General features: G+C 69.8%; 35 protein-coding genes and 5 pseudogenes. 17 read left to right on the top strand and 23 right to left on the bottom strand.

The window, feature by feature from the left end; all coding sequences use genetic code 11:
• The first annotated feature begins 591 nt into the window (after positions 1 to 591).
• From KUM39_RS23850 to KUM39_RS23820, 6 genes are all read left to right on the top strand, one after another.
• Positions 592 to 1,233 (top strand): PadR family transcriptional regulator, encoded by a 642-nt coding sequence (locus tag KUM39_RS23850; protein WP_217787810.1) that lies wholly within the window; start codon positions 592 to 594, stop codon positions 1,231 to 1,233.
• Between the two features lie 133 nt (positions 1,234 to 1,366).
• Complete coding sequence (locus KUM39_RS23845) at positions 1,367 to 2,344, top strand: ATP-binding cassette domain-containing protein (protein WP_217787809.1); 978 nt, start codon at positions 1,367 to 1,369, stop codon at positions 2,342 to 2,344.
• Positions 2,341 to 3,147, top strand: a complete 807-nt coding sequence (locus KUM39_RS23840; protein WP_217787808.1) for an ABC transporter permease — start codon at positions 2,341 to 2,343, stop codon at positions 3,145 to 3,147. The genes KUM39_RS23845 and KUM39_RS23840 overlap by 4 nt, the downstream gene beginning before the upstream one ends.
• Before the next feature lie 85 nt (positions 3,148 to 3,232).
• On the top strand, positions 3,233 to 5,230 hold the full coding sequence (locus tag KUM39_RS23830) for an FAD-binding protein (RefSeq protein ID WP_308288219.1): 1,998 nt from the start codon (positions 3,233 to 3,235) through the stop codon (positions 5,228 to 5,230).
• 452 nt (positions 5,231 to 5,682) lie between these two features.
• Entirely contained in the window at positions 5,683 to 8,514 is a 2,832-nt protein-coding gene (locus KUM39_RS23825; RefSeq protein WP_217787812.1) for an SCO1167/SCO6262 family helicase, read from the top strand.
• Entirely contained in the window at positions 8,511 to 9,854 is a 1,344-nt protein-coding gene (locus tag KUM39_RS23820) for an SWIM zinc finger family protein (protein ID WP_217787807.1), read from the top strand. Before KUM39_RS23825 ends, KUM39_RS23820 begins: the two co-directional genes overlap by 4 nt.
• Positions 9,855 to 11,648: 1,794 nt before the next feature.
• Here the strand turns inward: KUM39_RS23820 and KUM39_RS23815 are convergent.
• Positions 11,649 to 12,176: a GNAT family N-acetyltransferase gene (locus KUM39_RS23815; protein WP_217787806.1), complete on the bottom strand. Its 528-nt coding sequence runs from the start codon at positions 12,174 to 12,176 to the stop codon at positions 11,649 to 11,651.
• A gap of 178 nt (positions 12,177 to 12,354) precedes the next feature.
• Here KUM39_RS23815 and KUM39_RS28365 point away from each other — a divergent pair, with 178 nt between their 5' ends.
• Complete coding sequence (locus tag KUM39_RS28365; protein ID WP_246620638.1) at positions 12,355 to 12,882, top strand: hypothetical protein; 528 nt, start codon at positions 12,355 to 12,357, stop codon at positions 12,880 to 12,882.
• Between the two features lie 49 nt (positions 12,883 to 12,931).
• On the opposite strand, the pseudogene KUM39_RS28845 reads toward KUM39_RS28365, so the two are convergent.
• Positions 12,932 to 13,645, bottom strand: a pseudogene (locus tag KUM39_RS28845) (aminoglycoside phosphotransferase family protein).
• A gap of 1,038 nt (positions 13,646 to 14,683) precedes the next feature.
• On the opposite strand from KUM39_RS28845, the gene KUM39_RS23795 reads away from it, so the two are divergent.
• The 4 genes and pseudogenes from KUM39_RS23795 to KUM39_RS23780 all read left to right on the top strand — a co-directional run bounded on the left by KUM39_RS23795 (position 14,684) and on the right by KUM39_RS23780 (position 17,185).
• The gene (locus KUM39_RS23795) at positions 14,684 to 15,925 is read left to right on the top strand and encodes an IS110 family RNA-guided transposase (protein ID WP_217787804.1); all 1,242 of its coding nucleotides are present in this window, start codon (positions 14,684 to 14,686) and stop codon (positions 15,923 to 15,925) included.
• Positions 15,926 to 15,977: 52 nt separating this feature from the next.
• On the top strand, positions 15,978 to 16,298 hold the full coding sequence (locus KUM39_RS23790) for a hypothetical protein (RefSeq protein ID WP_217787803.1): 321 nt from the start codon (positions 15,978 to 15,980) through the stop codon (positions 16,296 to 16,298).
• 17 nt (positions 16,299 to 16,315) lie between these two features.
• A pseudogene (locus KUM39_RS23785) lies at positions 16,316 to 16,651 on the top strand (helix-turn-helix domain-containing protein); the annotation flags it as partial.
• A gap of 141 nt (positions 16,652 to 16,792) precedes the next feature.
• Complete coding sequence (locus KUM39_RS23780; protein WP_217787802.1) at positions 16,793 to 17,185, top strand: hypothetical protein; 393 nt, start codon at positions 16,793 to 16,795, stop codon at positions 17,183 to 17,185.
• Here KUM39_RS23780 and KUM39_RS23775 read toward each other — a convergent pair.
• Positions 17,182 to 18,416: pseudogene (locus tag KUM39_RS23775) on the bottom strand (IS110 family RNA-guided transposase). The gene KUM39_RS23780 and the pseudogene KUM39_RS23775 overlap by 4 nt on opposite strands.
• 125 nt (positions 18,417 to 18,541) lie before the next feature.
• Here KUM39_RS23775 and KUM39_RS23770 point away from each other — a divergent pair.
• Together KUM39_RS23770 and KUM39_RS23765 are read left to right on the top strand one after the other, a co-directional pair.
• Positions 18,542 to 19,356 (top strand): IS5 family transposase gene (locus KUM39_RS23770; protein WP_372455805.1). Its coding sequence is split into 2 segments (ribosomal slippage): positions 18,542 to 18,883 and positions 18,886 to 19,356, totalling 813 coding nucleotides; the frame shifts between segments, so codons are not numbered across the junction.
• Between the two features lie 349 nt (positions 19,357 to 19,705).
• Positions 19,706 to 20,101: pseudogene (locus KUM39_RS23765) on the top strand (transposase); the annotation flags it as partial.
• Positions 20,102 to 20,282: 181 nt separating this feature from the next.
• On the opposite strand, the gene KUM39_RS23760 reads toward KUM39_RS23765, so the two are convergent.
• A complete protein-coding gene (locus KUM39_RS23760) occupies positions 20,283 to 20,600 on the bottom strand; it encodes a hypothetical protein (RefSeq protein ID WP_443732242.1) in 318 nt (105 codons plus the stop codon).
• A 273-nt stretch (positions 20,601 to 20,873) separates the two neighbouring features.
• On the opposite strand from KUM39_RS23760, the gene KUM39_RS23755 reads away from it, so the two are divergent.
• The 3 genes from KUM39_RS23755 (at position 20,874) to KUM39_RS23745 (ending at position 22,722) form a co-directional block, all read left to right on the top strand.
• Positions 20,874 to 21,041: a hypothetical protein gene (locus tag KUM39_RS23755; RefSeq protein WP_217787801.1), complete on the top strand. Its 168-nt coding sequence runs from the start codon at positions 20,874 to 20,876 to the stop codon at positions 21,039 to 21,041.
• A gap of 71 nt (positions 21,042 to 21,112) precedes the next feature.
• Complete coding sequence (locus KUM39_RS23750) at positions 21,113 to 21,895, top strand: hypothetical protein (RefSeq protein WP_217787800.1); 783 nt, start codon at positions 21,113 to 21,115, stop codon at positions 21,893 to 21,895.
• Between the two features lie 59 nt (positions 21,896 to 21,954).
• The gene (locus KUM39_RS23745) at positions 21,955 to 22,722 is read left to right on the top strand and encodes a hypothetical protein (RefSeq protein WP_217787799.1); all 768 of its coding nucleotides are present in this window, start codon (positions 21,955 to 21,957) and stop codon (positions 22,720 to 22,722) included.
• An 81-nt stretch (positions 22,723 to 22,803) separates the two neighbouring features.
• Here the strand turns inward: KUM39_RS23745 and KUM39_RS23740 are convergent, their stop codons facing one another.
• From KUM39_RS23740 to upp, 14 genes and pseudogenes are all read right to left on the bottom strand, one after another.
• Positions 22,804 to 23,160, bottom strand: coding sequence for a DoxX family protein (locus KUM39_RS23740; RefSeq protein ID WP_217787798.1), 357 nt, complete (start codon positions 23,158 to 23,160; stop codon positions 22,804 to 22,806).
• A gap of 69 nt (positions 23,161 to 23,229) precedes the next feature.
• Complete coding sequence (locus KUM39_RS23735; protein ID WP_217787797.1) at positions 23,230 to 23,556, bottom strand: MFS transporter; 327 nt, start codon at positions 23,554 to 23,556, stop codon at positions 23,230 to 23,232.
• Positions 23,557 to 23,558: 2 nt separating this feature from the next.
• The gene (locus KUM39_RS23730; protein ID WP_217787796.1) at positions 23,559 to 24,413 is read right to left on the bottom strand and encodes an MFS transporter; all 855 of its coding nucleotides are present in this window, start codon (positions 24,411 to 24,413) and stop codon (positions 23,559 to 23,561) included.
• 344 nt (positions 24,414 to 24,757) lie between these two features.
• Positions 24,758 to 24,928 carry a hypothetical protein gene (locus tag KUM39_RS23725; RefSeq protein WP_217787795.1) on the bottom strand — a complete coding sequence of 57 codons (171 nt, stop codon included), beginning with the start codon at positions 24,926 to 24,928 and terminating at the stop codon, positions 24,758 to 24,760.
• 370 nt (positions 24,929 to 25,298) lie between these two features.
• The gene (locus tag KUM39_RS23720) at positions 25,299 to 25,796 is read right to left on the bottom strand and encodes a hypothetical protein (RefSeq protein ID WP_217787794.1); all 498 of its coding nucleotides are present in this window, start codon (positions 25,794 to 25,796) and stop codon (positions 25,299 to 25,301) included.
• 75 nt (positions 25,797 to 25,871) lie between these two features.
• Positions 25,872 to 26,579 (bottom strand): hypothetical protein, encoded by a 708-nt coding sequence (locus KUM39_RS23715; protein WP_217787793.1) that lies wholly within the window; start codon positions 26,577 to 26,579, stop codon positions 25,872 to 25,874.
• Positions 26,579 to 27,100 carry a site-specific integrase gene (locus KUM39_RS23710; RefSeq protein ID WP_217787792.1) on the bottom strand — a complete coding sequence of 174 codons (522 nt, stop codon included), beginning with the start codon at positions 27,098 to 27,100 and terminating at the stop codon, positions 26,579 to 26,581. Before KUM39_RS23710 ends, KUM39_RS23715 begins: the two co-directional genes overlap by 1 nt.
• 251 nt (positions 27,101 to 27,351) lie before the next feature.
• Entirely contained in the window at positions 27,352 to 28,380 is a 1,029-nt protein-coding gene (locus KUM39_RS23705) for a ribose-phosphate diphosphokinase (RefSeq protein ID WP_217787791.1), read from the bottom strand.
• Between the two features lie 8 nt (positions 28,381 to 28,388).
• Positions 28,389 to 29,339, bottom strand: coding sequence for a pseudouridine-5'-phosphate glycosidase (locus KUM39_RS23700; RefSeq protein WP_217787790.1), 951 nt, complete (start codon positions 29,337 to 29,339; stop codon positions 28,389 to 28,391).
• Positions 29,336 to 29,590, bottom strand: a complete 255-nt coding sequence (locus tag KUM39_RS23695) for a tautomerase family protein (protein ID WP_217787789.1) — start codon at positions 29,588 to 29,590, stop codon at positions 29,336 to 29,338. The genes KUM39_RS23700 and KUM39_RS23695 overlap by 4 nt, the downstream gene beginning before the upstream one ends.
• Positions 29,591 to 29,676: 86 nt before the next feature.
• Positions 29,677 to 33,506 (bottom strand): annotated as a pseudogene (locus tag KUM39_RS23690) (non-ribosomal peptide synthetase family protein).
• A 245-nt stretch (positions 33,507 to 33,751) separates the two neighbouring features.
• Positions 33,752 to 34,480, bottom strand: coding sequence for an HAD family hydrolase (locus KUM39_RS23685; protein ID WP_217787788.1), 729 nt, complete (start codon positions 34,478 to 34,480; stop codon positions 33,752 to 33,754).
• Positions 34,464 to 35,387 (bottom strand): EamA family transporter, encoded by a 924-nt coding sequence (locus tag KUM39_RS23680; RefSeq protein WP_217787787.1) that lies wholly within the window; start codon positions 35,385 to 35,387, stop codon positions 34,464 to 34,466. Before KUM39_RS23680 ends, KUM39_RS23685 begins: the two co-directional genes overlap by 17 nt.
• Complete coding sequence (gene upp, locus KUM39_RS23675) at positions 35,384 to 36,049, bottom strand: uracil phosphoribosyltransferase (RefSeq protein ID WP_217787786.1); 666 nt, start codon at positions 36,047 to 36,049, stop codon at positions 35,384 to 35,386. The genes KUM39_RS23680 and upp overlap by 4 nt, the downstream gene beginning before the upstream one ends.
• A gap of 151 nt (positions 36,050 to 36,200) precedes the next feature.
• On the opposite strand from upp, the gene KUM39_RS23670 reads away from it, so the two are divergent.
• Entirely contained in the window at positions 36,201 to 36,716 is a 516-nt protein-coding gene (locus KUM39_RS23670) for a MarR family winged helix-turn-helix transcriptional regulator (RefSeq protein ID WP_217787785.1), read from the top strand.
• A 359-nt stretch (positions 36,717 to 37,075) separates the two neighbouring features.
• On the opposite strand, the gene KUM39_RS23665 is transcribed toward KUM39_RS23670, so the two are convergent.
• The 5 genes from KUM39_RS23665 to KUM39_RS23645 all read right to left on the bottom strand — a co-directional run bounded on the left by KUM39_RS23665 (position 37,076) and on the right by KUM39_RS23645 (position 45,007).
• Entirely contained in the window at positions 37,076 to 37,837 is a 762-nt protein-coding gene (locus KUM39_RS23665; RefSeq protein WP_217787784.1) for a hypothetical protein, read from the bottom strand.
• Between the two features lie 13 nt (positions 37,838 to 37,850).
• Entirely contained in the window at positions 37,851 to 42,623 is a 4,773-nt protein-coding gene (locus KUM39_RS23660) for a putative T7SS-secreted protein (RefSeq protein WP_217787783.1), read from the bottom strand.
• Positions 42,624 to 42,864: 241 nt separating this feature from the next.
• Positions 42,865 to 43,509: a hypothetical protein gene (locus tag KUM39_RS23655; RefSeq protein ID WP_217787782.1), complete on the bottom strand. Its 645-nt coding sequence runs from the start codon at positions 43,507 to 43,509 to the stop codon at positions 42,865 to 42,867.
• The gene (locus KUM39_RS23650) at positions 43,506 to 43,967 is read right to left on the bottom strand and encodes a hypothetical protein (RefSeq protein ID WP_308288217.1); all 462 of its coding nucleotides are present in this window, start codon (positions 43,965 to 43,967) and stop codon (positions 43,506 to 43,508) included. Before KUM39_RS23650 ends, KUM39_RS23655 begins: the two co-directional genes overlap by 4 nt.
• 149 nt (positions 43,968 to 44,116) lie before the next feature.
• A complete protein-coding gene (locus KUM39_RS23645; protein ID WP_246620634.1) occupies positions 44,117 to 45,007 on the bottom strand; it encodes a TetR/AcrR family transcriptional regulator in 891 nt (296 codons plus the stop codon).
• Positions 45,008 to 45,218 lie beyond the last annotated feature (211 nt).

Genomic DNA, 45,218 nt, shown 5'->3' with positions numbered 1-45,218 from the left:
TAGCGGACAGGGAGGGATGCGGCGGCATTTGTGGGACGTCTCTGGGACTTCCGGCCCCACCACTCACCGCCCGCCTTCCTGACCCCGTCGGACTTCCCCTGCCAGCCGCACGCAGCGTTGAGTGCCGCGTCGGGATCGCCGTCGCCGGCACCTGTGCGCGGACTCGGGGCGCGGCGAAGAAGCCGCTCATGCCGCCGACATCCGAGAGGTGGCTGTCGATCGCGGCAACACGGCCGTGGCGGACGGTCAGCACCGTCACCAGGTGTTCGCCGAGTTCGCGCCCGTCGGGTGCGGTCGCGGTGCTGCGGAGGGACAGGGCCGGATGTTGCCGACTCCCCATCGACCCCGGGTCGTTCGCCGCAGCCGTGCGTGCCCTCGGTCTGGCGTTCCGGCCACCCCGTCATCGCGCCGCAAGGACGTCCGTCATCGCGCCGCAAGGACGTCCGTCAGCGGCCGGAGGCCTCCGGGACGTCTGAGGGCCGGCGGAAAAGGTGCTGCCACCTCCGCACCGTCCCAACCCGCCCCCGCACCGTTCCGGCCCCCGGCACTCCCCCCGCCCCCTCCTCCACACGGCGCCGTAACCTGGAGCGCATGTCAGCCATCCGTCTTCTCGTGCTGGGTGCCGTGCGCCGGCATGGACGGGCCCACGGCTACCAGGTGCGCAACGACCTGGAGTACTGGGGTGCCCACGAGTGGTCCAACGCCAAGCCAGGGTCGATCTACCACGCCCTGAAGCAGATGGAGAAGCAGGGACTGCTGCACGCGCACGAGATCGCCCCGTCAACAGCCGGCGGGCCGCCCCGGACCGAGTACGAGTTGACGGCGAAGGGGACCGAGGAGTTCTTCCGGCTGCTGCGCGGATCGTTGACCGCCTACGACCAGAAGCCGGACGTGCTCGCCGCTGCGCTCGGCTTCATCGTAGACCTGGAGCGTGCGGAGGCACTGACGCTGCTGCGCGAACGGGTGCGGGTCATCCAGGACTGGCGCAAGGCCGTCACCGAGTACTACACGCCGGCGGAGGGCCCGGGGCTGCTCGGACACATCGGCGAGATCATGAACCTGTGGATCCACTCCGCGGACGCGGGCGCCGAGTGGACGGACGGGCTGATCCGGCGCCTGGAGGACGGGGCGTACAGCTTCGCGGGCGAGGGCGAGCCGTTCTCGGGAGTGCTCGCGGAGGGCGAGCGGAACCCGTACGCGACCGGAGAGCGACATCCGGGGGACGAGCGCTGAGAGACCCCGCCCGGTGACCGGGCAGGCCGTGGCCGGACGCCCCTCGTAGTCAAGTTTGACTAATTGACGGAGCGGGCATTACGTTGTTCCCGCGAACAGTAGTCAAGCTTGACTACATGAGCGGAGGGGACACATGGCCGACGCGATCCACGTCGAAGGCGTACGGAAGCGATACCGGGACAAGGCCGCTCTGGACGGGCTGGACCTGCGGGTGGAACACGGCACCGTGCACGCCCTCCTCGGGCCGAACGGCGCGGGCAAGACCACGATGGTCCGCGTACTGACCACGCTGCTGCGGCCGGACTCGGGCCGCGCGGCGGTCGCCGGGTACGACGTGGTGACGCGGGCCGACCGGGTGCGGGCCCGGATCGGACTGCTCGGTCAGCACGCGGCACTCGACGAGGAACTCGGCGGCCGTCAGAACCTGGAGATGTTCGGCCGCCTCTACCACCTCGGCGCCCGGCGGGCCCGCGCCCGCGCCGACGAGCTGCTGGCGCGCTTCGGCCTCACCGACAACGGCGACAAGCAGGTCAAGCGGTACAGCGGCGGCATGCGGCGAAGGCTGGACCTCGCCGCCTCACTGATCACCGAGCCGGAGGTGCTCTTCCTCGACGAGCCGACCACCGGGCTGGACCCGCGCAGTCGGGCCGAGGTCTGGGCCTCGGTGCGCTCGCTGGTCGGCGGCGGCACCACGGTGTTGCTGACCACCCAGTACCTGGAGGAGGCCGACCAGCTCGCCGACCAGATCTCGGTGGTGGACCGGGGGCGGGTCATCGCCGACGGCACCGCCGACGAGCTGAAGGCCCGCACCGGCGGCGACCGCATCGACGTCGTCCTGCGCGACGCGGACCGGCTGGCCGCCGCCGTGGCCCTGATGCCGTTCGCCGCTGACGACGTCACGGTGGACGCCGACCGCCGAAGCTTCAGCGCGCCCGTGACCGACCGGATGAGCGCACTCACGCAGGTGGTACGGGCCCTGGAGTCGGCGGACATCGAAGCGGAGGACATCGCCGTGCGCAGGCCCACCCTGGACGAGGTGTTCCTGCGTCTGACGGGACGTTCCGAAGAGGTCCGGGCACAGGACGGGTCCCTGGCGAAGGAGGCGGTATGAGCGCGGTGAGCACGACGCACACGGTGCGCGAGCGCGACGGTGGACCGGCCTTCGCGCTGAGCGACTCCTGGACCATGACCCGGCGGGAACTCGCCCACTGGGGCCGGCAACCGGTGCAGGTGGCCGTCGGCGTGGTCTTCCCCGTGATGATCCTGCTGATGTTCGGCTATCTGATCGGCGGCGGCCGGAACGTCGGCGGCGACTACATCGACTATCTGGTGCCCGGCATCCTGGCGTTGACCATGACCTTCGGCCTGGAGAGCACGGTGATCGCGGTCACCCAGGATCTCAACAAGGGCGTGATCGACCGTTTCCGGTCCATGCCGATGGCCAACGGCGCGGTGCTGGTGGGCCGTTCGGCGGCGGACATGCTGCAGTCCGCGGTGAGCCTCGCCGTGATGATCGGCGTCGGGTACGCGATCGGCTGGCGGGCGCACACCACGGCGGGCGGGTTCCTCGCCGCCGTGGGCCTCCTGCTGCTGTTCCGGTTCGCGATGCTGTGGATCGGCATCTACCTCGCCCTGGTGGCCGGGAAACCGGAGCTGGTGCAGGCCGTGCAGATCCTGGTCTGGCCGGTGGGTTTCCTGTCCAACGCCATCGCGACCCCCGCGTCGATGCCGGCCTGGCTGGGCACGGTGGTGCAGTGGAACCCCATGTCCCAGACCGCGACGGCGGTACGGGACCTGTTCGGCAGCGTGGGCGGCGCGTCCGGGCACGTCCTGTCGGCCGTGCTCTGGCCGGTGGCACTGTTCGCCGTCTTCTTCCCGCTGGCCCTGCGCCGGTTCGCCCGCCTCAGCCACTGAACCCTCCTTCGGCCCTCGCCGGCCGACACCCCCTCCCCCCTGGATCCCGCTCGGCCACTCGCTGGGCGCGATCGGCTCACTGGAGGTGGCCGCCAGTGCCCTGGCCATCGTTCACAACACGGTGCCGCCGACGGCCAATCCGCACGACCCCGACCCGGAGTGCGACCTGGACTACACCCCGAACACCGCCCGCGAGCGACGCACCGACACCGTGCTCAGCGTCGGCAGCGGTTTCGGCGGCTTCCAGAGCGCCATCGTCCTCACCCGCCCGGCTCGCGGAGGCAGCGTGACGACGGCCTCGCCGGTGTCCGCGCCGCCCCGGCCGGCCGCCACCCGCACACGAACCGGCGTCGTGACCGGGATCGGCGTCGCCGCGCCCAACGGCCTGGGCGCGGCCGCCTGGTGGGCGGCCGTGCTCCGCGGGGAGAGCGGCATCGGCCCCCTCACCCTGTTCGACGCGTCGGGGTATCCGGTGCGGCTGGCCGGTGAGGTGCCCGGGTTCGTCGCCGACCACGTGTCCAGCCGGCTACTGCCCCAGACCGACCGGGTGACCCGGCTGTCCCTGGCCGTCGCCCGGGAGGCCCTGCTCCGCCGACATCACTCCGGGAGGGACCCCCGTTACGAGGAACTCGCCACCCGCGGCCACAACAAGCGGTTCACCGCACGCTCGGCGGCGTTCCGCGTGGCCACAACCACCGAAGAGGTGGTCCGTGCCGTCGGCGAGGCCGCCCGTCGCGGCCGGCGGGTCGCGGTGCGTAGCAGCGGCCACTGCTACGAGAACTTCGTGGGCGACCCAGCCGTACGGCTGGTGATCGACCTCGGGGAGATGAACGCCGTCGCGTACGACCCGCGGATGCGCGCCGTCATGATCGAGTCCGGTGCGCGGCTGATGGACGTGTACCGCAGGCTCCACGACACCTGGGGCGTCACCCTGCCCTGCGGGGCCAGCGCCACCGTCGCCATCGGCGGGCACGTGGCGGGTGGCGGGTACGGGGCGCTGTCCCGGCGCTTCGGTGTCGCCGCCGACCACGTGTACGCCGTCGAGGTCGTCGTCGCCGACGCGACGGGCCGGGCCCGTGCCGTGGTCGCCACCCGCGAGCCCGGGGACCCGCACCGCGAACTGTGGTGGGCCCATACGGGCGGTGGCGGCGGCAACTTCGGCGTGGTCACCCGCTACTGGTTCCGCTCCCCCGGTGCCATCGGCGACAACCCCGCCCGGCTGCTCCCGCGACCGCCCGCCGAGACCCTGTCCAGCGCGCTCGTCTTCCCGCGCGAGGGCATGGACCGGGCGGCCATGCGGCGGCTGGTCGGCAACTTCGGCCGCTGGCACGAGCGCAACAGCGGCGCCGGGTCACCGTACGCCGACCTGTACGGCGGACTGGTGCTGTTCGGCCGGCTGCGGGAGAACGACCCCGGCCAGAGCGCGATCAGCTTCACCCATCTCGACGCCGGGGTGCCCGACGCCGATCGGCTGCTGGAGCGGTACACGGAGGGCGTCGCCGTCACCCCGTACGTGCCCGGGACCACCCGGGTCCCCTGGTTCACCGCCACCACCGAACTCGCCCGTTCCCAGGACGCCGAGCACGGCCGGCAGAAGATCAAGTCCGCCTATCTGCGCCACTCCCTGACGGACCGGCAGATCGACGCGCTGTTCACCCACCTCGACAGCGCCGACCACAGCAGCGAGGCGGCCAGTGTGTCGCTGCAGTCCTACGGCGGCCGGATCAACACCGTGCCGTCGTCGGCCACGGCCACCGCGCACCGGAACGCGGTGGTGAACGTCATCTTCATGAACACCTGGCAGGACCCCGAGGCCGACGCCGAGAACATCGGCTGGCTGCGGCGCATTTACCGGGACGCGTTCGCCACGACGGGCGGCGTACCGGTGCCCGGACGGGGCGGCGCCGACGGCTGCTACATCAACTACCCGGACCTCGACATGGCGGACCCCGAGTGGAACACCTCGGGTGTGCCCTGGCACCGCCTGTACTACAAGGACAACTACACGCGGCTCCGGCGGATCAAGGCCGAGTGGGACCCGGGGCACGTGTTCGGTCACGACCTGGGCGTACGGCCCGGGTGACGGGGTCTACGGATCGACGGGGAGGGGCGGCGCAGCGTGCGCCGCCCCTCCCCGACCTGTCCGGACGGTCAGGACGGCGCGCGTTCCAGAAGCAGGGTGTACAGCTCCGGGTCGCTGCCGCTCAGGGCGTGAAGCGCGACGCGGTGCGCGGCGAACTCCGGCCGACGCAACGCCTGGCGGAAGGACGCCTCGTCCTCCCAGTCGAGACACCGGGAAGCACCGTCACCGTCACAGACGGAACTAGAACGGCCGTGGAACGCGGCTGGGCCGCCCGGCCGGGAACGGAAGGCTGAAAGAAGGCGGCGACACGGAAAGACGGACGGGAGGACCGGGAAACGGAATGACCGGAAGAGGGAGAAACCGGAGGAGGGAGAGACCGGAAGACCGGAACAACTGAACGACGACCGAATGACCGAACGACCGGAACATGAAAGCGGGAAGCGGGACCCATGATGTGGATTGGGCGTGAGCAGGCTGGACGGCTGGCATGGTACGCGGTCGCCTTCGAGCCGGGTGACCCGGCCCGTACGGGGCGGATGGCCTTCTGGGATCCCGAGGACGGCAAGCCGCCCGCACTGCCCGGCGCCGTCACGGCGGAGGCCGGGCTCGTCACGGCGCAGGGACCGCGCCCGGTCCCCGTCGTGTGGCTGTCCGTCGCCGACGCGCTGCCGGTCCTGGCCCTGGCCCGGCGCGATCACGGCGGCGAAGCGGTCCACCCCGCGGCGGCCTTCTGGGGCGCCGCCACCGCGCTGGCCCTCCACCTGGCCGCCCGGGAACGGCTCCTGCCCGGCGTGTCCGCCGGCGGTTACGACGCCTGGCGGGTCGGCCCGCTCGACCCCGTGGACGTGCTGCGGCTGCGGGAGCTGGCGGCGGCCGCCCCGCCGGAGGCACTCGCCGTGCCCGTGAGCGGGACCGCGCTGCTCCCGCCCGCCGACGGGACGCTGCGCGCCTTCCTGGACGCCGTCGCCGACACGCTGCCGCGTACCGCGGCCGCCGAGACGGCCACCGGCCGGGCCGCGTTCGCCGCCACCGCACCCCAGCACGTACCGCAACTGCGCTCCTGGGCGGAGGAGATCGCGGTCGGTGTGGACTCGGGTGTGCGCGTCTCGCTCTCCGTACGGCTGAACCACGGCGCGGACAGCGCACACGGCACGGACGGCGTGCCGGTCGGCCAGGTCGTGCCACTGGTGTGCGATCTCGCCGACCCGACCGTGGAACTGACTGCCTCGGACCTCTTCGACGGCGCCCCGCACGCCCTGGGCCCGGTCGCCCAGGCAGACACCGTCCGCGCGGTGCGCCGGGCGGCCACCGTGTGGGAACCGCTCGCCCGGCTGCTGCCGGTGCCCCGCCTGCTGGACCTCGCCGACGAGGAGTTGGCCCAGTTGCTGGGCGGCGCGGCGGCCCGGCTGCGGGCGCACGGCATCGACGTGCGCTGGCCGGACGAGGAGCGGCGACGGCTGACCGCGCGGGCCGTGGTGGGCGCGGACCGCACCCCGCCGACCGACCTGCGCTCCTTCCTCGGCGGGGACGGCACCGTCGAGCTGCGCTGGCAGCTCTGCCTCGACGGGGATCCGCTGAGCGAGCGCGAGACCGCGGCCGTCGCCGACGCGGGGCGGCCGGTGGTGCGGGTGCGCGGCGGCTGGGCGTTGGCCGGCCCGGAACTCACGCGCAGGGCCCGGAACCGCGTACTGCCGCCGCTCACCGCCGTGGAGACGCTCGCGGTCGCCCTCACCGGGTACACGGAGATCGGTGGCGACCGGGTGGCCGTCGCCGACGGCCCCTGGCTGCGCGCCCTGCGAGTGCTGCTGACCGATCCGGCCGGTGACACGCCCGCCGCGCAGCCGGCCGCGCTCGCCGCGACCCTGCGCGACTACCAGTTGCGCGGGCTGGCCTGGCTGGCGCGGATGACCTCGCTCGGCCTCGGCGGCTGCCTCGCCGACGACATGGGTCTCGGCAAGACGGTCCAGCTCATCGCACTGCACCTGTTCCGTCAGGAGAACGAGGGCAGCCGCGGCCCCACCCTCGTGGTGTGCCCGGCGTCGCTGCTCGGCAACTGGGAGCGGGAGATCCGCAGGTTCGCCCCGGGCACCGAGGTGCGTCGCTTCCACGGCGCGGGCCGCAGCGTCGAGGGCGCGGACGGCGGCTTCGTGCTGACCACGTACGGCACGATGCGACTTGACACCGGGGAGCTCGCCGAGCACCGCTGGGGGATGGTCGTCGCCGACGAGGCCCAGCATGTCAAGAACGCGTCGTCGGCCACGGCGAGGGCCCTGCGGCTGATCCCGGCCGACGCGCGGGTCGCGCTGACCGGCACCCCCGTGGAGAACAGCCTGTCCGAGCTGTGGGCCCTGCTCGACTGGACCACACCGGGTCTGCTCGGCACCCACGGCCACTTCCGGCGCCGCTGGATCGCCCCGATCGAGGCCGAGCGGTCCGTCGTGGGCGCCGGGGAGGGCTCCGGCGTCACCGCCGGACGGCTCGCCGGTCTCGTCCGGCCGTTCCTGCTCCGCCGCCGCAAGTCCGACCCGGGGGTGGCGCCCGAACTGCCGCCCAAGACCGAGACGGACCATCCGGTGCCGCTGACCGCCGAGCAGACCGCCCTCTACGAGCAGCAGGTGCGGGCCGCGATGGCCGAGATCCGGTCCACCGAGGGAATCGCCCGCAGCGGCCTGGTCCTCAAGCTGCTCACGGGTCTGAAGCAGATCTGCAACCATCCCGGCCAGTTCCTCAAGGAGGAGGAGCCCAAGCTGGCGGGCCGCTCGGGGAAACTGGCCCTGCTGGACGAACTGCTGGACACCATCCTGGCGGAGGACGGCGCGGTGCTGGTCTTCACCCAGTACGTCGCGATGGCACGGCTGCTGGAACGGCACCTGGCGGACCGGGGCATCACAGCCCAGCTGCTGCACGGCGGGACGCCGGTGGCCCGGCGGGAGGAGATGGTCCGCCGGTTCCAGGACGGCGAGGTGCCGGTGTTCCTGCTGTCGCTGAAGGCGGCCGGCACGGGCCTCAACCTGACGCGGGCCGACCATGTCGTGCACTACGACCGCTGGTGGAACCCGGCCGTCGAGGCCCAGGCGACCGACCGGGCCCATCGCATCGGACAGACCCGGCCGGTGCAGGTGCACCGGCTGATCGCGGAGGGCACGGTCGAGGACCGTATCGCGGCGCTGATGGCGGCCAAGGGAGAGCTGGCCGACGCGGTCGTCGGCAGCGGCGAGCGTGCGGTGAGCCGTCTCGCGAACGACGAGTTGGCGAACCTGGTGGAACTGAGGAGCGCGGGATGAGTGACGGACACGACGACCGGGCGCGGGGTTTCGCCGCCTTCCCGGCCCGCAAGGGCGGCCGGGTCCGCGGCCGGTCCTGGTGGAGCCGGGCCTGGGCGGAGTCGATGGAGGACGGCTGGCCCGAGGAGGAGCCGCTGAAGAAGGGACGGACCGTCGCCCGCTCCGGGCGCCTCGGCCCCCTCACGGTCGGTCCGGGGCGGGTCGCCGCCCAGGTCCACGACGGCGCGGACGAGCCGTACACGGTCGTGCTCGGACTTCCGGAACTGGCAGAGGAGCAGTGGGACGCGCTCTGGGAACGGACCGCGGACCGGCCGACGGAGACGGAGGCGCTGCTCGCCGGGGAGTTGCCACCGGATCTCCTGGAGGCGGCGGAGGACGCCCGGGTGGGGCTGCTGCCGGGCTACGGCGAGCTGGAACCGGACTGCGGATGCGGCGAGCCGGACCATCCGTGTGCCCACGCGGTCGCGCTCGGCTACCAGTTCTCCTGGCTGCTCGACGAGGAGCCGCAGCTCCTGTTGCTGGTCCGCGGCCGGGACTGGCCGACAGCGCTGGAGGAGTTGAAGTCCGCCCTCCTCCTGCGCGCCATGTCCCAAGGGGCCGAGGACGACGACCCGGTCACCGGGGACGCGGAGGACGTCGGGGTCGCCGGGGACGCGGAGGACGTCGGCGCGGGCACGGACCCCGCCGGCCGTCCGGGGGCCGCGCCGACAGCCGGGCCGGTCTCTGCAGGGACCCCCGCCGACGAGGCGTACGCCCGCCCCGCCGTCCCTCTCCCCGCGCTCCCCCCGCTGCCCGCACCGCCGGAGGACGGCACCGTGCCGGTCACCGGCATCGAGGCGGACCCGCTGAAGCGGCTGGTCGCCGACGCCGCCGTGCGCGCCCGGGATCTCCTCGCGTACATCCTGGGGGCGGCCGGCGAGCCGCTCCGGCCGCTCGGCCGGTGGCAAGACACCGTGCGGATCGCCGCCACCCACCCCGACCCCCGGGTGCCCGCGCGGCTGCGGGACTCCTGCGACCGGCCGCAGGAGCTGGACCGGGCGGTCGAGGCCTGGCGGTGGGGCGGAGCCGCCGGACTGACGGTGCTGGAAGAGGCGTGGCAGCCCGGCGGGCCCGACGTCACCCGGGCGCGCGCGGCGCTCTCGACGGGCTGGGAGGACGAGGAGCTGCCAGAGATCGCCGTGTGCGACAACCGTTGGACCCTGTCCAGCCGGGGCCTGCAACTGCGGTACGGGCGCGACGGCCGCTGGTATCCGTACCGGGAGCGGTCCGGCACCTGGTGGCCCGCCGGCCCGCCCGCACACGACCCCGTCCTCGCGCTCACCGACCTGCTCGGAGGCTGAGCCCCCGTTATGCAGACCTGCCGCCCGCGAGCTGTCCGGCATTTGCACCGGACCGGGCGGTGGCCGGACCTCTCATCAGCGTCTCCGACGGCACCTCCCGGGCCCGGTGACACCATCCCCCCAGGTCATCCGTTCGACAGGGGGACACAGCCATGCCGGGCCCGGAGGCCAGCGGCCCCGTTGCGGGACCTCGGAAAACATAACGGGGTGGCCGCGATACCGCCGCGCAGCTCGATCGCCGGCTGGTAGTGGTTGTCCACGTCCGCGGCAGCGCGACGACGGCTCGCGCGGGGTCGGTGCTCCACAGCCCGGGGTCGTACTCGACCGCGTCGTACCCGGCGGTGATCGTCACTTCCTCTTCGGTGGCCTCAACGAGCGCTTCCCCGCCGCCCCGGCTGCGGGATGCTTCTCACCGGCCGCGAGCCACTCAGTAGTGCACGTTGCCGTTCATTCGGGTCAGCCCGTCGCTCCACGATCACCAGCCCGTAGCGCACCCGTATGCCCTGAGCCAAAGAGTGGCTCCTACACCTGGGATTTCTCCGGGACTTTCCTGGGAATTCCGGCCGCATCAGCCAACACGAGCGTGAAACAACCAAAAGGAAATTCATGCAGGTCAACGACGTACGATAGCCAGACCCCGCAGGTCACGGAATTGGCTGGTCCCTTCCGGGACATCTGAGGGGTGGGGTGGGGTGTCGTGTCTCTTGGCGGCAAGGTACACGACACCCCTAAACGCCTGACGACCTGCGGTTATACCCTTTCTCGACCTTCCGTTGAGCATTGCTGTCTTTCCTCACCTTGTGCAAGGCCTCCCGGGTCTTGGCCGACCGAGACATCATCACCAAGCCGCTGACCAGCAATCACCACAACACCGGTCCGCGGGCTGTCACCCTGGCTGACATCCCACCTGACTGAAGTGGGCCAAAAAGTGGCGCAAGTGCGCGCTCCAGGAGCCGCCACCCTCCGCACGATGGTCTTCACCATCCTCATCGCCGGCCTGCTAGGTCGGTGAGCGGCACCCGGACGCTGTCGCGCCCGACCAGTGGACCCGGGACATGGCCGCCGACGACTACGTCATCCCCGGGCTCTGCGAGAAGGCCGGCATCCCGGAGACCGACTCCCTCGGCGCTGACCAGCCACCGCGCCCGCGCCACTATCGCCACGCAACTGCTCAACGTCGCCAGTCACTTACTCTGGCTGACCTCGGCAATGGCTCGGGCACAAGCGTGCGGCCAGCACCCGCCACTACGCCAAGATCCTCCAGCGCACGCTCAGCGCCACCTACAAGAAGGCCGACTACTTCGCCCGCGACGTCCGCACCATCCAGGTGCTCGTCAACCGCGACAGCACACTGACCGGCGCCGCCGACGGACAGCCATGCAAGTACCGACCTCGGCGACGGCTACTGCACCTACGACTTCTTCGCCAAGTGCCCGCACCGGCTCTCCTGCGCTGCTGCCCGTCTACAAGCCCAAGGACAGCAGCGCCGGTTAGATCCTCGCCGTCAAGGACGGCATCGCCAGGATGCTCGAAACCGTCGGCTTCACCGACGACGAGCGCGAAGCGCTCCAAGGCGACCGCGACGCCATCACCGCCCTGGCGAAGGGCCTGGCAAAGACCCCGCCCCCTGCCGGGCCAACCCCCGCTGAGCTCGGTACGACGGACACCATCCCGCTGACGAACCTGATCGGCACTCTCGCTCCTGCCCGGCCTGCCCAACCGGAGGCGCCTCTTGGCATCCGTCCCACACGTCCAGGAAGCTGCCGACGTAGAGCTGCCTCCCGGTGAACTCCCTTACGCGGAGGCGGCGTCGGCGGCCCAGACCTCTCTCGGCAAGATCATCTGCATCGCCGACCAGGATCTGCCCGCAAACTCGGCTACGTCCCGCAGCACACGATCGCACACGAAGCCCAGCCCTTCATACAGGCGGATCGCGTTCGAGTTGTCGTCCCAGACTCCCAGCTCGATCTGCTCCAAGCCGAGCTCACCGAACCCGGCGTCCAGGGCCTTCATCAACATCGCGGCGCCGTACCCCTTGCCCCGGGCCTCCGGCGCCACCAGGACGCGCCCCAGCCGACCGCTGGCGTTCGCAGCGTCGATCCGCAGCGAGAGGTGGCCGATGACTCGGTCTTTGGCCGGGTCTACGGCCATCCAACTCTGGCGCACTGGTGTCGCGGACTCAGCCACGTACTCGGCAAGCTGCCCTTCATCGAACGGCCAACTGAAGTTGTGGCTGGACCATGTCCACAGCTCGACGGGTCCATCGATCCACGCGACAAGCAGGCGGCCGTCAGAGGGGGTGAAGTCCCGCAGCTCAACCACGGGCAACCCCTCGGTGCAGAAGCATTGTCATGGTCCAGACCCTACCGAGCCGCCGAGGCTACGCCCGAGCAGGGGAACGCGGAACCGACACGATGTCGGATTCCAAATAACTTGCCCGTTCCACGGCAACGCGCGGTGGCGCCGCATCCGCGACACCTCGCCCGAGGAGTGGGCGTACATGGTGGCCTTCGACGCCGCCATCAGCCAGGGCGACGTCACAGCCGCCGAGTCGGCTGCCCCGCAGCAGGAAACTGGGCGGCGGCGAAGACCCGGCTGCGCTGGACGAAGGCGTCGCCGACGGATGCTCGCCGTGCTTCGTCGAGCCAGCCGTCTGCGCGGGCTGTCACGAAGAACCACGCATCACCAGCCGGGACCGGGACGGCGAGCCGCGCTGCGCGAACTGCCCGGACACCGACGGCGATCCGCTGCGGGAACTCATCGAGCGGAACGCAACAAGGACCAGGTGCTGGCCCAGTACCGCCGCTACCAGCAAGGCGAAATGCGGACAGGTCCCGGCGTCCGCGACCTGATCAGCTTCTTCGCAAGCATCGGCGGGAAGGTGGCCCGCGCCGCCGCAGAGGACCCCATTGTCGTCGGCAGCGACCAAAAGGTCCGAGCCCTTCTCGCCGAGACCGCCGACACCCTGCACCTGGGGGTGACGAACTACTGCTGGTTCATCGGCCCCTCCGAGGCGTTAGCCCGTTGACATGGCCTGGCCTGCTCCCTCGCCGGGCCAAATTTATAGTCGTGTGGGATCAGCGAGACAGGGCGAGTAGTTCGTCGATCACGGGCTCTGGGCCGTCATAGGTGAGTTGTGCGATGGCTGCCATTGGTGCGCCCACTCGGCTCCAGGCATACAGCCGGTTCCCGTCGAGCTCGCACGCGGTCGCCACCCGCTGGCAACGGGCCTCGACGCCCTCCTGCCCGGCGCCGGCCACCACGTAGTCGAGAGCGTCGAAGCACGGGTAACCGATGCATGCCTTGGGGTCGATGGCGACCGGACCGCGCGACGGGCCGCCGTCCAGGACATTGCCGAGGTGCAGATCGCCGTGCAACAACACGAGCCTGGCCTGGCTGTCCAGCAACGTCTCACAGCGCCGCATCGCCCGCTGCCATGCGGCCTGGTCGATCCGTGCGCCGATGGCCGGCTCGGACAGCCGCCGACCGATCCGGGCGAAGGAACCACTGCTCTGGCAAAGACGTCTGCGGCATGTCCTCGGCCACGGTGCCGGGCAGGACCTCCTCCAACACCATCGCCCCGGCCTCCACGTCGGCAGACAGCACTGCCGGCACCCGACTCGACGGCACGAACACGCGCAGCATCTCCACCTGCTTGGTCAACAGTGTCCGGTCGGGCTGAGTTTGAGAACCGCCGGCCTCCCGTCAGACCATTGACAGCGCAAAACGACGGAGGAGGCTCCACTCTCGAACAGCTCACCTACGAGCTGTCCCGTTACTCCTGGCCGCAGCGCCCTGCTTCGGCCAGCTTGACGGCTGCTGGCAGAATGCTGCTCATGACTGCATGCCGAAAGGCCTATGCCGCGTAGACGGCCAGGTGCGCTGCGCACCGGACACCTTGGGCGGCCGCGTAGGTGGGACAAGCCGCCGCTGGAACGGATCCACGGGCTCTCTGCGGGCACCAGCATCGCAATCCACCGCGTCGAAGAGCTCGGCTCCAGCTTCCTCTACCCGGGTGCCATCGACCAGGCACTGCGACGGTATGAAGCTTTCCTGGGGGCTCCAGGACGTCGACCCCTCTACCCGCAAGACGAAGAGTGTGGCTGCCGGGGCCACGCCCTCGATGATGTCAGGCATGCCCGCGATCTCCTCGAAGCGGTCCTTGAGCACCTGCCACCTCGGGCTCGTGCTGAGCTAAGACGCCGAATGATGGCCCTGGACCGGGTGTTCCTCAAGCGCACTCTGCCTGATCCCTTTGCCGATCGACGGCCCTGGAACGGTGATGTGTGGTGGTATCAGCGCCTGCACAAACCCCGTGAGGGGTAGCGCCACCTCAGCGGGCGGTTGAGACCTTCACTCAGTGCAATGATCACGTTGTGGCTGGGGTTGATCACGGCGTCGGAGCCGTCCTAATCCGGGGGTAAGGACAGCCCTGAGAGACGTACGCCGGGCTGTTTCTGCAGCAGATGTTGGTCGCGATGGCGGTCACGTGAGTGTCGGGCTGACGCCTTGAGTCGTCCGGGGACCTGATCCCTATATCCAGAGCGGTGATGCCCGGCGCTCTCGTGACCGTCACCATCGTCAACACTGCCTGCGTGCTCACTCGTTGGTGTCTGTGGTGCGAGCCTGCTGCATGGTGCCCGCCCCCTCGTGATGCCCGAGCCGCTTCAGCTCCAAAGCAGACCGGGGCCCATGCAGTGAGCTGGTGCCACGAACAGTTGCTGAGGTGGCGGACCGGCCTCGAGTCGAGTCCTTGGATTAGGTCGCTGCGTGGTTCCGCATGAGCTCGTGACCAGTACGAACACCCGAGCACGGGGAGGGGAAAGGTCTTGATCTACTGCGGCATCGACTGGGCGGAGAAGACACACGACGTCGCCTTGGTCGACGACAGTGGCCAGTTGGTGGCCAAGCGGCATATCACCGATGACGTCGCTGGCTACAAGATCCCTTTGGATCTGCTCGCTGAGTACGGCGACACGGAGGAGTTCCCGATCCCGGTCGCGGTCGAGACATCCCGGGGCCTGCTGGTCGCGGTGCTGCGGACCGGCAAACGACAGGTGTTTGCGATCAACCCGATGGCCGCGGCCCGCTACCAAGACAGGCACTCCGTCTCGCGCAAGAAGTCCGACCCGGGCGACGCCCTGGTCCTGGCCAACGTGCTGCGGACAGACATGCACGCTCACCGGCCGCTTCCCCAGGACAGTGACCTGGCCCGCGCTGTCGCCGTCCTCGCCCGCGCCCAGCAGGACGCCACCTGGAACCGGCAGCGGATCGCCAATCAGCTCCGCTCCCTGCTACGCGAGTACTACCCGGCCGCCCTCGTGGCCGTCGAATCCTGGAAGAACGGCCTCTGCCGACCCGAAGCTCACCAGCTCCTCAAGCTGGCCCCGACGCCAGCCAAGGCCGCCCGCGTCACACGCACACAGTTACAGGCCGCGCTCAAGCGGGCTGGCCGTCAACGGGGCATCGCAGCTGACGCCGAGCGGCTCCGCGAGGTTCTCCGGGCCGACTGGGCTCACCAGCCACAGCTGGTCGAGGACGCACTCGGAAAGCAGATGCTTGCTCTCCTGATGCAGTTGGAGGCTGCCTGCACCTCGGCCGACAACCTCGCCGAGGCGGTGGAGGAGGCATTCCCTCAGCACCCAGACGCTGAGATCATCCTCAGCTTCCCCGGCCTCGGCACCCAGCTCGGGGCCCGGGTGCTTGCCGAGATCGGGGACGACCGACAGCGGTTCGCCGACGCCCGCGGCCTGAAGGCATACGCCGGCGCCTCGCCCATCACCCGGGCCTCCGGCAAGAAGTCGGCTATCACCCGACGCTGGGTGAAGAACGACCGCCTCAACCACGCCGGATACCTCTGGGCCTTCTCCGCGATCACCGCTTCACCCGGCGCCAAAGCCCATTACCGGCGCCGCCGCGACAGCCATGCAGACTGGGACGCTGCCGCCGAGCGCAACCTTTTCAACCGCATGATCGGCCAGCTCTACCACTGCCTCCAGCACGGCGAACGGTTCGACGAACTGGCCGCCTTCCCCTCACCGCCCTCGGCGACCGAGACGGCTGCCGCTTGACCTGCGGCATCGCGCCTTGCTCAGGTCACCCACAGCAGTCGATCATTCGCGGATGAGACCTGAAGTTCGGACGTTCCTCGCCGACGGCCCGCTCCCCGACTGGGACGCCGACGAGGAGGAGATTGACCGGCGAGTCAAACAACTCGAAGCCATACCCACACCCGTCACACGGAACGAGGCGCAGGCCCTGGCTGCCTGCTTCGGCCCCGACGACTGCTACGGCGTCGCCTGGTCGCTGCTGCACCTGATCGAGACCAGCCCAGGCCCGGTACCGGCGGTCGCACCACCCGGGCCCGATGCCGATGACTGGCACCACACGCTCTGGAACCGCTGGGGAAACCACGAGCTCACCGACGAGGACTTGACTCGTTAGAGCCCTGAGGTGTCTGGATAGCCCCGTTCACCGGCCTGAGCCCGCGGCAGCTCGCCAAGCTGGTGACTGTGCTGCGACGTGAGGGTGCGGACGCGGTCCAAAGGGGGCGGCCGTGGAGCCTACCACTGGAGGACCGAGCACTGCTCGTCGCGGCCTACTGGCGCACGAACCTGACAATGCGACAGCTCGTTCCGCTCTTCGGGGTGTCGAAGTCGGCTGCGGACCGGGTCATCGACCACATCGGCCCCATGCTCGCGCTCCAGCCCCGCAAGCGGTTCGCCAAGAGCACCGTACTCATCGTGGACGGCACCCTCGTGCCCACCCACGACCACACCATCGCAGCGCAGTCGAAGACATCTCATGTCGCTGGAGGTCAACTCAGTGGGTGCTGGCGTGACGTCTGGCCCCGGTGGTCGGAGACAGTTGGCTGACATGTCGTAGCCGCCCGATACCATCGCCGCGCGTCATAAGGGGGACACCGGAGAGAACCGAACATGCAGGTCGCTGGCGTTGAGTTTCGGGTGAATCACCCGGTTCTGGCATTGGGGTCGACCGACTGGCTGCCGGCGTTGGAGCTGGGAAGCGAGGCCGCTGTCGGATGCGACACCCATGTGGTGGTTCGGGTTCAGGCTCAGGTGCAACTCATCAAGGTCCGGCTCTTCACCGAGCCCGTCGACGAGGGGCTAGGGCCTGATCCCTCCTTCACGACTGTCTTCGAGAGGCCGATGTCCTTGGCTGACGGACGGCTGGTCATCGGTGATGTCATGGGTGTGACGCGATTCGTGAGCCTCATCGGTGAGGCCGGTAGGCGGCAAGTCCGTGTCGCAGTGAACGAGCCCGGCTGGACCGCGGTCGCAGTCGACGTCTTCGTGGGCCCGAAGCTCTAGGCAGCGAGCCCGACGGGGCCAGCGAAGGCCCGTTCAGGGTCGTAGGCCATGCGGTTCTGCAAGCAGTGGTAGAGGCAGCCGAGTAGCTTGTTGAACAGGTTCCGGAGAGCTGCGGTATGGCGTTCTCCACCAGCACGCCGTCGGTCATAGTGGGCGCGTGGAGCCTGCGTACGCAGGGCTGCGAAGGCCCACATGTGTCCGGCAGAGACCAGTCTCTGGTTCTTGACGGTCCGGGCCACAACCACGTTGCTGCGGCCGGAGGCTCGTGTGACGGGACCGCGCCGGCGTGTGCCTTCATGGCTCTGGCGTTCGTGAAGCGTTCGCGGTCGTCTCCGATCTCGGCGAGGACGCGTGCTCCAGAAAGCACTGAGAGTCCCGGGAAACTGGTGATGACCTCGGCATCCCGGTGCACGAGGACTGTCTCTTCCGTCGCCACTGCCAACTGGGCCACGCTGACGCAAGCGGCGTCGACCTGTCGGACGAGTGCCACTGCTTGCTGTCCCATAGCACGCTCGACCTGCGGCAGCTGCTGGAGAGATTCCGCGCGGAAGATCGTCCGAAGTCGCTCGACCTCGGCTTCGATCCCACAACGTGGACGTTCACCGCGCTTGAGCAACGCGCGCAGCTGACTGCGGGTGAGCCTGGCGGTGTCGGCCGGTGTGGGTGCGGCAGTCAAGATCATGCGAGCGCGCGGAGAGTCGAGTCCGGGTTTGCCAGCACCGTGGAAGGCAGTGAGGGCGGCTGGACAGTACTCGCGTAGGTGTGACCGGAGCCGGTTGATCATCTGTTGCCGGTCCCAGATGGCGTCCTGGTGAGCGCGGGCCAGGACGGCGACGGCCTGTACGGTCTCGCTGTCGTCGGGCAGGGGCCGGTGGGCGTGCCGATCGGTCCGCAGGATGTTGGCCAGGACTCGGGCGTCTGCCGCGTCGGACTTGGCTCGGGACACGCTGGCACGGTCGCGATATCTTGCAGCGGCCAATGGATTGATTGCGTAGATCTGGCGGCCGGTGGCCCGCAAGGCGGCGACGAGAAGCCCACGAGGCGTTTCGATGGCGACTGGGACCGGATCTGCTGCGCTGTCACCATGCTGGGTCAGAAGTTCCATCAGCGCGTGAAAGCTGGCGCTGTCGTCGCTGATCCTTAGCTTGGCAACCTGGGTTCCGTCCTGGCCGACCAAGGCTATGTCGTGGTGCCCCTCCGCCCAGTCGATGCCGCAAAAGATCTTGTTCAATCCTGTGCCTCTGTATGAATCTGCAGGTCGGACCCGTGCGGAGCACGCGGCGCTCTAAGAACTCCTAACGAAATGATCTTCGTCGTGGTTGGATCGCTCTGAGTCTGGCGATCTGGGGGTGTGGGGTGGGGCGACCGAAGCCGTGGGAGGTCGACGACGAGCTGTGGGCGGTGGTCGAGCCGCTGTTGCCGAAGGTGGAGCGTCGGGTGCGGTATCCGGGACGTGAGCGGCATCCGGACCGGCTGGTGTTCCAGGGCATCCTGTTCGTGCTGCATACCGGGATCGCCTGGGAACACCTTCCGCAGGAACTTGGCTTCGGCTCGGGCATGACCTGCTGGCGCCGCCTGGCCGAGTGGACCGAGGCCGGAGTCTGGCCCCGGCTGCACGAGGTGCTCCTGGCCAAACTTCGCGGCGCGAACGTCCTGGACTTCTCCCGTGCGGCGGTCGACGGCTCGCACATCCGCGCGTTAAAGGGGGACCCAAGACGGGACGAAGCCCTGTCGACCGGGGCAGGACGGGCAGCAAGCACCACCTGATCACCGACGCGACCGGTATTCCGCTGGCCGCCACCTTGACCGGCGGCAACCGCAACGACGTCACCCAGCTGATCCCGCTCCTTCAGGCCGTGCCGCCGGTACGGGGCAAGCGCGGCCGGCCCCGGCGCCGCCCCGACGTGGTGCTCGGCGACCGCGGCTACGACCACGACAAGTACCGCCGCCTGGTATGGGATCTCGGCGTGAAGCCGCTGATCGCCCGCCGCGGCACCGAACACGGCTCCGGGCTCGGCACCCAACGGTGGTTCGTGGAACGCGCGTTCGCTCATCTCCACTGGTTCCGCCGCCTGCGGATCCGCTGGGAGATCCGCGACGACATCCACGAGGCCTTCCTCACCCTCGGATGCGCACTCATCTGCTGGCGACGCCTGAAGTCATTGCGATAGGAGTTCTAATAGAAGTGCTCAAGGCACGCCATCTCATGAGCCGTTCGTGTCTCCAGCGACCGACAGGGACCTCGATCTGCTGGAGAGCTCATGGCTCGCGAACTGCTGAGAGGTGGCCCCTGTCGGCGAGCTGAAGACATGAAACCTGCATCCGTGCCCCTGCCGGGCGGGACCGGTCTTTGACAGGAGATCAAGGTCCCGGAACTACCGAAGGTCTCCGCTCGGCAGGGCGTGGGTGAGGCAGAGCCGGTCTGAACACAGGGATCAAAAGCCCCAGAACGGCGGCAGGCTTCCATCTCGCATCGGGGCCCTTGCACTGCCGTGCTCGGGCTCACCGACGACCTATTAGAACTACCGGTACTCCACCAACCACCAGGTCGTCATCAATGTCGACACCCGCCTGGTCGTCGTGGTCGACCGGCCGCTCGCCGGGAACCGCAACGACTGCAAGGCCTGGGAGGAGCTCGGCGCCAAAGCCGCCGTCGGCAAGGCCATGACCATCGCCGACGGCGGCTATCCCGGCACGGAACTCGTCATGCCCCACCGTCGACGCAAGAGTGAAGACCTGCCTGATTGGAAGGAGGCGCACAACAAGTCCCACAAGCAGGTCCGGGCATGCTTCGAGCGCGTGTTCGCCCGGATGAAGACGTGGAAGGTCCTCCGCGACTGCCGCCTCAAAGGCGACGGCGTCCACCACACCATGCTCGGCGTCGCCCGCATGCACAACCTTGCCCTCGCCGGATAGGCGGACGGGCCGCACAGCGAACAGCCACGTCCAAGCCGACCCAAAGATCATTTACGGGAAAGCCCTTAGCACGAACCCCCACCGCGCAGCCAACCGTGCAGCGAGGTCGGAACCTCGGCGAGCCAACCCTCTGCTTCAGGGCCGAATCGACCCACCAACGCCGCGCCGGCCTCTTCCAGATTCATCCCGGTAGCTTGCACCCCGAGCTGCCGCCACGCACACGCATATCGACGCCGCTCTGCAGGATGGCGCCGGTTGAACGATCGCCAGTCGCCCGGGAGATGGCCTTGACCATCCGCCGAAGCTCACCGCGCAGCGCCTCAGGGTTGCCGCCCGTGCCGTCGTCGGGCTGGTCGAGCAGAACGTTCGCGTGCCGGTCCACGACCCGCAGCGCCTGCCGCCCCTCCAGGATCAGGGCGCGGAACCGGTCCGTGACGAGCGTGAGTCCGCCGAGTACGGCGCCGATGACGGTGACGTGCGGGGCGATGTTCGTGGTCATGAGGGGTCCTTGTCCGTACGGGCGCCCGGCGGGGTCTCCGCACAACGTCGCGGGCCGCGCCGACAGGTCACCGGCAAGTCGCCGCCGTGGGCCCGACAGTCCGCCGACAGCGTGCGGGGCGACGCCGGGCCGCCCGGTGGTCCCCGGCGCGGCGGGTTGTGGCGTGCTGTAACGACCGTGACACAGCACCCCATACGTTCCATGTTTCCCAAGTGATCAGCACCGGTCCTGTGCCACGATCAACCTCCATTTTGAGCAAGGGGGGTTGCGTTTATGGCCGGTTGGACCAAGGAACACAAGGTGGCGATCCTCGTCGCGGTCATCGGGGTCGTGGGCGTGATCGCCGCCGCGCTGATCACCAGCCTGTCGGCGTCGGACACCAACCGCATCGACCAGAAGACGGGCCGCGACGGCACCGTCTGCGTCAACTCGAAGTGCTAGACGGGGACTCGCACATCATGCGGTCATGGCGACGAGCGGTTCGCGGGGTCGTTCTCGCGGGGCTCTGCGTTTTGGTGGTCACCTCGTGCAAGGACACCACGATCAACCAGCACGCGGGCGGGAACGCGGAAGCGTGCGTCGAAGGGTCGTTGTGCACCGCGAGCGCGAGCGGTGGCTCGGGGGACGCGGCCGAACCGTCCCGCGCCGGTACCGACGATTCCACGTCAGGCGACTCCACGCCCGCCGGTTCCGCGCCCGGCGACTCCGCGTCCGACAACATGCGCGCGTCGGACGGCGGTGCGAACGGCGGCACAGGCACGGACACCGGCCCAGGCGACGGCAGCGACAGCGACAGCGGGGACGGTGGGAGTACCGGTTCCGTCGAGGGCACGCCCGCCCCCGTGAAGGTGGTGCTGTCGGGCGGGAACCTCCCCGAGGGCCTGCGCGACTCCACGGACGGGTGTTATCTGGGCACGTGCACGGACTGGAACGTCGCGGACGTGGTGGTGGGCGACACGTCCTTCGACACGGGCCTCGTCGTCCACTGCTCGATCGGGTGCGACAGTACCGAGACCGGCTGGTTCCAGGTCCGACTGGGTGGCAGATACGCGAAGTTGGACGCCACGTTCGGCATGGCCGCGGATTCCCCGGGCACCGATCCGACCCGTACGCTCACAGTGAAGGTGACGGACCAGGGAACCGGGAAGGTGCTCTGCGCGAAGACCCTTGTCCGTGGGACGAGTTACACCGTCAAGGGGCTCGACATCCGGCATGTCGGGCTGTTGCGGATCACTTTCGACGGGGCGCTCGGCGGTACGTACGGAGCGGTCGGCGCGCCAGTGGTGCGTGGGTGAACGGGAAGCGGGGGGACGCGCGGATGCGGAGTGGATCGGGTCGCCGAGGGGCGGTTGTCGTGGGGCTGTTGCTGCTGCCCGTGCTCACGGGGTGCGGCGACACCAACAACTACTCCCAGCACGCGGGGCGGGACGCGAAGATGTGTGTGAACGGAGCGGACTGCCAGGAGGGTGCGCAGCCTTCCCGGTCCACCGCCGACACGGCGGCCTCCGACACGGCGGCCTCCGACACCGCCAACATGTCGCCGTCGGCGGCCTCTTCGTCCGGGTCCGGGGCGGGCGGTGCCGACTCGCCGGGGTCTGCGGACGGTGCGGGTACCGGGGACACGGCACCGCCCACCGACGGCGGCGCTCCCGCGACCGCCGGAGCCGGGGCGGGGGCCGGGGTCGGCGGCAGCGCCTCGCTGCGGGTGAAGTACCTGACCGACGACGGCCCCATCGGCGGCTACCACAACAACGAAGGCGAGACCGCCACCCGCCTCGGAGACAGCCCGCTGCCCGAGAGCATCGTCTTCTCGCCGGGCGTCTTCGCCAAGGACGTGACGCCGCTCTCCTTCAACGTGCCCTCCGGGATGACCCGGTTCCGGGCGACGGTCGGCCTGGACGCGCGGACACTGCCGGGGTACGTCGGCTACGTGAGCGTCACGCGCCGTGACGGCACCACCCTCGCCGCCCGCACACTGCGTTCCGGCGTACCCCAGAGCGTGGACGAGTCGCTCGCCGGTACGGACCTCGTCACGATCGAGGTCAAGATCCTGGAGTGGGCACCCGACGCCGTGAACAGCAGGCCGCACATCGTGGTGGGCGACGGCAGGTTCACGAAGTAGCGTCGGCGCCCGCCGGTGCCCCCGGCCCCGCGCAAGACGCAAGGCGCAAGGCGCAACTACGCTTACCAGTAAGCGTGTTAGTCACCAGATTCCGTGATCCCGCACGCCCAGGATCAGGACGGCCACGGCGGTGGCGAGGAAGACGATGCCGCCCACGATGTTGCGTGAGCCGACCCGCAGGTGGGCGATGATCGCGCCGATGAAGTAGAGGATGAGCCCGCAGGCCGCGAGGGTGCCGAGCGCCGGGACCGCGAACCCGGCCAGCAGGCCGAGGGTGCCCGCCGCGAGCAACGCGCCCAGGACCGGCACATACTTGCGCGGTATCCCCTTCATGTCCGCCTGCGTCTTGGGGTATTCGTGGCCGATCAGGTACGTGACCGCGGCTGCGCCGTTGAAGATCACTCCGAGGGCGTTGACCGTGACGAAGGCGATGTGCACGTTGCTCCGCTCTGCGCGCCGAGTTGTCGGGATTTCGTGTGCGTTTCGTGGCGTCGTTGATCGTACATGTCAACTTTGCGCGGTCAACTTCCTTGTGCGCAGCGCCAGATACAGCGCACTCACCCCGATCACCACCCCCATCCCGACCAGCAGAAACCGGTAGTCCACCCGTGTGATCAGCCACGCACCGGTCGCCACCGCGAGTACCTGCGGGGCCGTGGCGAGCATGCTGGCCGCCGCTGCGACGCGGCCCTGGAGGTGGGCCGGGGAGTGACGCTGGACGGTGGTGTAGAGGCCGACGACGGCGCCCGGAGTGCCGAGGCCCATGACGAGAACGCCGGTGAAGGCGGCGAAGAACCCGGGAAGCGCCGTGATCCAGCAGCCCAGAGCCATCATGCTCAGGCCGCACACGGTCCGTACGCCTTCACGGCCCGGCTCCACCCGCTGGAGCAGCCGCATTCCCGCGAGGCCGCCGAGGACCGCGCCGGTGCCTTTGACCACGGTGAGGACGCCGACGAACGCGGCGCCGCGATGGAGGCCCCGGTCGGCGACCGCGTAGATGACGGTCTCGATGAAGCCGAAGCCCAGCAGTCCCCCCCCAGCGCGAGAGCGACCGCCCGCAGGCGCGGGGTGCCTGTCAAGTGCCGTACTCCCGCGAGGAGTTCCTCGGTGAGCCTGCCTTCGGACGGCCGGGGTTCGGGTTCGTCCACGCGGACCGCGAGGACGCACAGCGCGCAGACCAGGAAGGTGACCGCTTCCAGTGCGGCGACCGCGCGGGGGCCCGCGGTGACGTACAGGGCCGAGCCGACGGCCGGGGCGACGAGCATGCCGCCCTCCTGCATGGTGCGCAACAGGGCGTTGGTGCGGCCGAGTTGGCCGCTGTCCACGAGGTGGGTGAGCAGCGCGCTGCCCGCCGCGTTGTGCAGGCCGACCCCCAGGCCGACGCCGAACAGCACGAGGAGGAGCAGCCAGACCTGCCGCTGGTCGTGGACGAGGAACGCCAGGCAGACCCAGCCCGCCAGCGCGAGGTTGAGGAGCGCGATCAGCGGACGGCGCCGGAACCGGTCCACGACCAGGCCCAGGAACGGAGCGCCGAGCCGGGGTACGACGTACGCCGCGAAGGCGAGTCCCGCGCGGCCGTCGGAACCGGTCAGGTCCTTCGTCCAGACACCGAGCGCGATCCACAGGGCCGCGTCACCGAAGAGGGAGAGACTGGTCCCGGCCACCCACAGCCGCACGTCCCGCCCGATCACCCTCCGCCCTGGCGGCCCATCTCCAACTTGCCCTTCCGGCAAGAGTGTTCTCGATTTCTCACGCATGCCGACGCCCCCCGTCCTGACAGTGATCCCCGGAGCCTCCTGGGTCCCCGGGCCGGCCGTTCTTGAGTTAACTCAAGGTCGGTTGACGAGATCCCGGCGATCATGATGATCGCGCGGGATCTTCGTCGTTTCCGGGATCTGTTCGATGCTGTTCGGGGTGGTGGATGGCGGCGGGCGTCGAGCGTGGCCGTTTCGCTGTCCCGCTTTTCCGTGTCGCATGCATTGCAACCAGCCCCGGGGTGCCGGGGCTGGTTGTGGTCGTGTTCGGTTCTTGTGGTTCAGCTGCCTGTGGTGGGTGGCGGCGGCCGTCCGGTCTCTGCGGGTGGTTCCGTCTCCCGTGGTGTTGGTGGCTGGGGATCGGTGTTGTCGAAGACGGTGTCGGTGAGCTGGGTGCCGGTGCGCTGGTAGAGCCAGGTCTCGAGGATGTCGAGGTTTCCGGCGGTGACCATGAGGGCGACGAGGAGCGTCTGGGCTGCCTGGCCCGGTGCCGGGCGGTGTTTCGGGTTGCCGATGTCGATCTCGTCGCCCTTGAGGCGGCCGTGGATGCCTTCGTTGTGGGAGCGGATGGGTTTGTAGGCGGCGGTCCAGTCGTCGGACAGATAGTGGCTGTCCTGCCGGAACTTGGCGGTCTTGATGTCTCCGGAGGCGTCGGCGGGGACGGTGATGTCGGATTTGCTGCAGACGCGACGCAGTTCGTCCCCCGGTGGGGGGGTTAAGCCATTCGTCCTGGGGGAGCTGGACGGTGGGCCGGGCGGCGGGGTGGGCGGCGCGTTTGCGGCTGTCGCTGAAGTCGACCACTGCGGTGGGCGGGCCCGGGGTTCAGGGTGTGCGGGGGCGGAGGCGGTCGCGGCGTGCGCAGTTCACCGACGGGGACGGTCCGGCGGCCGGGCACTGGAGGCGGATGGCGTCTCGGGCGTCGGGGCCTTGTTTGGTCTTGAGGTAGTGCGGCTCGCGGGCGGTGATGTGTTCGGTGAGCTGCTGGTTTTCGTGGATCTCGCGTACGGCTTTGTCGTCCAGTCCGCGGGTGGCCTGCACCAGTGCGCCAGGCATGTGGGGGCAGGCGAGGGAGCCGTCGACGAGCAGGGCGCCCTGCCAGCTGCCCTGCGGATCGCGGTCGTTGACCTTGTAGTCAAGGGCGAGGCGGTAGCCGAGGCGGCGGACGGGGATCTGGAAGTTCTCGGGAGAGCACCCGGTGTAGGCACGGTCGGCTGCGCAGGTGCCCGCCGGCACTCCGAGTGCGGACAGTTCTTCCAGGGCGAGGACCGCATTGCGGCCGGTGCGGACGGTGGGGGTCTCCAGGACCAGGCCGACGCACATCTGCGGGTAGGCGGTCGGTTTGCCGGCCTTCTTGCCGGGGCGGCGGCGGTGGGCCGCGACGACGAAGCTGGCGCTTTAGCCGAAGGTGCCCTCGCCGGAGCCGCCGCTGTAGTGCCAGCCTGCGGTGATCTCAACCGGCGCGGTCGGGGTGCGGTCACTGGCGGGACGGACCAGCACGGGGATGGAGGTGGCATCCACGCCCACGTCCCCGCGCCAGCCGCGCAGGTGACCGTGCTTGTGGGCGAGGCGGACCGGGGTGAGGACCAGCTGGTTGGCCAACAGCTGGAGCCGCTCGGCGGCCTGGCGGCCGGAGGGGACGTTCCAGGCGTCCGCGTAGGCGCCGGCGATCTCCTGGGGCAGGCGGGAGCGGCGGTCGCAGCGCGCCGGGTCCAGGATGGTGGTGATGCGGTCGAAGCCTCGGTAGAGGCGGCGGCTGGCCGCGATGCACTCCCGTGCCGTCACCGGGGACTGCTGGGGGATGCCCAGCCAGGTGCGGGCTCTGGGTTCGAGGCGGAAGTGAAGGATGCGCCAGGCTTCGGCGATGGTGGCCCGACAGGTGTAGTAGGCGGCCAGCAGCAGTCCGGCCAGCACGGTGCGCGGACGCACCCCCGCCGGGCCCGGCCGCCCGGCCAGGAGTTCCTCCAACTGCTGGGGCACGCCGGAGCGGTCGAGCAGGGTGAGCAGCTGACCGACCTTGGAGTCCTCGATCTTCGTGATTTTTCCCGGGCGGACACGGGGCCGCAGAGCGCGTGCGGCCGTCTCGTCCGCCGCCGGGCGGGCCATCACCGGCGGTGTCCGTGCAGCAGCCGGATGACCTCCCTACGCGGAAGAGGAGGGACCCACTGGTGGTAAGGAGCGAGTCCGGCTGGCGAGGACATCCCGGCAGCCGCGGCGACCACGGACGGGCTGATGCCCTCCGAGAGCAGTCCAACGATCCACGTCGAACGCAGCCGTCGGGCCGACAGCGGCGGCAGCCCGGCGGGAGGCCGGTGGCGGGCCGGCCAGGACGACACCAGGTTCTTCGCCGCCGCGACCTTCCGTCCGGGCCGGAACAGGTAGTCCTCTCCGGCGGCCTCGGCCAGCTCTGCCAGTACGACGCTCCAGCCTGCCCAGCAGGCCACGAGCCGACCCAGCAGGTCCTCGTCCAGCACCGGAACACCGCTGGCGATGTCGATGTGATGACCGCGGACTTGGCGGAGTTCACCGGGGGTGAGGCCGCAGCCGACGCTGAGTGCCATCAGCGCCAGGCCGTCCAACCGCGCCCGTCCCAGCAGATTCCCGACCCAGTCGCGGATCCTGACCAACTCGCCTTTCTCGTAGGATGGTTGTGGCTTGCGCGGAGACGCGATCCTTACCGACGGGGCCTCGCCGCGCTGCACCCACACAATCGCCTCACGTGTGCGGCGCAGCCAGCAGCGGCAGGTCTGGACGGTGCTGCCGGGCTGGCCCCTTGCTCGTCGGACCGGCCATCCGCGGGCGAAGTCGGCTCCCGTGCGCAGGACAGACCTGTACGGCGCTCGTCTTGCGCGTCGCCGTACAGGCCCGACGGGGCGCCCTACAGGTCTTGCAGAAGGCTCGTCACCGAACCGTTCTCGAAGATCTCCCGTATCGCCTGAGCGATCAGCGGGGCGATGGACAGGACCTCGACCTTGTCCAGGCCGGTCGCAGCGGCCGTCGGCAGGGTGTCGGTGAAGACGAATCGGCTGACCTTGCTGTTCTTCAGGCGGTCGACGGCCGGCCCGGACAGGATGCCGTGCGTTGCGGCGACGATGACGTCCTGCGCACCGGCGTCGTAGAGAGCCTCGGCCGCCGCGCATATTGTGCCGGCTGTGTCCACCATGTCGTCCACCAGCACGCAGACTCGGTTCTCCACATCGCCTACCACTTCGTGCACGCTCACTTGGTGCGCGACGTCCTTGTCCCGCTTCTTGTGGACGATGGCGAGTGGTACGCCCAGCCGGTCGCACCACCGATCAGCTACCCGCACCCGCCCGGCGTCTGGGGACACCACCGTCAGCCGGTCGTGGTCGGTGAGTCCGGCAACGTGGTCGGCGAGGATGGGCATCGCGAAGAGGTGATCGACGGGGCCGTCGAAGAAGCCCACGATCTGATCGGTGTGCAGGTCGATGGTGATGATCCGGTCGGCTCCGGCGGCCGTGAGCAGGTCTGCCAGCAGCCGGGCCGAGATCGGCTCGCGGCCCTTGTGCTTCTTGTCCTGTCGCGAGTAGCCGTAGAAGGGGGCCACGACGGTGATGCTGCGGGCGGAAGCCCGTTTCAACGCATCGATCATGAGGAGTTGTTCCATGATCCACGTGTTGATGGGGTTGGTGTACGACTGGACGACGAAGCAGTCCGCTCCGCGCACCGATTCCTCGTGGCGGACGTAGATCTCGCCGTTGGCGAAGTCCCGCGCCTGGGTGGGAACGAGGGCCGTGCCGAGTCCGGCGGCGATGCGTTCGGCGAGGTCTGGGTGGGCCCGCCCGGTGAACAGCAGCAGCCGGTGCTCGGCGGACCGCACGACCGGCTTCGCTGGACGCTTCCCTTCGGTCTTGCCCAGTGTGATGGAATCGAACAGGGAGGGCATGAGCTTCCTTACCGTTGTCCGGAGCTGGCGGCTTGGCGGTGGGCGTAGGCGGCGGCCATGCGGCCTCCGATCTCGGCCGTGGAGATGAGGACGGCCATGTTGGCCTGTGCGGTACGGCCCCCGGTGGCTCTGTCGACAGCGTGCATCAGGTACTTGGTCAGACCCTGGCCGCTGACCCCGTCCCGCTCGGCTTGCGCGAGCGCATCGGCGATCGCGGCCTCGGCCTCGGCGGGGTCGACGGCGTCCTCTTCGCGCGGCGGCGTGGTGATGACGACACCGCCGGGGTGGCCGGCGGCCCAATGTGTGGCGACGACTCTGGCGATCAGGTTCTCGTCGTCGATGCGGTGCGGGGCTTTCAGGCCGCTGGAGGCACAGTAGAACGCGGGGAAGTCGTCGGAGCCGTGGGAGATCACCGGGATGCAGTGTGTCTCCAGGTACTCCATGGTCAGCTTCAGGTCGAGGATCATCTTCGCGCCGGCGCAGACGACCGCGACCTTGGAGCGGGTCAATTGGATCAGGTCCGAGGAGATGTCCATCGTCATCTCCGCGCCGCGGTGGACGCCGCCCAGGCCGGCCGAGGAGAAGAACGGGATCCCGGCGAGTTCGGCCGCGACCAGTGAGGAGGCGACGGTGGTGGCGCCGCGGCCGCCGCGGGCCAGCACCACGGGCAGGTCGCGGCTGGATACTTTCGGTATACCGGACTCGGACGCGAAGCGCTCGATGTCCTGCTCGGTCATGCCGATGCGGATCGCGCCGTCCTCGATGCAGACGGTCGCCGGGATCGAGCCGCCCTTGCGCACGGCGGCTTCAACCTCAAGCGCCGTCTGGGCGTTGTGGGGGTACTTCAGGCCGTGTGTGATGACGTTGGACTCCAGCGCGACGACCGGGCGGCCCTCGTGCAGGGCCTCGCGGACCTCTTCGGTGCAGATGATCGGGATTGCGGAGCGCGCGGGACTCATCGGGTTCCTTCGGTCGGGGTGGGCTCGGAGTAGTTCGGCTGCTTCCACAGCAGGTGCGCCTTCGCCTCGATCTCGGGCTGGTACACGGTGTCCGTCCACACGGACGGCTCGACCGGTTCCACGGCGACGGACACCACTCCCGGACCGGTGCCGAAGACCCGGGTGACGATGTCGGTCAACGAGGTGACCAGGTCGGCCTTCTCAGCCTCGGTGAACGTACGGGAGAAGTGCTTGATACTGACGTGCGGCACGGCAGCAGGTCCCTTTCGGTGTGGTGAGGACCTCGCCCCGCGGCGGGGGAACTCGCGGGGCGAGGGGCTTTGCGAGGGGCGCTCGGCTACTTACGGCCATCGAGGTGGCGGATGTTGGTGATCAGTTCCCCCACGCCATGCTTCTTCAGCACGCTGTAGTGGTCGCCGTCGAGGTCGATCACCTGGGGCGGCCGGGCGGAGTAGCCGGAGCTGTTCTCCAGGAAGGAGTAGTCGTCGCCGCGCGCCTTGAAGATCGTCACAGGGGCTTCAATCCGGCGCTCCTGCAGTTCGCGGAAGGTGTAATCGAACTCGTACGTTTCGGCGACGACCCGCGTGATGCGGCGAATCGTCCCTTCGTCCAGGGCAGGTATCCGCTGGTGCACGAAGGCCACGAAGGAGTCCTCGTCCGTGACCTCACGCAGGCAGGCCTGTACGGCGGGGCCGTGGGCGGTGCCGGAGAACACGGAGAACAGGATGGTGAGGTAGGCCGGGTTGGTGAAGGAGGCTTCGCGGCCCCACCGCTGTCCGTCCTGCTCCCGCAGCTGGGGGTTGCCGGGGCAGATCAGCAACAGGTTCTCCACCTTTTCGCCGAACTGCTCTAGCTGCCAGGCCGCCTCGAAGGCCACCCTGGCGCCGAAGGAGTAGCCCCACAGCGTGTACGGTCCCAAGGGCTGGACCCGGCGGATCTCGGCGACGTCGGCCATCGCCATCTCCCGGATCGTGGGGTACGGCACCTCGCCGTGGTTGATGCCGTGCGCCTGAATGCCGGTCACCGGCCGGTCGAGGCCGACGCCCTGGGCAAGCAGCCACAGGTTCATCGGGTAACCGCCCAGGCCCGGCCAGGCAAACACCCGGGTGCCGCAGCCGCCGGGGTTGAGCGGCACCAGACGGGAGCTGCGCACCGGCGAACCGCCGTCGACGCGGGCGGCCAGGTCCTCCAACTTCGGCGTCTCGAAGACCACTTGGAGCGGGAGCTGCGTGCCGAACTCCTTGTTGATCCGGTTCACCAGCGCCACGGCAGGGAATTACCGCCCGCCGCGAAGAACTCATCGCGGGTGGAGACGCTGTCGTATTTGAGCAACCGGCCCCACACGGCCGCCAGCCACTGCTCGGTCGGCGTCGCCGGGGCGACGTAGACCGCCGAGGCGCGGACTGCGGTCACCTCCGGCAGCTGCGCGGTGGCCTTGGCGTCGATCTTGCCGTTGGCAGTGAGCGGCAGTTCGTTCACCACGACCACCCGCGAGGGGATCATGTAGTCGGGCAGGAACTGCGCGAGGTCGTCGCGGATCATCTCCGCCGGGCCCTTGGTGTGTACGGCGTCCTCGTTCATACCCTGGTGCGCGGCCTGCTCGGCGGTGACGAGACCGCCGACGAAGAAGTACGAGGCAGGGGCCGCAGGGATGTCTGCGGCGGCGAGCAGGTCGTCCAGGCGCCGGGAGGCCGGCAACGGATTGCCCGTCTTCGAGGAGTAGCCGGACGACATGAAGCCCATGCCCGCGGTGCGCTGGAGGCGGTGCAGCAGCGTGCCCAGCGCGATGTAGTGCCTCCATTCCTCCCCCGCGCGGGAGACCGCGTTGATACCGATCGACGCTCGGTCGTACACACCCTGGTTGATGGCGATGACGTGCCGCCGCTCCACCACCTGCTCGCCCAGAAACTGCAGTTCGCCGTTCCGGTAGCGGTACAAGCCCGCCGGCAGCCCGGCCACTCGGTCGCCGTGTGCCTGCACGAACAGCTCGACCTCGTCCGGGCGCGGCCGGTCGTCGTGCGCGGTGATGGCGAAGGTGCCGAGGTAGTGGTCCTCGTCGGCCACGTCGAGCAGTGATTTGGCGGCGGGGTCGAAGCCCACCGGGTTGATGGTCAGGCCGTGGCGGGGCAGGACCTCCGCCAACACTCCGAGCATGTGACCGGCCTCGAACTCGAGCACCTCGACGATGTTGTTCTTGTAGACGGGCTCGATGGCCTGCCGCTTGCCGAGGAAGTGCAGCTTCAGTCCGGGGGTCCGGCCGGCTTCGGGGAGGTCACCGACGCGGACCAGGGTGTGGTCGACGGGGTGGTGGTAGTAGACGCCCGACAGGCCCGCCAGCCCGTCGATCTCCAGGTACAGCTGTGCGGCGTACAGGGCCCCGGGCGAGGCGTAGGCGTACTTCGGCAGCAGCCGTTCCTCGCTGTGGAACGGGCCCAACCACCTGAAGAGCGTGCCGAGTTCGTCAAGCGTCAGGTCGGTTACTTCTCGCGCAGCGGCAGCCTCGACCGAGCGCGGGGCGAGCAGCGCGAGCACGTCGTCGACGGTCATCTCACCGCCGTCGTAGAACCGGTAGGTCTTGCGGGCGAAGGCCGCCTGCCGCTGCTCCTCGGTGCCCTCGAGGCAGGGCAGGTCGATGACCTTGCGGCCCGTCAGTTGCCGCGCCTCGCGCAGACCAGGGTTGGACAGTTGGGCTTTGACCTGGAGCTTCGACGTCTTCGACTGGTGGTGACCGGCGTCGCCGCGTCCTTGGTCCATCACCGCGGCCGTACGCTCGTTGAGCTCGACCGCGGCGACGAGGGCCTTACCACCGGTGCGGGAGTCGTCGGCGACGACCGCCGTTGCTTTGCGTACCCAGGTGTGCTCCTCGATCCGCGAGGCGACCTCCTCCAGCTCCACCCGGTGGCCACGCAACTTGACCTGGTTGTCGGTGCGGCCCATGAACTGGATCGTGCCGTCAGGGTTCCACTGGGCGAGATCGCCCGTGCGGTAGAGGCGCTCGGTGGGGTTGAACGGCGATACGAGGAAACGTTCCTGCGTCACTTCAGGCAATCCGATGTAACCGCGAGCCACCTGGATGCCGCCGATGAACAGCTCCCCGCTCTCGCCGATGTCCACCGGCTGGCGGTCGGCGTCCAGGATGTAGCAGGTGACGTTGTCGGCCGGGACGCCGACCGGAACGATTCCGGGAGACGACTGGTCGAGGGCGTCGGGATCGACCCAGAACGAGGTGGCGTTGATGGTCGTCTCGGTCGGGCCGTACAGGTTGACCAGCGACACGCCGGGCAGCGCGCGGAACAGATCCTGCGCGAAGGCTCGGGTGAGGGCCTCCCCGCCGGAGAAGATGCGAGTCAGGGACGCGCAGGCGCCGAGCTCTTCGGTGTCCACAAGCGCCTGCAGCAGCGTCGGCACGCCCTGCAAGGCGGTCACCCGGTGCTCGCAGATCGTGGTGATGATGCCCTCCGGGTCCCGGAAGAGCCCGGGGGTGCCCATGACAACTCGGGCGCCGACTGCGCAAGCCAGGATCTCCCACTGGGCGGCGTCGAAGCTCATCGGCGTCTTCTGCAGGATGGACACGTCCGCGCCAAGGTGGCCACAGTTTTCCAGCCAACGCAGCTGCGAGACGATGCTGCGCTGCTCGATCATCACGCCCTTGGGCTTGCCCGTGCTGCCGGATGTGTAAATGACATAGGCGAGGTGGTCGCTCTGCACGTCGGGGAGCGGGAAAGATGCTCCGGCTGCCTGGGTGTCGGCGGCAGTGACCACCGTCGTGCCCTCAGGGACCAGGCGATGGAGCCGGTCACGCAGGTGCGGCTGGGTGACGACGACTCGGGCGCCCGCGTTCTCGACCATGTACCTCAGCCGGGCCTCGGGGTAGTCGGGTGACAGCGGCAGGTAGGCGGCGCCGGCGGTGAGGATGCCCCATACGCCGGTCACCAGGTCGGCGGAGGGTTCGGCGTAGAGCCCGACACAGGTGTCGGGTGCGACGCCGAGTGCGTGCAGGTGGGCTGCCAACCGGTCGGCCTCGGCCTTGAGTTCGTGGAAGGTAAGGTCGCCGTCGGCGGCGGTGACCGCGATGTCGCCGGGGCGCAGCTGCGCCTGATGGTGCAGCAGGCTGCGCAGCGACGCGTACTTGTAGAACACTCTCGATATCGGTGCCTGGATGCTCATTGCTGGTGGCCCCCCAAAAAAACCGGTGTGTCGGTTATGAGTGATACGTCCGCCCCTGTAGCCCGAGATGGCTGTGCCGGTGGTGGCCTGGTTGCGTCAGCGTGAGGGCGAGCGGGGACGACGCCCCGATCGCGGTCACCGCGCGGAGCGGTTGCAGCGGTCACAGTGCCAAGTGGCTGGACACCCCCCGCCGTCCCCTGCGAGCGGACGGCGGCCGTACGAGTTGGATGATCGCGATCGGTGCTCTAGTCGCCGCTGAGGATGCGATCGACGGCTGCCGGGAATGTCTGTTCCATCCACGTGGGCCTGGCGGCTTCGAGTTGGGCTGGAGTGTGGATGCCATACGTGACGGCGATGGAGCGCATGTTGGCGTTGTGAGCCATGAACACGTCGTGCGTTGTGTCTCCGACCATGACTGCTCGGCTCGGGTGGTGACCGAGTTCTGCGGCGATGAGGAGGCCTGCGTCCGGGGCCGGCTTCGGCTGGGTGACGGCGTCCGCGCCGACGACCATGTCGAAGTGGTCACGAATGCCGGCCGCAGCCAGCAGCGCCTCGGCGCTTGCCGTGAACTTGCTGGTGGCGACGCCAAGGATCATGCCGTTGCTGCCCAGCCGGGCGAGGCCTTCGGCCACGCCCGAATACAGCAGTGTGCGGGCTTGGGGCACTATCCGTTCGCGATACAGCACTTGGTACCGCTCGACGGCCGCTTCCACCTGTGCGGCTGTGGTGGGGAGACCGACGAGGTGCGCGAAGGCCTCAGCCAGGGGGCGGCCGATGGTGCTGCGGATCGCGTCGGCGGTGATGCCGTGGATGCCGAGCGAGGCGAACGTGTCGGTGAAGGTGTTGACGATGGCGTTCGGCGTGTCGATGAGGGTGCCGTCGAGGTCGAACAGGACCAGGCGCGTCGTGACCGCTCCTCCGCCTGGCGCAGCCGGGAGCTGCGCCGCCTCGGCGATTTCAGGCGACTGGGTCATGAGAGGCCGGCTCCTTCATATGGTCGGTGTCGTCGTGCTGTCGGTCTTTTCGTACGGGCAGTTGCTGGGCCAGCAGGACCGCGGCCACCACTGCCACCGCCCCCGCTGCCTGCACGAGCGTCAGTCGCTGGTGAAGGAAGACGTAACCGAGGACAGTCGCCGCGAGCGGGCTGGTGAAGCCGAGCATCGAGACCGTCAGCGCGGGCAGCCGCTCGATGCCGCGAAACCAGACGGCGTAGGCCAGGAGCGCACCGATGAAGCTGAGATAGCCGAAGCCGACGACGTTGGACCCGCTCAGGCGTGCAGGAAGTCCTTCGGCGAACAAGGCCACAGGGGTGAGCAGCAGGCCACCGACGGCGAGCTGCCAGCCGGTGAAGGTGAGTAGGCTGACACCCGGCGGACGGCCCCAGCGCTTGGTGAGCACGATCCCGGCTGCCATGCAGGCGGCCCCGCCCATACCGGCGAGCACTCCCACGATGTCGAGGCCGGCTTTGGGGCCCAGGACCAGCAGCCCGACGCCGAGCGTCCCAAGCAGGCACGCGGCGACCTGCCTGCCGCGTACTTTGTCCCGCAGTAACAGTGCCGACAGCAGCAGGACGAAAACCGGTTGGATGGACCCCACGAGTGAGGCCACGCCACCGGGCAGGTGGTACGCAGCGACGAAGAGCAGGTAGAAGAAGACTCCGATATTCAGGGCTCCCAGGGCAAAAGCACGCCACCACCACCGGCCGCGCGGCAGCGTCCGGCCTGCTGCGGTGAGGATCAGCCCGCCTGGCAGGGCCCGGACCGCCGCCGCGAGCAAGGGCCGGTCCGGCGGCAGAAGTTGGGTGGTCACCAGGTAGGTACTGCCCCACACCATAGGGGCCAGAGCCGTCAGTGCCGAGTCGAGCCCGGTTCGGTCTTTCATGAGACTCGGGCCCGCGGGAGCGTGCCGAAGAACCTGTCCCCGAAGTCCCCGATCCCCGGGACCATGAAGGCGTGTTCGTTGAGGCCGTCCTCCACGGCTGACGTCACGATCCGCACGGCCGGGGCTGCGCGGCCGACGCGCTCAAGCCCCTGCGGCGAGGCCAGGAAGTTGATCAGCACGATGTTCTCGTCCTGAACCCCACTGCTGCGCAACACGTCAAGGGCAGCGAGCGCCGAGCCCGCTGTGGCGAGCATGGGCTCCAGCAACAGGACATGACCTTCAGCGATGCCGGCGGGAAGATTCTTGTAGAGCAGATCAGGAAGCTTGGTCTGCTTGTCCCGCTGAATCAGGATTTTCCCAATGCCGATGCCGGGCATCATCTCGCGCAGCTCCGCCTCCATGCTCTCGCCCGCACGGACCACCGACACACCGCACAGGCGCGGGGTGAACCCCAGTCCGTAGTAGGTCTGGCCCACTGGCGTGATGACCTCGCGCTTTTCGAAGGGCAGCAGGTCCAGACCCGCTTCAAGAAGCAGGCGGATGATCCGTCGGGAGAAGACCGTGAAGTCTCCTTGAGACGCGTTCTTGTCACGTATGACCGTGTGCATCGCACGTAGCTGGTTGGTCTGCGGCAGCAGAACCACGTTGCCGACCGTTGTCATGGCAAGTCCCCCTCCGGGCGCAGCGGTCGCCGCGCCTTCAGCCTCATGTCGAAACGTACGCTTCTGAACGTTCCGATGTCGAACCGTTTACGATGCTAGGAGGGTGGTAGCCTCACGTCAAACAGTTCGATGTTGAATTCTCAGGTGCCGAATGAACGACGTAGTCGACATGATCCTCAATCAATGGGCTGATGAAAGAGCAGATCTGGATGTCTCACCCATGGCGCCCATCGGCCGTATCCACCGCGCTTACCGGCTGCTCTCCAAGGAGATCAGCGACCACATGCACACCCACGGCCTTGAGGCATGGGAGTTCGATGTGCTGGCCACCCTCTGGCGCGCCGGCCCCCCGCACACCCTGACTCCGAAGGACCTCGTGGCGACCTCGATGGTCGGTTCCTCCGCACTGACCAACCGGGTGGACCACCTGGTACGCCGCGACCTGGTGACGCGTCAGGCCGACCCCGACAACCGCCGCCGACTGCTCATCACCCTCACCGACGAAGGATGGGCACTTGTCGACCGCGTCGTGGCAAGCCACGTAGAGAACGAGCGCCGCCTACTCAGTGGCCTCCAAGCAGACGAATGCGAAAGCCTCAACCACCTACTCCGCAAACTCCTGCTCAGCCTTGGAGACACAGCTCCCCAGGCAGAATCGTCCGGTTGACGGCCCGCGCGCGGTCGGGAGCGGCTCCGTAGACCAGGAGTTCCTGCCCGAGGCGGTCGGCGTCCAGGTGTCGACCTCGCCGTACAGCAGCTGCGCCTGCCGCCGTCACCAACGTGCCTGCAACGAGTCTGGGCGTGGACGGGCCCGCCCCAGGCGGGAGTCCGGCCTCTTCCGGGCAACCGGGCAGACTCCCGGCCCGCTCGAATCGACGAATTGGACCCCAGCCTCGGGCAATGATCATTACGCACACGGGGAACGATCTTTGGTGAGCCGTGAAGGCGCTGGCCAACCCCACTCGTGAACACCCCCGGGCCTCCCGCGTCCCTTGGCCCCTGGGGTTCTCTTGGTGTCCTCCGCCCTCACTCTCCCCCGTGGTCCTCCAGCAAACCCCCGGTGAAGACGAGCAGCGCCTCGGCGCGGTGCCGGTCGTCCCGTTGGGTGCGCAGGGCGTGGTGGAGCGCACGGAGTGCGGAGAGGGCGGCCGGGTCGGCGGCCCGTACCCGGTCGAAGACGGGCGTGGTCAGGATGTCGAGGCAGGCCGTGAAGGCGCGGCGGGTGGCCGGGGCCGGGGGCTCCGCGCTGGGCGCGGCAAACCCGGTGGTCACGTGGCGGGCCGGGTCCGTGAGGCTCCAGCCGACCACTTCACCCTCCTGGACCAGGAGGGCCAGGTTCGGGGCGATGCCGATCCGGGCCTCCAGCGGCGCGTCCAGGACGTCCAGGTCGCGCAGGCAGGTCAGCGCCGTGTCGCCGGGGGCGCGGAGGAGTTCCGAGGTGACCTCCAGGTGGCAGTCGGCGGCCTCGTCCGCGTGCAGGCCGCCGGGGCGGACCGGGGGCGTGGCGGGGAGGCGGGCCGTGTCCTCGGGGGCGGCGGCCTCCACGCCGGGCAGCTGGAACTCGGCGGCGGCCAGGTCCCGCCCGGTCCGGTCGAACCACAGCTCGTCCGGGGTGTCCCACAGCCAGGGGCGGCTGCCGAACGCCTCGGCGATGAAGCGCCCGCGCTCCGCCGCGTCCGCGTAGGGCGCGACCCGGATCCGGAAGTCGCCGATGTCGAAACGGGGCGCGAGACGCAGCGGATCGCCCGTGACGGTCGCCGTGCAGCCGTCGCCGAGGCTGATTCTCATGAGGGACGCCCTCTCATCTGACCTGTTCCGCCGGGGGCATGAAGCCGTTCTTCGCCGGAATCCTGCCTTCCACGACGTCCGTGTGGGTAATCGGGCCGCCGGGATCGGTGGGCAGACCGCCGAGCGCCTCGGCCCCGGACGGCCCCTTGACGCCGGAGGGGCCGTACGCCGTGATGACGTTGCCGCCGCCGGTGCGGTCGCCGCGGACCACCACCACGTCGTCGCCCTTGCGGAAGATCAGGTTCCCGCTGCCTCCCGTGGAGTGGTAGACGGCGTCCGGTTCCTTGAGGATGTCCATGACCATGTCCTCGGTGAAGCCGTGATCGTCGGCGTGGTAGTTTCCGGCCTTTCTGATCCTGCCGTTCCTGGCCCGCTCGATGGTGTCGTCCATCGTCTTGAGGGCGTCCTGCCGGGCCTGCTGGGCCTTCTGCTCCTTGGTGTACTTGGGCATCAGCCCCCACGGATCGCACCCCGCCTGCGGATTGCCCACGTAGGCGAGGGGGTTGGGGGCGGGGCCGAGGCCCAAGGGGTCCGGGGAGGTGTAGCGGCCGGTCTCGGGGTCGTAGAGGCGGAAGCAGTTGTGGTGGAGTCCGGTCTCGGGGTCGAAATACTGGCCGGGGAAGCGCAGCGGCGTGTAGGCGGTGCTGTCCCGGGTCCAGGCGGTGGTGCCCCAGAGGGTGGCGCGGGTGCGCCAGGCGACGGCGCCGGTCTCGTCGATGAGTTCGGTCGGGGTGCCGACGAGGTCCGTGGCGATGGCGAAGAACCGGCGGTCGATCTCCTCCTGCCGCGCGTCGGCGGTGAGGACGCGCTCGGTCTGCGCGAGAGGTACCGCGCCCCGGTGGTCCCAGGTCAGGGCGACGGTGCGGGCGGATTCGGGCCCGTGGGCGGTCTGTTCGCACAGGGTGAGGCCGTCCCAGGTGAAACGGATCTCCTCGGCCACGGTCACGCCGTCGGCCGCGAGCCGCTGCTTGGCGGTACGGCGGCCCAGCGGGTCGTACCGATAGCGCCAGCGGGTGCCGTCGGGGGTGGTGACGGCGGTGAGGCGGCTCTCGGCGTCCCAGGTGTAGCGCCAGGTGTCGGCCCTGCGCGACAGCCGGGGCCGCTGGCGCAGCGTCACCCGGCCGAGCGCGTCGTGCTCGAAGCGCACGGCTCCGGCGCGGACGACGCGCGTACCGCTGTACGCGCGCTCGCCCCTGGCCTCGGCGCCCGGATGGCGGTCGGGCCAGTCGGCCGAGGTCTGGTTGCCCGCGTCGTCGTAGGCGTACCGCTCCGTCCAGCCCGCCGCGTGGACGGCGGTGACCCGGCCGAGCGGGTCCAGGTCGAAGGTGCGGGTGCCGGACAGCCGGTCGGTGACGGAGGTGAGGTGCCCGTCCGGACGGTATCCGTAGACACGGCTGCCGACGGTGCGCTCCCCCGCCGCGACGCGCTGCGCGGTGAGCCGTCCGGCGCCGTCCCAGGACGAGGTCAGGGTAATCAAGTCCCCTACGGAACGGATGAGTTCACGCCCGGCGGCGTCATGGGCGAAGCCGATCTCCCGTCCGCCGGTGGTGAGCCGGGCGGGGAGTCCGGCGGAGTCGTAGGTGTACGTCGTGACGTGTCCGGTGGGGGTGGTGCGGCGGACGCGGCGGCCCAGGGCGTCGTAGGCGAAGGCGAGGGGGCGGCCGTCCACGAGTTCGGTCTTGACCAGGCCACGGCGGTCGTACTGGTAGCGCAGTTCGCTCCCGGGACCGACCGCCTCCAGCAGCCGCCCGGCCGGGTCGTAGGTGTACGTCGTCACCTCGTCCGCGACGGTCTTGCGCAGGACGCGGCCGAGCGGGTCCCGGTCGAAGGCGACGGTGGCGCCGAGGGCGTCGGTGCGCTCGGTGAGCCGACCGGTCGCGTCCACGCGGTAGGTCAGGGTGCGCCCGTCGAAGTCGGTCTCGGAGACGATGTTGCCGACCGCGTCGTAGGTGTAACTCCAGCTCGCTCCATGCGAGTTCGTGACGCGGGTGAGGCGCAGGTCGCGGTCGTGCTCGAAGGTGTGGCGGGTGCCGTCGGGGCGGGTGGTGGCGAGCGGGAGGTCGAAGTGGGTGTACTCGTACGCCGTGACACCGCCGGAGGCGCCGGTGTGGGTCAGGCAGTTGCCCTCGCCGTCGTAGGTCCACGTCTCGGTGTCGCCGCCCGGTCCGGTGCGGCGGGCGAGGTCACCGTCCGCGCTCCAGGCGAGCCGGGTGACCCCGCCCGCCGGGTCGGTCACCCGGACCGGGCGGCCGAGCCCGTCCCGCACGGGGCGGGTGGTCGCGCCGGAGGGGTCGGTCACCGCCACGACCAGGCCCGCCGCGTCGCACTCCACGCGCGTGGTGTTCCCGAGCGCGTCGGTGACGGAGGTGAGGCGGCCCGCGTCGTCGTAGGTACTGCGGGTGGTGTGCCCGGCCGCGTCGGTGACGGCCGTGCGGTTGCCGCAGACGTCGTAGGCGTACGCGGTACGGGCACCGTCCGGCCCGACGACCTCGGACGGCAGCCCCAACGGGTCGCGTGTGATGTGGAGTTGGGACCCGTCGGGGCGGACGGCCGCTGTCAGGTGGCCCGCTTCGTCGTGGGTGAACGTGGTGGTGGCGCCCAGCGGGTCGGTGCGGGCGAGCAGGTTGCCGCTCGCGTCGTGGCGGAAGCGGGTGGTGTGGCCCAGGGCGTCGGTGGTGGCCAGGATGTGGCAGCCCGGTCCGATCAGATGCCGGGTGGTACGGCCGTCCGCGGTGGTCAGGACCGTGGTGCGGTGGCCCGTCGCGGGGTCGGGACCGCTGTACACCAGGGTGATCTGGACGTGGCCCGCCTCGCCGCCCTCGGCGACGACCCGGTCCTCGTCGTCGTACGCGTAGTCGTAGCGGCGGTCGTTGGAGTCGGTCCAGGCGATGACACGGTGGCGTTCGTCGTACCGGAACGCCGTGACGGCGCCGGAGGGCTTGGTCACGGTGGTGAGGTCGGCGACGTCGTAGCCGTAGCCCATCAGCGGCAGGTCCCTGCCGTCCGGGCCCGCACCGGCCAGGGCGAGCGCGGTGATCCGGCCGTCGGCCGTGGTCACCGTCACCCGGGCTCCCGCCGAGTGGACGAGGGCCAGGGGCAGCCCGTCGTCGGCCCGGTCGAGGGTGACGGTGTGGCCGTTGCGCTCGGTGACACCGGCGAGCCACGCGGTGCCGTCGCCGCCCGGTTCGGCACCGGCGGGGGCGGTGAAGTGGCGGACCAGGCCCGAGTAGGGATCGGTCAGGGTGTAGTCGCCTTGGGCGTCGCGGGCGAGCGGCGCGCGTCCGGCGCCGGACGTGGGCCGGGTGGGGTCGCCGGGGACGGGATGCGGGTACGTGATCAGCAGGCCATCGGCGGTGACATGGACGACGCCGATCGCGTCGATCTCCAGCCGCTCGTCGGCCGTGGACGACCAGGACGGCCCGAGGAACCGCCCGGTGGCCAGGCCCGATTCGGTACGCCGGGTGAACACCAGCGGCAGGATGCCGGGAATCACCACGTCGGTCTGCGGCAGGAACATCCGGCCGGTGGCGAGGTCCACCGGGTCGGAACCGTCGGTGACACGGTCGCCGTCGGGGCGGCGGTGCGCGCCCTCGTCGGCGTCGTCCACCAGCCTGCGCACCCGCGACGCCTCGGCGGCGTCCTCCGCGACCCGCACCCCCTTCACCGCCGCCCCACCGCCGTCGGTGGCCACGGTCAGCACGATGTCCGGAATCAGCCGCCCGAACCCCTCGGCCGGGTCCTTCATGAAGTCCTTGACCATGTTGGTGCCGGTACCGACCGGATCATTGGCGGCCACCACCAGACCGGCCGCGAGACTGTCCAGGGACGTGAAGTACTCCGCCGGGTGCGTGAGGTTGTAGGGGTCCAGCGGGTCCACGCTCCGCACGAAGTTCACGATCCCGGCCGTGCCCTTGATCAGCCCGCCCGCCACGTGGTCGTCCATGACCTGGAGTTCATCGAACCCGTCCCTCAACTGCTCGGCGTACGACGGCTTCTGCGGGGCCGCGTCACGAGCGGCGCGGATCGCCGAACGTGCCGTCTCGGCGGCCGAGTTCCGCTGGGTGCGGGCCTCGGTGAGGATGCGCTGCGCCTCCTCCATCAGCCCGCGGCCGGGGTCCTCGAAGGTCTCGGCGGGTTTCGGCGGAAGCGAGGCGGGGTCGCGCCGGTCCGGCGGCTGGGCGTTGTAGCGGTCGGCGGCCTTGTTGTAGGCGACGACCTTCGCGCGGTGGGCGTCGGCGGCCTCCTCGGACGCCTTCGTCCCCTCCTTCCACTTGTCGATCGCCGTCTGCGCCCGCCCCTGTGCCCAGCTCACGGTGTCCGCGAACGCGTCCAGCGCGCCGACCGCCTCGGCGAACGCGTCCGCACCGGCGTACCACTTGGGCGGCTGCTTCCCCAGCGTCGTCCGCAGCGCGTCGGCGGCCTCACCCTTCAACCGGGAGGAGTCCAGGTCCTTCAGCCCGTCACCGGTGTCGTCGAAAGCGCCCTGGAAGGCGGTGAGTTGCTCGGACGTGGCCCGGATCTTGCCCACACTGCCGAAGATCAGCTTCGTCCTGTCCTCGGTCTGCCCGAGGTCCAGCTCGTCCACCTCCGCGCCCAGCCGGTCCGCCACCGAACGGGACTGCTCACGCACCCAGTCGGCGCCCGAGTCCCACCCCACGTCCTGCAACCGGTCGGCGGTCCAGTCCCCCGCGTCCTCGACCCGGTCACCCACCCAGGCGGCACCGCCCTTGACGGCATCCTCGACCGAATCGGGTGTGATGTCACTGATGAAGTCGCCTATGCCCACCGGTGGTTGCCCCCTGTGCCTGTGGTGAGTCGGTCCTGCGCCGACGGTGCGCGCGGCCCGTTGTCCTCTGCGGGTACGGGTACGGATACGAGTGCTGGTGCTGGTTCGAGCTCGGGTGCTGCGAGTGCTCGTGCGGGTGCGAGCTCGGGTGCTGCGGGTGCTGGTGCGAGTGCTCGTGCTGATGTGAGTGCGGGTGTGGGTGCGGGGTGGGTGCGGGGTGGGTGCGGGGTGCGGGGTGCGGTCAGTCGCCGCCGGAGTCGCTCTGCTGTTCCGCGCGCTGCTCCGGCGACGGTCCGAAAGTCTGGTCGAGTGCCTGGTTCCACTGGTCGTCCGAGATGCCCAGCGCCTGGTTGAGCAGCTGTGACTGCTGTCCGCCCTTGCCCTCGGTGAGAACGGTGCGGCCGGTGTCCTTCCAGGTCTGCTCGATGTCCTGCCCGGCCTTGTCGAACGACTCGGCGCTCCAGTCCGGGTGCAGATAGTCCGGCGTCACGACATCACCCCAGCTCTGCCCGGCGATGTCGTCCTCGCTCGCGTGCGGGTTCCCGCCGAGCAGCGAACTGGCGCCCACCTTCAACGCGCCCCCGATGTACTGGTCCTGCTCCCACAGGGTCCCCGCCGCCAGGCCCAGCCGGTTGGCGATCTCACTGGCGTCCCGGACGAGAGCCCGCACCCCCCACTCCCAACGCCCGCAGAAATCCTCGAAGTCGGCGGCCAGACCGTGGTGCCCGGCCTCCATACCCGTCATCGCCAGCCCCGAGAAGCCCTTGCCGAGCACCGAGCCGGTAGGGCCGCCGAGTTCGCCCAACTGGTCGATGGTCGCACCGAGGCCCCGGGTGAACCTCTCGACGGAGGGCTTGTCGAGTCGCAGGTCCGCGTCGTCGCTCATGGGCGGTTCTCCGTCACGGTGTGGGCGGCAACTTCCCTCAGCGATGGCCCTTTTGGCGTGATGGCAACCGCGTCCGGGACGATTCCGGTGACCGGTGGGAAGAACATCGCCGCGCCCTCCGTGGCGATGTCGAGGGCGAGTCCGGCCGGTTCGCCCAGGGTGGGCACGATCTCGTCGAGGATGCGCGCGCCGCGCAGGGCCGCGTAGTCCAACGGACGCTCGCCGGGCGCGTGCCGGACGGCGAACCGGGCCAGCGCGGTCTCGTCGGTGAACCCGCAGATCCAGCGCACCCCGCCCGAACGCACGCTCCACAAACCGCCGTTGGCGACGGGAACGAGGAGAAGCGCACGCCTCGTCTCGCCCACGAGGGCGCGGGGGTCGTCCGCCGCGTCTCCCCCGCCCCCTCCCTCCCTGCGCGCGGCGATCCGCTCCGCGAGCGCGGTCCTCGGCTGCTGCACGGTTCCTCCCGGCGTAGGTGGCTGTTGGCACCGTAGGGCGTAAGGGAGGACGCGGGCGAGGGGGTTGGCGGTTCGGGGGCACGGAGGGGGACGGATTGTGCGTGTCTCGGCGGGAACGGGGCGCTCCTGTGCCGTCGCGGTGTCTCCGTTCAGACCTGCGATGCGGGGTCCGACTCGCCTTCTGTGTGCGGGAGTTGGGAGTCTCGGGGGGTTCCGTCCGGCGGGAGGTAGCTGGCCAGGCCGCGCAGGATGATTTCCAGGCCGATGTCGAAGCGCTCGTCGGAGGAGTCGGTGACCATCAGGCCGGAGAGGGCGCGCAGGTGGGGGAAGTCGGCGGCGGGGAGGGAGGCGAAGTAGGACTGCATCTCGTCGGCCATCTCGCGCCAGTCGGGGCGGGCGAGGGAGGCGTCGGTGCCGCTGTTCCGTGCGGCGCGGTCCTGCCACATGCCCTCTTCGAGCACGAAGCCGTCGATGTAGGTGGAGATGAGGTCGCCCGCCTCCGCCGCGATGCGGTCGGGCAGCCCGGCGGTACGGAAGACCGCGAGCAACGCCTCGACGTGCGGCAGGAGTTCGGCCGTGAAGGGGACGTGGGCCATCGAGATCCGCGCCATGTCCCGGTGCGAGAGCAGGCGTCGGCGACCGGCGCGGGCGTACTCGCGCACCTGGGCCCGCCAGTGGGCGGGGTCGGGTGCGGGCATGCGGAAGCCGTCGAAGAGACGGGTGTACATCAGCTCCAGCAGGTCGTCCTTGGAGCTGACGTGGGCGTAGAGCGCGGAGACCGCGACCTCCAGTTCCGTCGCCACCTGGCGCATCGACAGCCCGTCCAGCCCCTGGCGGTCCAGCACCGTGAACGCCGCCTCCACCACCCGCTCGCGGGAGAGCGGAGCGCGCGGGGGCGCCGCCTGCGGGCGCGCGGGGCGCTCACGCTCCCAGGGAGAGGGAGGCGGGGGCGTGCCCTGCGGGGGGTTCGCACTCCGTGGCGGGTTCGTGCCCTGGGGTGGAGTCATGGAGACGGACTTGTCGGCGGCCTCGTCGGTCATGGGGCCAGTGTACGGGCGGGAGAACAGTGTTCTCCGGAGGGTGAGCGCTGTTCAGGGGGCGGATCGGGGTGGCGGGGGTGCCGGGGATCGGGGCGGGGGTGGGCACCCGGATCGGGGCAGGGCAGGGCGACCGGATCGAGGCGGGGCCGGGGGGGGCGGGGCCGGGGGGGGGGTGTTGGGGGGGGCCGGGGGGGGGGGGGGCCGCGGCCCC

This window comes from Streptomyces corallincola, from assembly GCF_019104725.1.
Lineage (GTDB): Bacteria > Actinomycetota > Actinomycetes > Streptomycetales > Streptomycetaceae > Streptomyces > Streptomyces corallincola.
Note: the sequence above shows the minus strand (reverse complement) of the source record. Positions and strands in the feature narration are given on the sequence as shown.

Bases quoted from the DNA above. Each gene is read 5' to 3' on its own strand.
- KUM39_RS23850 (WP_217787810.1), top strand. From the start codon at position 592: ATGTCAGCCATCCGTCTTCTCGTGCTGGGTGCCGTGCGCCGGCATGGA.
- KUM39_RS23845 (WP_217787809.1), top strand. From the start codon at position 1,367: ATGGCCGACGCGATCCACGTCGAAGGCGTACGGAAGCGATACCGGGAC.
- KUM39_RS23840 (WP_217787808.1), top strand. From the start codon at position 2,341: ATGAGCGCGGTGAGCACGACGCACACGGTGCGCGAGCGCGACGGTGGA.
- KUM39_RS23825 (WP_217787812.1), top strand. From the start codon at position 5,683: ATGTGGATTGGGCGTGAGCAGGCTGGACGGCTGGCATGGTACGCGGTC.
- KUM39_RS23820 (WP_217787807.1), top strand. From the start codon at position 8,511: ATGAGTGACGGACACGACGACCGGGCGCGGGGTTTCGCCGCCTTCCCG.
- KUM39_RS28365 (WP_246620638.1), top strand. From the start codon at position 12,355: ATGGTGGCCTTCGACGCCGCCATCAGCCAGGGCGACGTCACAGCCGCC.
- KUM39_RS23790 (WP_217787803.1), top strand. From the start codon at position 15,978: ATGAGACCTGAAGTTCGGACGTTCCTCGCCGACGGCCCGCTCCCCGAC.
- KUM39_RS23780 (WP_217787802.1), top strand. From the start codon at position 16,793: ATGCAGGTCGCTGGCGTTGAGTTTCGGGTGAATCACCCGGTTCTGGCA.
- KUM39_RS23760 (WP_443732242.1), bottom strand. From the start codon at position 20,600: ATGACCACGAACATCGCCCCGCACGTCACCGTCATCGGCGCCGTACTC.
- KUM39_RS23755 (WP_217787801.1), top strand. From the start codon at position 20,874: ATGGCCGGTTGGACCAAGGAACACAAGGTGGCGATCCTCGTCGCGGTC.
- KUM39_RS23735 (WP_217787797.1), bottom strand. From the start codon at position 23,556: ATGATGGCTCTGGGCTGCTGGATCACGGCGCTTCCCGGGTTCTTCGCC.
- KUM39_RS23725 (WP_217787795.1), bottom strand. From the start codon at position 24,928: ATGGTCACCGCCGGAAACCTCGACATCCTCGAGACCTGGCTCTACCAG.
- KUM39_RS23720 (WP_217787794.1), bottom strand. From the start codon at position 25,796: ATGTGCGTCGGCCTGGTCCTGGAGACCCCCACCGTCCGCACCGGCCGC.
- KUM39_RS23715 (WP_217787793.1), bottom strand. From the start codon at position 26,579: ATGGCCCGCCCGGCGGCGGACGAGACGGCCGCACGCGCTCTGCGGCCC.
- KUM39_RS23705 (WP_217787791.1), bottom strand. From the start codon at position 28,380: ATGCCCTCCCTGTTCGATTCCATCACACTGGGCAAGACCGAAGGGAAG.
- KUM39_RS23700 (WP_217787790.1), bottom strand. From the start codon at position 29,339: ATGAGTCCCGCGCGCTCCGCAATCCCGATCATCTGCACCGAAGAGGTC.
- KUM39_RS23685 (WP_217787788.1), bottom strand. From the start codon at position 34,480: ATGACCCAGTCGCCTGAAATCGCCGAGGCGGCGCAGCTCCCGGCTGCG.
- KUM39_RS23680 (WP_217787787.1), bottom strand. From the start codon at position 35,387: ATGAAAGACCGAACCGGGCTCGACTCGGCACTGACGGCTCTGGCCCCT.
- upp (WP_217787786.1), bottom strand. From the start codon at position 36,049: ATGACAACGGTCGGCAACGTGGTTCTGCTGCCGCAGACCAACCAGCTA.
- KUM39_RS23670 (WP_217787785.1), top strand. From the start codon at position 36,201: ATGAACGACGTAGTCGACATGATCCTCAATCAATGGGCTGATGAAAGA.
- KUM39_RS23665 (WP_217787784.1), bottom strand. From the start codon at position 37,837: ATGAGAATCAGCCTCGGCGACGGCTGCACGGCGACCGTCACGGGCGAT.
- KUM39_RS23655 (WP_217787782.1), bottom strand. From the start codon at position 43,509: ATGAGCGACGACGCGGACCTGCGACTCGACAAGCCCTCCGTCGAGAGG.
- KUM39_RS23645 (WP_246620634.1), bottom strand. From the start codon at position 45,007: ATGACCGACGAGGCCGCCGACAAGTCCGTCTCCATGACTCCACCCCAG.